Origin of the sequence: Pullulanibacillus camelliae (assembly GCF_014642655.1) — a bacterium.
Lineage (GTDB): Bacteria > Bacillota > Bacilli > Bacillales > Sporolactobacillaceae > Pullulanibacillus > Pullulanibacillus camelliae.
The window spans coordinates 1-57,671 of the sequence record NZ_BMIR01000010.1 but is presented as its reverse complement, the minus strand read 5'-3'; the positions used below and the strand labels follow the sequence as shown (position 1 = coordinate 57,671).

Below are 57,671 nucleotides of genomic sequence, written 5' to 3'. Positions count from 1 at the left end.
TCAAAGTAAGACAACCAAACGCAATTAACAGGATTAACTGAAAAGACTCAAAGCTAACAATTAATCCCCCAAAACCAATAAGATAGATCGCAAAATGATAAGGAATTAATTTATAACTTATAAGTTTGGTTTGAAGGGCAACTGGGACAAGTTGGATCATGGCTCCCATCGCAATCGTCGTTGCAAATCCTAAAATAAATAGATGGATACCGCCCAATATAACCGGGGACTGAAGACTGCTGCCATTTATAAGTGCGGGCAGTAGCAATATAAGGCACCCTTGAACAATAAGAAATAAAAATAGACCCAAAAATAAAAAGGGAAAAGAATAACTAATAAAATGATGATCACCGTGTTGAGAGTGTGTGGTCATGGTTCGTACCTCCAGAATATCCTATTTTTTATAACAATAGCTATATGAACATGACGTGAAATTCATTTTGAATTTAGCGCAGATGACGTTGCCGCAAGGATGACTCTCAAAAAAGAGCAGCAATTCATATACTCCTTAACATTTTATTAAGTGTCATTCTATCATTCATCATCCCGTTGAAGCGTGATGGTAATCACACAAACTCCACTTACTCCCCCTATTCTTTTCCTTCGTTTTGAACCTTCCCATTTTTCAACATGTGACCTGCGTCACGGATGACATATTCTTTTGAGTTTAAAGTAAAAAGAACAAATGATTAGGGGGTTATATCATGACCATATTCACTGAAAACGATCGTACAGGAGAAATTGTGATTCGATTTCCCTATGCGAGTCAATTATTAAGACAGTATAAAATTGATTTTTGTTGTAGTGGAGATCGTAGGATTGGAGAAGTCATTCAGGAAAGAGAATTGGATGGTGAAAAAATTTTAAATGAGATTAATGCCCATTATGAGGAACAAAAACAGCTTCACAATGTAATAATTGATTGGAAAAGTCAAGCGAATGAAACCATCATCAATCATATTATAGACACACATCATAATTATTTACGCAGCATCCTCCCTGAATTAGAGCAGCTTACCTTAAAAGTTGCCAAGGTGCATGGCAAGCATCATCCAGAGTTAATTCAAGTGCAGAAATTATTTAAAACAATGCAAGCAGACCTGTTGCAACATATCACTAAGGAGGAGACCTATATTTTCCCAAAAATTCTTGACTCTAGCGTCGTCTCTCAAAATATCGGCAATGAAATAGCTTTACTAGAAGACGAGCACTCTTCCTCTGGTGCCCTCTTAAAATCAATACATGAATTAACAGATGACTTCACTGCGCCAATGGATGCCTGTAATACATTTAAATTAACTTACTTGAAACTCGATGAATTAGAGCGCAATACATTCAATCATATCCATTTAGAAAATAACATTTTGTTCCCTAGGTTTCATTAATCCCTGGTAATTAATACACCCTCTTAAACTCAATCAAATAGTTCTTCAATCCATGAATGACAGGAAAAGGGGGTATAGAAAATTACAAGAAAGGACGTACAATAAAATGGCTTTAGTTGATAACGAGACAGTACTTCAGGCTTTAAAAACAGTGATTGATCCTGAGCTTGGTATTAATATTGTTGATTTAGGTCTCATCTATGGGATTGATGTTGATTTTGATAGAAATGTCAAGGTCACCATGACTTTGACAACACCTGGTTGTCCATTACACAGTAGCATTGAATCTGGCGTTTTAGGTGTTCTCCAAAAATTAGATGGTATTGGTAGATCCGATGTTGACATCGTCTGGGAACCTAGATGGAGTCCTGAAAATATGTCGAAGGATGCCAAAACAGCTTTATGGGGTGAAAGACCATCAGCTTACCATTAATGATTCTCGAGAGTTCTACATGAAATGCTCAGCTCTTACTTTATCTAAAAAAAACAGCCCCCGATTATTTACGCTTTAATAATTGGAGGTTGTTTTACTTAATCATGTTGATAGCCGTTTGGAATATACGTACAATATGGTTCGCTTTCAAGGTAATCTCCAGTTACAGCATAAGCTCTTGCACGTGATCCCCCACAAATATGCCGGTATTCACATGCGCCACACTTTCCTTTATATAAATTAGCGTTTCTCAATTCCTGAAAAACATGATGGTTTCGGTAAATATCTGCCAAGGACCGCTCTCTCACATTGCCACATTTGATTGGTAAAAATCCACTAGGATACACATCTCCAATATGAGAAATGAATAAAAAACCCTTCCCACTATTTACCCCTCTAGGGGCCCTTCCAAGAACATCCACTTTAGCTGTTCTTTCGGTCTGAAATAAGGATTCATTACGTCTTTCTTCTTTATTTCTCTGAATGATGACTCTTCGGAAATGCTGTGCTTCTGTGGTTTTAATATCAAATGATTTTTCTTTTTTTATATCATAAAGTTGATGAAGAACCCCTTCGTGTTCTTCAGGAGATATCGGTGTAAGACGTTCGCCACGTCCTGTAGGAACAAGGAAAAATACACTCCATAAAACCGCATTAAGGGATGCTACTAAATCAGCCATTTCTTTTATATAATCGCTATTATTCTTAGATATTACTGTATTAATTTGAACAGGCAGATCGAGCTCATGTAAATATCGGATGGCATTAATCGTCAAATCAAAGGAGCCATCCGTTCCTCTAAAATAATCGTGGATTTCCTTATTAGGACCATCAATACTAAAAGCCCATCGGGCCAGTCCATGCCCTTTGGCTTTTGCTATCGCCTCCTTAGTAACCTTTGGTGTTGCACTTGGGGTCATGGAGACACGCACGCCTTTATCTACTGCATATTGAATAAGATCAAATAAATCCTCCCGCATTAAAGGATCTCCACCTGTGAAAACTAATATTGGATTATTCATTTCATGGATTTGATCGATTAACGCTTTCCCCTCCTGGAAATTTAACTCTTGACTATGCCGATAATATTGGGCATCAGCTCGACAATGTAAACATCTTAACAAACAAGCTCTTGTTAATTCCCAGATAACAATAAAGGGATCCTGATTAAAGTCAACATGATTTCTCACATCTACACTCTCCTTTTTCGCACTCAAATAAAAATGAACGGACCTCCTAAAAATTATAAGTAGGCAGCCCCTCAACTTAACGCTCATAATATAAACCTTTTTAAGCCCGTTTAGTGTGAGCTAAATCATAGGTAAGAAAATGCGTCTATTTTTCTAATAGCATGGAGATTCCTACAATACCCAAGAGCGCCAGTGAAGTATGCAAGGCAAGTTTCTCAACACAAGAAGTAAGGCTTTTAAAAATTTTTATGGCATGAAAAGTATAGCTTTGTGATGTAGCTTACAAAAATTTTTTCAATTGTTTTTATAATGGATTTGTGGATAAAAACAAGGAGGAATTATCATGACAACTCATATTACAGCAACTGTTCATGCGACCGAATACCCACCTCATTTAAAACACAGGGTCATCTTTGAAACCTTTGATAGATTAAATCCAAATGAGGCCATGTTATTAGTCAACGATCATGATCCCAAGCCATTACATTATCAATTCAATTCAACCAGAAATGGACAATTTGAATGGGAATATTTAGAGCAAGGTCCTGAAGTCTTTCAGATAAAAATTACTCGAATAAAAGAGCAAGCTCTGCGTTAAAGGAGGAGAGGAAATGGCGAAAATTATCGCTGCGAATGATGCTACACTTAAGATTACTGTAAAACTCGACGACGCATTGACCATGATTCGCCAGGCTAAAAATAATGTTGAGGATTATGCACATGATATTATAACCATTTATGAAAAGATGCCTGAGTTTGATTTCACTTATTTCTGCTTTTATGCTTATAACAGCGCGATATTATTCGAAACCATGCTAGGAATTGATCCCAAAAACTATACTTCCTTTTCTTTAGAGGCTCCAGACTCCTTCTTTTACACACTTTATGGTGGCATATACAGTCTATATGATAAGGCAAGGCAAGCTTTAGAAGGAGCAAACATATAATATGGCTGCAAAGAGGGGGTTATGTATGGAAAATCAGTCTAATATTGTAGAGCTGGATGTACGTCCTTACTTAAGAAAAAAAATTGAACCTTTTAAGATTATTATGGCTACAGTCAAAGACTTACGTGAGGAAGATACCTTCATACTTCATGCCACCTTCAATCCGAAGCCCCTGATTAGTGTCATGAAACGAAAAGGGTTCGCATCTAGTACAGAAAAAGTAGACAAAAAACATTGGGTAATTACGTTTAATCATAAAAGTAGAGAGGACGCGCTTGTGGAACAAGCAGCAAAGCCCCAAGCGAATAAAGAAAAAAGAAGCGTCCTTAATAAGGGTCCTCAACTATATAAATTAGACAATCGTGGACTTGAGCCTCCAAACCCTATGATTCGAACATTAAATCAACTCGAATTGTGCCACCCCGGAGATAAAGTGATCATTCATAACGATCGTGTTCCCGTGTTTTTAATCGAAGAGCTCAATACCTTGGGATATTCCTACATTGTTGAGGAACAAGGAGATGGATCAGCACACGTCATTATCACAAAGAATTGAAATGACACCACTTAAACACTATCTACCTTTTGTAAATAGAGAGACATCTCCTATAAAAGAGGGAGGTGAATGTGTTTATTACAGATAAGAAAACCATTATCAATAAAGTTGAGGAATTGTGAACAACCATTTGAGAACAAGATCTTTATGATCCATTAAAGCAATTAGTCAAAAGCGCTTTGACGGAGCGCTTCATCACTCACTGAGAAAAAGCCGAATGCATTTACAAATTCTATGCATTCGGCCTCTCTATAAGCTGAATATTTCTCGTACCAGCTCTAATGACTCTCTGTTGACTTTTTAAATATTGGAAGCTTGACCGCCATGGGCTGTCAGACGATCGGCAAGCTTCATGTATAGCGGGATATTTTGTGGATCGGTGTTACCCCCGGAAATGACTATTCCGACTGTCTTGTTTGACGTCTGCAATGGACGATACAATAAGGCAGCTAAAGCAGCGGCACCTGCTCCTTCCACAAGTGACTTTTCTCGCTCCAGCATTAGGAGAATGGCGCTGGCGATTTCCTCATCACTGACAGTAACCATATCATCGACATACTTTTGGATGATTGGATAAGTAAACCGTCCTGGTTCCTTGACAAGAATGCCATCAGCAATCGACTCTATCTTTTTCAATGAAAAGGGACCTTTTGAGCAAAAGCGATTGTATATGGCAGATGCGCCGGTTGCTTGTACCCCAATCAATTGGATGGAAGGCTTTAGACTTTTGGCCACAATCGCTGTGCCTGCCAGAAGTCCCCCTCCCCCCACTGGCACAATGAGCATCTCCAGATCAGGGCATTGCTGGAGCAATTCAAAGGCAACTGTTCCTTGTCCAGCCATGACAAGTGGGTCATCAAAGGCGTGAACAAAGGTAGCTTTTTCACTGAGAGCTGCTTCATAGGCTTCCTGGTAGGTTTCACCTACTAAAACCACCTCAGCTCCATAGGCTTGTGTCGCCTCTACCTTCGTTCTCGGTGCATGCAAAGGCATAAAAATTCTTGCTCTAATCCCTTTCTTAGCGGCGGCAAAGGCCACCCCTTGAGCATGATTGCCCGCCGAAGCCGCAACGATCCCTTGCTTTCTTTCTTGTTCTGAGAGTGAGAACACTTTGTGAGTGGCTCCGCGAATTTTAAAAGATCCCGTTTTTTGCATGTTTTCCATTTTTAAATAAACTTCAGTTCCTATAATGTTTTCTAAGGTTTGCGATCTTTTAACAGGAGTGCGATGAACCACCGGGAGCAAATGCTCCATTGCTTTTATGACGTCATTTTTTAACACGTAATCCCCAAGGGTTTCACCTTCCTAGTTTGCCTTTTGTTCAAAAGCTTTTATTTTGTCTTCTAATTGCATGGTTAAAGAGATTTCGTCCCATCCATTAAGCAACAATTTTTTTTGGTAGGAATCAATAGTAAAGGTTGCATGAAAACCGTCATTATCCGTGACAGTTTGTGTTTCTAAATCCACCTGTAATGTATACTTCCCTTGTTTGGCTTTTTCTAACACTATTGCAACTTCTTCCTCACTAAGTTTAACGAGGAGAATCCCATTTTTAGTGCTATTGTTATAAAAAATATCGGCAAAGCTCGGAGCAATGATCACTTTAAATCCATAATCAAGTAATGCCCATGGCGCATGCTCTCTTGATGAGCCACACCCAAAGTTTTCACCAGCCACTAAAATAGAGGCCTGCTCATAAGCAGGTTGATTGATAATAAAATCCGCTCGCTTATTCCCATCATTATCAAAACGCCAATGATAAAATAAAAATTGCCCAAAACCTTGCCGTTCTATTCGCTTTAAAAATTGCTTAGGAATGATTTGGTCTGTATCGACATTCACCCGATCAAGCGGGCAGACAATCCCTTCATGCTTTTGAATAGCTTCCACTCATCTCACCTTTCCTTTCTAAACAGCTTTTACACCATTTATGAGAAAACCTCTTGATTGCTGAACGATCTGACATCAACAAAATGACCGGCAATGGCTGCGGCCGCAGCCATGGCAGGACTAACAAGATGTGTTCTTGCTCCATTGCCTTGACGCCCTTCAAAATTACGATTGGATGTCGATGCGCAGCGCTCACCTGGCTGGAGGACATCATCATTCATGGCAAGGCACATACTACAACCAGCGCTTCGCCATTCAAATCCGGCTTCTGTGAAAATTTTGTCAAGACCTTCTGCCTCAGCAGCAAGCTTGACGGTTTGTGAGCCTGGAACAACAATGGCACTGACATTCTCATGCACCCTTCGGCCTTTAACGACTTCTGCCGCTGCCCGTAAATCACTCAACCGTGCATTTGTACAGGAGCCGATAAAAACGTGATCAATGGCGATGGCTTCTATCGGTGTGCCTGCTTCAAGACCCATATACTCTAAAGCTTGACGAATAGCTGAGCGATCAGCGGGTCTTGAGTAATCCTCTGGGTTAGGAACATGGGCGCTGATCGGGCCACCCATAGATGGGTTGGTTCCCCATGTGACTTGAGGTTCAATTTCTTCAGCATCAATTTCAATCGTGCGATCGTATTCTGCCCCTTCATCTGTTGCGAATTCTTCCCATTTCTGCACGGCTTCGAAAAAGGCATCGCCCTCAGGCACATAGCGCTTTCCTTTCAAAAATTCGTAGGTTGTTTGATCTGGACTGATTAAACCTGCCCGCGCACCTGCTTCAATGGACATATTGCAGACGGTCATCCGCTCTTCCATGGACAGGTCGCGAATGGCTTCACCCGTATATTCCATCACGTATCCCGTACCCACATTAACACCGAATTTAGCAATAATTGCTAAAATCAAATCCTTTGCTGTCACACCAAGTCCTAATTTGCCATTGACTTTTACCTGTAGGGTCTTGGGTTTGGCTTGCCAGAGTGTTTGCGTTGCTAGGACATGTTCCACCTCACTTGTACCAATACCAAAGGCCAAGGCACCAAAGGCACCATGTGTGGAGGTATGACTATCTCCGCATACAATTGTTTTACCAGGCTGAGTCAATCCAAGCTGCGGCCCAATGACGTGGACAATCCCTTGATCCGGGTGATTGATATCAGCAAGAGGAATAGCAAATTCTTCACAATTCTGTCTCAAGGTGGACATTTGTTTTTTGGCAATTTCATCAGAAATAACATTGCGATGCTTGGTCGGAACATTATGATCCACCGTCGCGTAAGTCAGATCTGGACGTCTCACCTTACGTTGATTCATGCGTAAACCCTCAAAGGCTTGGGGAGATGTTACCTCATGAACAAGATGAAGATCGATATAAAGTAAATTCGGTTTATTCTCTTCTTCATGAACAACATGGCGCTCCCAAATTTTTTCAATGATTGTTTTTGGCTTCATCCTTAATACACCCTCTCCCACTTAAATTGAAGACTATGCTGGTATAGCAACAATGCACCATACCAGCACAACTATTAAGCGTATGTTTCTAAAATACCAGCTACAGTATCATTGCCACTGAATTGTTCAATGACTTTATCAACTAGCGCGCTAGTTTTTAAAACCGTGCCTTTCTCAATGGCCAAATCACTTGTATGATAGCCTTCCTCTAATGTTTGCTGAACGGCGACTTCCATGGCGTTGGCTTCTTTATGCATATTAAAGGAATAACGTAGCATCATCGCGGCAGACATAATCATCGCTAATGGGTTAGCAATGCCTTTACCGGCAATATCTGGCGCTGACCCATGCACAGGTTCATACATTCCCACTGCATCGCTGCGCAGACTTGCTGACGGTAGCATGCCGAGTGAGCCTGTAAGCATTGAGGCTTCATCACTGAGGATGTCTCCAAATAGATTTTCAGTGACAATGACATCAAATTGCTCAGGATAACGAATCAACTGCATGGCCGCAGAGTCGACGAGCTGATGCTCTACTTCTACATCAGGATAATCAGGGGCCACCTGATTGACAATCTCACGCCACATCTTACTTGATTCTAAGACATTCGCTTTATCTACGGATGTTAGTTTATGCCGTCTCACTTGTGCAAGCTCAAAGGCCTTTCTAACAATCCGCTCAATCTCGGCCTTTGTATACTGCAATGTGTCGACAACTGCATCACCATCTCGGCCACTTGGTTCCCCGAAATATAACCCGCCTGTTAATTCTCTGACAATTAGTAAATCGACATGATTGACCAGATGCTCTTTTAAAGGAGAGGCGGGAATCAAGGATTTAACGGTGGTAACAGGACGAAGATTAGCAAACAGTCCCATCTTTTTACGTATCCCGAGCAGCCCTTTCTCAGGACGGAGTTGGGAAGGCCCTCCATCCCATTTTGGCCCACCAACCGCTCCCAAAAGAATAGCATCACTCTCCTCACAAAGCTTGATGGTTGCATCTGGAAGTGGTGTGCCTTCAGCATCAATTGCACAGCCACCAATCTTTCCTTCTGTAAAGACAAAGTGATGATTAAAACGATCGACAACCGCCTCTAGCACTCTCTGACATCCAGCCATCACTTCGGGACCGATGCCATCTCCTGGTAAAACAGCAATTCTCTTTTCCATCCTAATGCCCTCTCCTTTCATCATGATTAACGTGCATTAGACATGCTTTTTCTTCCTTAAGGTCCTGAATACTTTGAGTATAGAACACACGATTAGTAGCATTGAGATAAGCTTCCGCCATTGCCTGAAGAACATCCTAAGTTGATCCTGTAAAAATTTTTTACGAGCAACATAGACTGCTTTGATAGCCATTTTTAGAACGTCATCAAGCGACTTTTTTAGCGTGTGTGTCATAATATGAAGCTGCGGCTCAGCCCCACCCTTTAACGCGTACCAAGCTGTATCCATATCAGATATACGAGACAAACCAGTGCTCAAGCTGTCTTTGACTGTTTCAGTAATTTGTTTAACGAACTCAAAAATCACCTTGAGAAGAAGCAGGGAAACCCCGCTTCCATGATATCGCACCGAGACGTTCAAGCTATCCGGCAATTTCCAATTTCTCAAGAGTATTGAGGTTCACACCTGCTGATGACTCTTCGTCATACAAAGCTGTGTCAAAGGCATTAATTTTTCGCACCTGTTACCACTTCTCTTTCCTGTGAAAATTGTTTTTTCACAAATGGCATCAATTGACGAAGCTCACGCCCTACCACTTCAATCTGATGTGCTTTTTCCCGTCTATTGATCGCATTAAATTGTGGTCGGTTGGTTTGATTTTCCGAGATCCAGCCCTTAGCAAACTTACCGTCTTGGATATCCTTCAGCACTTCCTTCATCCGTGCTTTGGTCTCTTCATTTATTACACGTGGTCCGGATACAAAATCACCCCACTGAGCGGTATCAGAGATGGAATAGCGCATGCCTTCCAAACCATCTTCATAAATAAGGTCAACAATCAGCTTCATTTCATGGAGACATTCAAAATAAGCAATTTCTGGCTGATATCCTGCTTCTACAAGAATTTCAAATCCTGATTTGATTAGTGATGTTAAGCCACCACAAAGCACTGCCTGTTCACCGAAAAGATCGGTTTCTGTTTCTTCTTGGAAGGAGGTTTCTAGAATGCCAGCGCGGCCTGCACCAATCGCTTTAGCATAAGCCAAGGCGATGTCCTTTGCTTCGCCAGTAGCATCCTGATGAATCCCGATCAACGCAGGTACCCCAGCTCCTTCAGTATAGGTTCTTCTTACCAGGTGTCCTGGACCTTTAGGTGCAACAAGAAAGACATCAACATCCTTTGGCGGTACAATTTGGGTAAAGTGAATGTTAAAGCCATGAGCAAAGACGAGGGATTTACCCGCTGTTAAACCCGCTTCTACGGATTCATGATAGATCTTTGGCTGCTGCTCGTCAGGAGATAAGAGAATGATAACATCGGCTTCCTTACTCGCCTCGGCAACTGTTTTAACAGTAAATCCATCATCTTCAGCACGTTTCCATGAATTTCCTGGTCTCAAGCCAACCACAACCTCGAAGCCACTGTCACGAAGATTTTGTGCATGGGCATGCCCCTGTGATCCGTAGCCTACAACAGCAACCTTTTTCCCTCGTAATACTGAATCATTAATGTCTCCGTTATAATATACTTTTGTCATAATTAATCGTCCTCTCCTAATAGTGTTTATATGTCATGTTCAAAATGAACAATGCAACAAAGTTTATTTGATTAATGAATAAGGCTTCATTTCTGTTACTTGACGCTGCTGACCTCTTGGAAAAGCCGTTATCCCCGTACGGGCTAGCTCTTTAATCCCGTAAGGTCTTAATAATTCAATCAGCGCTTCAACTTTATCGGAATCCCCTGTGACTTGAACAGTGAGACTATCTCGACTGACATCGATAATCGAAGCCCGAAAAGGTTCAACAATACCATTGATCTCAGATCGAATTTGCGGATTGCTAAGCACCTTAATCAAAACAAGCTCTCTAGCAACAATGGCTTGATCGGTAATATCCCAAACCTTTAATACATCAATTTGCTTGTGCAGCTGCTTTACAAGCTGTTCACTTTGAGCTTCATCCTTCACATCAACCACAAATGTCATGCGTGAAATGCCTTCTGTTTCAGTTCTTCCAACTGAGATACTCTCGATGTTAAAACGTCTTTTGGACATCAACCCTGTCACACGATTGAGGACACCACTTTGATTGTTTACAATCGCTATGACAATCCTTTTCATGGTTTCACCCCTATCATTTCATGAATCCCAGCACCTGGAGCTACCATTGGTGTAACGATTTCCTCAGGATTAACACGGCAATCGATAAGTACTGGTTCAGTATCAAGTAGCGTTTTAGAAAAAACCTCTTGCAACGCCTCAGCCGTTTCTACTTTAAACCCTCTGATATCATAACTTTCTGCCAATTTAACAAAGTCTGGTTGAACGGGGATTTTAGATTGTGAATATCTCCCACCATAAAAGGCATGCTGCCACTGGCGAACCATCCCAAGAGAGGTATTGTTAACGATAATGATTTTTACAGGCAGCCGATGTTCTTGAAGAACTGAGAGCTCTTGAAGTGTCATTTGAAAGCCACCATCTCCAACCAATGCAATAACTGTTTTATCAGGTGCAGCCAATTGTGCACCAATGGCTGCAGGGAAACCGAAGCCCATTGTGCCTAAACCGCCTGATGTGACCCATTTTTTTGGTTCTTTGAATGAATAATATTGGGCCGCCCACATTTGATGCTGGCCTACATCTGTAACCACAATTGCCTCACCATTTGTGACTTTATGCAAGCGCTCCACCACATATTGCGGTGATAAGATGTCATTATCCGTGTTATACCAAAGCGGAAACTTCACTTGATCGGTCTTTAACTTTTCCACCCATTCAGTGATGCTGGGCGCCGAGCCAACTTCTTTAAGCAAGGCCTTCAGTGTTTCTTTCGCATCGGCAACAATAGGAATTGCTGTTTCAACATTTTTTCCAATTTCCGCCGGATCGATATCTATATGAGCGACAATAGCTTTTTTCGCAAAGTGTTGTAAGTTACCCGTTAAGCGATCATCGAAGCGAGCACCGAAGTTGATCAAAAGATCGGCGTCATATAGGGCCATGTTCGCAGCATAAGTCCCGTGCATGCCTGCCATCCCTAAAAACAAGCCATGATCCGCCGGAAAACTGCCAAGGCCTAGTAATGTATTGGCCACAGGGATGCCCTGGCTCTCAACAAGCTCTAATAGCTCAGCGGAGGCACCTGAATGAATGATGCCTGCCCCAGCCAAGATCACCGGTCTTTCAGCATGATGGATAGCTTCTGCGAGCTTCTTAACCTGCAAGAGATTAGGCAAATAATTTGGTTGATAGCCTGGCAAATGGATGTCTTCTGGAACAAGTGGTTCGACAAGCTCTGAAGAGATGTCCTTTGGGATGTCAACAACGACGGGACCCGGTCGTCCTGTTGTTGCAATGTGAAAGGCCTCTTTCACAATTCGCGGTAAATCCTCTAGCTCCTGAATTTGATAATTATGTTTCGTAATCGGCGTGGTAATCCCCATAACATCTGCCTCTTGAAAAGCATCTGTCCCGATGACTCCTCTTGCGACCTGCCCTGTAAAGACGACCAGAGGCAGGGAATCCATCATCGCATCGGCTATTCCTGTCACTAAATTGGTAGCTCCGGGGCCAGACGTCCCGATTACAACACCCGGCTTCCCACTGATTCTGGCATAGCCTTCAGCAGCGTGAATGGCTCCTTGCTCATGACGGGGAAGAATGTGCCTTAGCTCCGTCCTGTATAAAGCGTCGTAGATCGGTAAAACAGCTCCTCCTGGGTAGCCAAAGATGATTTCAACCCCTTCGTCGATCAAAGTTTGCATTAAAACATCTGCACCGGTTTTTGGACTGACACTTTCCTTCACTTTCATTTTCGCTTGCAATGCTCTCCCTCCATTAAAAAATGTAATCAATGCAACACCTTGTTACTTCTTCATCTTTTCACTGCAACGCTAAAAACTTTGTAAGACGTAGAGAGCGGATAATATAAAAAACCTTTCAGCCCTATACCTCATCAATCGATCAGATAAAGGGGTGAAAGGTTTTTCACGGTACCACCCTTTTTCATGGCATTTTCACAAATGCCACCTTAGTGACTCAAAACGAGTCGTTTTTTTATAACATGTGGATTGGTGCCTCCACACGGTTCATCCTACTTGAGATGCACTCTTTCAAATGAACACTCTGGGGTGAGTAAATTGTAAAGTGCACTACCGCTTCTCACCTCACGCGGCTCTCTGAAAATGCCCATTTACAATTGTGTCCCCGTCATCATTTTAGCTATTGACTTATAAAGCATTAAATTTTGAAAACGCCGCCTGTGCTTGCCGAGGTGACAAGTTTTGAATAGCGAGCAAGATAACCTGATTTAATTTTCGGTTCAGGCTGCACCCATTTATCCTTTCTTTCCTCTAACACTTCATCATCAACTAGTACATTGATGGTTCGACGTGTTAAATCAATAACGATTTTATCACCGTTTTCCAGTAAGCCAATCGGACCGCCTTCAGCCGCCTCTGGAGAAATATGACCAACACAAATGCCTCGCGTCGCGCCAGAGAACCGACCATCGGTAATCAAGGCCACTTCCTTATCAAGACCCCGTCCTGCTATGGATGAGGTTGGTGCCAGCATTTCTGGCATTCCCGGTCCTCCCTTTGGTCCCTCACTTCGAATGACCACAACATGACCGGATTGAACGGTACCATCATCTATGCCTTGCTGCGCCTCATCTTGAGATTCAAAGATGATCGCCTCTCCTGTAAAGGATTTGATCGAAGGATCAACCGCCCCCACTTTAATGACAGCACCATCAGGAGCTAAATTCCCAAATAAAATTGAGAGACCGCCCACTGGGCTATAAGGATTCTCCTTCCGACGGATCACCTTATCATTAAGAATTTCAGCGTCTTGAACATTTTCATAGATTGACTTTCCTGTAATGGTAATGCGATCTTTGTGAATCAAGCCATTAATACTGCAAAGCTCTTTAATAATCGCGCTGACCCCACCTGCAAGATGCACATCATGCATGGAATATTGTGAAGCAGGGCTGATTTTAGCGAGATAAGGGACACGCTCGGCCACTTCATTTATACGCTGTAAATCATAATCTATACCTGCCTCATTCGCCAATGCTAAAGTATGGAGCACTGTATTGGTTGACCCGCCCATCGCCATATCTAATGCAAAGCAATCATCAATGGCTTCCTTGGTGATAATATCACGTGGACGAATATCATTTTTGACAAGATACATTAAGTGTTCTGCGGCTTCCTTGATCAAGCGATGACGCTCTTCAGAAGTAGCAACAATCGTTCCATTCCCCGGAAGCGCCATGCCCAGCATTTCCATCAAGGAATTCATGGAATTTGCCGTAAACATCCCCGAGCATGAGCCACATGTTGGGCAAGCCACTGTTTCCAGCTCTTGAAGCTCTGTCGCTGACATCTTTCCTGAGTGATAAGCACCAACACCTTCAAAAACGGAAACCAGTGAAAGGTTTTGACCTGTTTTGGAAACACCCGCTTCCATTGGTCCCCCAGACACAAACACTGCTGGTACATTGGTACGCGCAGCTGCCAACAACATTCCAGGAGTAATCTTGTCACAGTTTGGAATATAAAAGACGCCGTCAAACCAATGGGCATTGATTACTGTTTCTGCCGAATCAGCGATAATTTCTCGACTAGGCAAGGAATAGCGCATGCCTATATGTCCCATGGCAATCCCATCATCTACGCCAATCGTATTGAATTCAAAAGGAACTCCTCCAGCTTCTCTAATCGCTTCTTTAACCACTTGAGCAAACTCATTTAAATGCCTATGCCCTGGAATAATATCAACATATGAATTGCAAACGCCAATAAATGGTTTATCAAGGTCCTTTGTTTTTACGCCTGCAGCATGTAAAAGGCTTCGATGAGGAGCCCGATCAATGCCTTTTTTAATCGTGTCGCTTCGCATAAATCCCCCTCCTCTATCTGTCTAAAGGGTAAAATAAAATTTTAATTTTTAGATAGTTTATGGTATTTCTTGGTGAATGAAAATGTGTGAAATAAATGCCCTTTTTCATTTTATTATTCTGTTTTTTCTAGAAAATTATTTTATTGATTGTGGACATAATACGCCCTTTCAAAGCGAAGGTCAACCGCTTTTTTCAAAAAATATTAATTATTTTAACTTATCACTCAATATGAAAGCGCTTCACTTATTAATGTCATGCCATATTTTCTTACATACTTTTTTAAATTGTAAATTTTTTTGAAGCGTTTTCAATATATCTGTAACCTTTTATATGACAAGCTTTATATAGTCATTTACTTCCCTCTTGCTTAATAGCAATGTACAGAAGGATTTAGCTTATAGAGAAGTCGAACGCATGCACACTTTAGAAGGCATGCGTTCGGCTTTTTGAGTCATGAAGCACTCCGTTAAAATACTTCGCTTTCCGCAGGAAGCGAAGTATTTTGGCTGCGCTTCCGTTTTCCCTGGCTATTTTTAAAGTCTTACCATTCGGTATCAGGGTGATCCTCTTTTCGTTTTGTCTCACCCTCGTGATGGGTATGAGCATAGTTCATGCCTTTTATTTTTGCTTTTAATGCAATGGTTTAGGCTTTCTCATCCAGACGCGGTCTTTATTGGCTGTTGTCGGAAATTCCTGGCCAGCTTTTTTGTGTATGATTTCTGGTGTTTCAACCATGCTCCCCGTTTCTCCAATCTCCATATAAGTCCCATCATTCGGTACTTTATCACCAGGCTTAAAGCGATTGTTTTGACCACCCATTAAAAAACCTCCTCTCAGTTTTAAGCATAGCTTTCCCTGAGAAGAGGAATTCATGAAACGATTAAACAATGGATTCAGCTAACTGAATTTCCGGGTTCTTTTGCTGGAACCAATTTAATCCAAACTCGTTTTCAAATAGTATAACTGGGCGGTCTTGACCATCGTGCACAACCATATTTGTCGTACTGCGCAATGCTTCCCGTGGCACATCCTCACTCATCAACCAACGCGCAATGTGAAACGACATGGGTTGAATATCTAATTCGACGTTATATTCTGCCTCCATGCGATATTTAAAAACATCAAATTGCAGCTGACCGACGACACCCAGAATATATTCTTCAAAGCGCTCGGTCTTATAAATTTGAACAGCACCTTCTTGAGCAAGCTGCTCAATGCCCTTGATAAAATGCTTTTGCTTTAAAGCAGTTTTTGCCCGCACCTTTGAAAAATGCTCAGGTGGAAACGTAGGCAGCTTGCCAAAGTTAAAGGTATCCTTTGCCTCACATAAGGTATCACCGATTTGATAAACCCCTGGGTCATAGATACCGACAATATCTCCAGGATAAGCCTCTTCAACATTCTCACGGCTATCCGCAAAAAACTGCTGCGGCTGGGCGAGCTTAACAGCTTTTCCCGTACGATCAAGCCACGTTTCCATACCCTTTTCATATTTTCCTGAACAAATTCTTAAAAAGGCAATACGATCACGGTGCGCAGGATTCATATTTGCTTGTATTTTAAAGATAAAGCCGGAAAAAAGCGGTTCTGTTGGCGCTATTTGCCCCTTACTCGTCTCTCGCGCAGCCGGCCCTGGAGCGAGGCCGAGAAAATGTCTTAAAAATGTTGGTACACCAAAGCTTGAAATCGCACTGCCAAAAAAAACGGGGGTTTGTTTTCCCGCTCGCACCGCTTCTTCATCAAACGGATTGCCTGCTTCATCAAGCAACAAAAGTTCCTCTTCAAGCTGCCCAATCGTCGACTCATCCGCCACTTTGGACAAAACACTGCGCAAATCCTCTAAAGTTGCTGCTGGGAGAAGAGTCTCTTCCTTTTTATCATCATATAGCTCAATCTCTTTTTTAAAGCGGTCATAAACACCACAAAAGGACTGCCCCATTCCAATCGGGTAATTAACAGGACATGTCTCAATGCCTAAAACTTCCTCAAGCTCTTCAAAGAGTTCAAGCGGCTCTTTTCCCTGACGATCAAGCTTATTGATAAAGGTAAAGATTGGGATGCCGCGATCACGACAGACCTTGAACAGCTTAAGTGTCTGAGCTTCAACGCCTTTTGCCGCATCAATAATCATCACTACGCTGTCAACGGCCATAAGTGTCCGATACGTATCCTCGCTAAAATCTTGGTGTCCAGGTGTATCCAAAATATTTATTTTAAAATCATCATAAACAAATTGCATCACACTAGAGGTCACAGAAATTCCGCGCTGCTTCTCCAGCTCCATCCAGTCTGAGGTGGCAAATTTCTTCGATTTACGCGATTTGACAGAGCCTGCCGTCCGAATCGCCCCACCTAATAGGAGTAACTTTTCAGTCAATGTTGTTTTCCCTGCATCAGGATGCGAAATAATCGCAAACGTCTTACGTCGGGAGACTTCTTGTTCAAGCTTTCCCATACACTATTTCCTTTCCAAAACCTCTTTTCATCCAAGAAAAAAGATATCATACGTTAGGAGTAAAAGCAAAACCCTTAGAACGCTATATTATAGCAAACCACAGCAATTGTGCCAGCCCTTTCGGCTATAATTTTAGAAAAACTCGGTTATAGTCCAAGCCTTGCTTCTGCCTTAACAGCGCCAGTAAAGGTTTGTGACAGTAGGAAAAAGCCGAGCGCTAAGGCTCGGGCTTATCTTTTTAATCAACTAAGCTTTTAACGCGTGCCATCACATGCTCTTTAAGCATGTTTAACCTGGCATCACTCTCCCCACGACTTGCTGCCTTAACACCAAAGTAAAACTTTATTTTCGGCTCTGTACCAGAGGGTCTGAGACAGAACCAGGAACCGTCTGCTAAATGATATTTTAATACATTTGATGTCGGTAACGGAATCGATTCTTTTTCTCCATCGTTCACATATAGGCGTTCCGAGAGTTTATAATCCTCGATCACCGTCACGGATGCGCCGGCAACTTCTTTAGGTGGCTCTGAGCGAAAGCTGTCTAAAATCTTTTGAATCTGTTCCGTACCAGAGATGCCCTTTAAAGTTAAGGACTCAAGACCCTCGCGATAATAGCCATAAGCCTCGAAAATTTCTTCTAAGGCATCATATAAGGTCTTCCCTTGTAATTTATAATAGGCCGCGACTTCAGCCGCCAATAAGCAGGCCTGCACCGCATCCTTATCACGGGCAAAGTCACCAATTAAATAGCCATAGCTCTCTTCATAACCAAATAAATAAGTATGCTGACCTGTTTGCTCAAACTCGCGGATTTTTTCGCCAATAAATTTAAAGCCTGTCAGCGTATCAATCGTTGTCATGCCAAAAGCATCAGCAATGGCTCGACCCATTTCCGACGTCACTATTGTTTTTAAGACCGCTCCATTATTCGGCAACTTATTTTTTTGCTTTTTTTGTGCCAATAAATAATGCAAAAGGATAGCTCCCGTTTGATTTCCTGTGAGCACTACATAGTCACCCTCATGATTCTTAACAGCCACACCTACGCGATCGGCATCCGGATCGGTTGCCAACAGGATATCCGCCTGCTGCTTCCTACCATATTCAATCGCCAGTGTAAAGGCTTCATGCTCTTCTGGATTGGGCAGCTTAACTGTAGAGAAATTAGGGTCAGGCTCTGCTTGCTCTTGTACTGCTGTAACATGTTTAAAGCCCCAATTCTTCATCGCTTCCATCACCGGCTTATACCCCGTTCCATGTAATGGCGTATAAACGATGTACAAGGAATCAGAGGCCTCCGCGATCACGTCTGGATTGACAATGATCGTCTTCAATTGCGCTTGGTAAGCTCGATCAACCGTATCCCCAAGAAGCTGCAGCAAGCCTTTTTCCTTAAGCTCGGTTTCTTCGGCAACTTGAATGGCCAACTCATTTTCCACTTTATTCACATAAGTGACCAGGGTCTCAGCCTGTGCCGGGGGCATTTGTCCGCCATCCTCATTATAGACTTTAAAGCCATTGTATTGCGGGGGATTATGACTGGCCGTAATAACAATCCCCGCTTGGGCTTGAAGATAACGCACGGCAAATGAAAGCTCTGGAGTGGGCCGAAGTGATTCAAAAACATAGGTTTGGATGCCATGCTGACCTATAGTCTTCGCAGCCTCCATTGCAAATTCAGGAGATTGATGTCGAGAGTCGTAAGCAATGACTACGCCTTTATAAACAGCCTCTTCTCCATGAGCTAATATGTATTGCGCCAAGCCTTCAGAGGCCTTGCGAATCGTGTACACATTCATCCGATTCGTACCAGGCCCTAGCTCGCCACGCATCCCTCCTGTGCCAAATTCAAGCGTTTTATAAAAGCTGTCCTCAAGTAAGGCTTCATTGTCAGCAATAGCTTCCAGCTGCTGTCTTAGGTTTGGATCAAGCGCCTCATCCTTCATCCACTTTTCATAAGCGACTTTCCATGTCATGCTTCATTTCCACCTCAACAATAAATAATAAAAATGATTCTTTAACCCTATCATACCTTATCTTTTAAGCGATTGCTTCACTCAACTCATTTATTTTGAAGGCTCCGACCCTTTTTCTTCTGAAAAGGCTTCTAAGAGTTCCACTAGTGTCACCTCAGCCAATGACTTCAGCTTGCGATCTGCTTTGGAAAATTCGAGAGCCTTTGTCACTTCATTAGGAATAACCACGCAATACAATCCAGCAGCTTTGGCAGCGATTAATCCATGATAGGAGTCCTCGAAAGCAATCGCCTCTTCTGGCTTCACTCCAAGTGCTTCTACAGCTTTTACATATAAAGCAGGGTCAGGCTTCACCTTTTCCACATCATCCGCTTGAACAATGACCTGGAAATAGGCTCTAATTCCTAAACGCTCCAAATGCCCCTGAGCCCAGTGATTGCCGGAGCTAGTGGCTAAGGCAATTTTCAAACCGCTTTGTTTCGCCGCTTCAAGAATAGGAAGGACACCTGGAAGAATCTCCTCCTTCTCAATGAAAGTCGCTATCCGTTTGCTTTGTTCTTTTAATAGCTTGTCTCGATCAACCTGATGTTCTATCTGTTCGGCTAAATAATCCGCCAAGTCAAAGCTCTCATCCTGAGTGCCCGCTAGATTAGCATAAACCTCTATCGGAAATTCCGCCCCATACTCTTTATATAAATCCTTTGTTGCTTTATAGATGGCCGTTTCTGTATCTAAAATTAAGCCATCGAAATCAAAGACTAATGCTTTTATCATAGCCATACCTCCTCATCTTGTTACAGTGTACCAAAAAGTGAACGGAATTTCTGTAACGATTGAGAAAAACCGGGTAAAGTTGAAGTATGTCCGGCCCTGTCTGGGCATTGAGCACCATCATATTTAGAAGATGCTTCGTTGCAAGGTCAAGGAGATTGGGCGCAAGGCGCGGGAGATTCAGAACACTCTCAAGTCGTGTGTTCTCGAGCGTCGCTGACTCTCGATGTGATACTAGAGTCCTGCGGGAAGTGGGAGATCGATAAGCCTCCGCAGCGCGAAGGCGCGAGAGACTTGCCACTCCCCCGCGGAAAGCGAGCGGCCTGGAGCGGAAATCCGCACCGTCCTCATGACCAGAAATTTTATACTTTTTTTCTTTTCAAAAAGAAGCCCCTGAAGTACTCAGGAGCTTCTTTCGGGGGAAGATTATTGAGGACGCGATGGAGTCGAAATCGTATTTAAAGCCTGTCCGGCTTCATGCTGCGTCTCATTTTCAGTAGCAAGGTCACCCAGAGAGACCATGCCGACCAATTGTTGATTATCTATAACCGGCAGACGACGAATTTGGTGCTGGGCCATGATTTGCGCCGCTTCATTAACATCCATATTTGGATTCCCAGATACAAGATGTTCATTGGACATACATTCAGACACCTTGGCCTTTTCATTGCCCCCTTTAGCTGTTGAGCGCAGAGTGATATCACGGTCAGTGATAATCCCTTTAAGCTGACCATTCTCAACAACTGGAAGGGCACCAATATTATTTTGACTCATTAATTGCGCAGCTTCCTCAATGCTTTGATTAGGCGATACAGAGACAATATGATTTGTCATAAGACTTCCTAATTTTTGTGTCAAGCTTAACGACCCCCTTCACATCATAGCGTTACCTGTTCGGATTTTTTTCATTAATCCTTTTTTTGGATTTTTTTATTGGTGTGCGGTCCTGAGCATTGGGTCCTCCAAAGGAAAAAATGATCCTTTGCCCATCAGAGTGGGCGATAATCGTTCCATGGATATCCGTTCGATAGGTAGGTATCCTTAGATAACGCAAGCGTTGTATGACTGCATGAGATGGAAAACCAAACATACTGCGCTGTGCAGAAGTGATGACTGCGGCTTCAGGATTGACTCTTTTTAAAAAGGGTAAGGTTGTACTCGATACACCACCATGATGCCCGATCTTTATCACATCCGCTTTCACATTAATATCTTTTTCTAATAGCTCTGTCTCACTTTGCTCTCCAGCATCGGCCATGAATAAGAAGGTATTTTTCTCATGGACCAGCTTAAGCACGAAGCTGTAGTCATTCAAATTATCATAATTTCCTTTTAAAGGCGCTATAATATTGATCGCAACACCGGGTTCAACATCGATTTTATTTCCTGCCTTTGCTTTAAAAACCATTACTCCTTGTTTTTTCACGGAATGATGCAGGGCTTTAAAAGCACGTGTATAGTGAGTCACATCAGGCATATAAAAGGCCTTGACATGAAAATTTTCCATGATTGCTGCCATTGCTCCAATGTGATCGTGATGGGGGTGGGTGGCAATAATGGCATCAAAGCCCTCAATATTTAAAGCATGAAAGTACCTAATGACTTTTTTTTGCGTTTTGGCACTGCCGGAATCAATCAAAATATTTTTATGCTGTGGGGTCTGAATTAAAATGCAATCAGCTTGTCCTACATCGATGAAATGGACATGTAGCTCATTTTGCTGATCAGAGGGCTCAAATGCTTTGGCAGGGGAAAGCGGAATGATATAACAAATGAGGATGAAAATAGCCAATAGTCGCTTCAAAAGTTTCCCCTCCTACAAGAATGTACAATTAGTTTTCCCGCTTCAAGCAGAGTTATTTAGCTTCTCAGTTTTTTCTTAAAGGAGGGGAGAAAAGGTTTATTCATTCTCAGTTTTTAAGAGGTTGCCTTTTCCTTCACAGAAAAGAAGTGCTTCAATGCAGGATAAATATCCTGTTTATCCTTAAAAATAAAAAAACGATTTTTTTCATTTTTAATTTGTTCATAAACCTTCATCAATGTTGACTGCCGATAATAAGGGTTGATTTCTCCATATGAAAACAATGTAGATAAGGCGGTTAACTTTTTAACCAATTCGACACACTTATTATTATCTGAAGAGAGATTGTCACCGTCGGAAAAATGAACGGGGTAGAGATTATATAATTTTGGCGAGTAGCTCTCTTCGATCATCTCTAAGGCTTTTTCATACACAGAAGAACAGATCGTTCCGCCACTTTCCCCCTTAGAAAAGAATTCCTCTTCATCACACACCCGCGCTTGAGTATGATGGGCAATATAAATAATCTTGACAGAGGCGTATTTCGTCTCCAAAAACCGCTTCATCCAGAAGAAAAAGCTGCGGGCAATGTATTTTTCAAAAGCCCCCATGGAACCGCTCGTATCCATCAGCGCAAAAACCACAGCACGGCTTTCTGGCTTTCTCACATCTTCCCACGTTTTAAAGCGCAAGTCATCACGTGTTATCGGATAAATGCCCGGTGTCCCTTTGATTGTATTGCGCTTCATCGCTGAGAACAGCGTCCGCTTTTTATCAAGATTCCCCATAACACCGCTTTTGCGGATATCGCGGTAAATAAATTCCTCGACCTCGCCTTCATTCCCATTCTCTTTTTTCTCTAAAAAGGGAAGTTCCAAATCCTTAAATAAATGGGCTTCAATATCATCTAATGACACATTGGCTTCATAATAATTTACCCCTGGTTGATCGCCTGCCCCTTCGCCCTTCCCTTGTGATTGCGCTGGAAGCTTGCCAATGGTGTCACCCACTGCACTGCTGCCATCCCCTTGCCCAACCTGACTTGAATCATTACTCCCATACCGCAGCTTATACTCATCCATCGAACGCACCGGTAATCGTGCCATGCCTTCACCATTTGTCATAATAATGCTTTCCTCACTCAACAAGTGCGCGAGATTATTTTTTATCGCTTCCTGTACCTTTTCATCGTGCCGTTGTTCATCCTTTAAGGCTTTGTGATATAAATCCCAATGACCATAAGAAAGGTTAAAATCTTTCATGAGCAACACTCCTAGTAGGATAAGTTAGCCTTTATCTCATTTTATGCGCACGTGTTCCATTTCTACACGATTCTTTTTAAAAACGGCGCTGTTACAGCACAATAAACAACACTGCAGAGCCTCTTGGCCCCACAGTGTTGTTTTTAATTTTTACGCTCCAATTCAATTCCTTTAACTTCAAACTTCATCAGAAGATGCACGATTAATGCATCCATTTCAATTCATCAAATGGCCAATAACGAATATTAACCTTACCGACGATCTTATCCATATCCACAAAGCCAAAGACCCTGCTGTCTTGACTATTGCGGCGATTGTCTCCTAATACAAACACCTTTCCTTTAGGGACTTTACTTTGACCGGTAATGCTCTCCAGAGTAAAGTTATTGGTTAAATTTCCTGTTACAAGTTCTTGTTTGAATTGTTTTAAATAAGGTTCATTGTATTTTTTCCCATTGATGTACAATGTATCATTCTTGTATTGAATGGTATCTCCAGGCAGACCAATCACTCTTTTTACATAATCATCAGTTGGGGTGGCGTGAAAAATGATGATATCAAAGCGCTTCGGCTGTTTGAAATCATAGTCAATCTTATTCACGATCAGACGATTCCCATTCTGTAAAGTTGGCATCATTGAACTTCCATCCACGACATAATTTGTAAAAATAAAGCTGCGTACGATAACTGCGATAATCACTGCGATGGCAAGCGCCTTAATCCATTCAAATACTTCACTTTTTCCCCTTCGCTTCATCCACACTTAACCTCCAACTGTCTATACACACATGAACAAACTTCCTAATGTTCTTACTTTACCATGTTTTAACTGGCTTTCTCAACTTCACTTGCTTGTTCTCCACCCACCATTTTCTCCAGGTTTTGTGGATTTATAACTCCTATTTCTCACTCCTTACTATTCCGTATATTGACCCTTTTTATCGCGATCAATAATGCAATAGAGAACCAACATACTCAACGACATCCTCAGCAGCCCTTGGGGAATAGCCATACTTATCGACTAGCCGCGCGATCACATCCTTTACAGCCCTGCTTTTATCACCAGCTGCGTGTGAAAAAGAGGTATTGACCTTAATGACTTCCTTAAAGTCTGAAAATAGTTTTTGCTGAAGCGCTTTATAGAGACCCTCGTGCGAATGGATGCTAAAGGTCTTTCCTTTTCGTGCATAAGTGGAGGCACGAATTAAGATCTCTTCACGGAATCCACGCTTGGCACTTTCAGAGACCCCAATGTGCTCCTCTATCGACCGCATCAGCTGTTCATCTGCTCCTTGTTCGCCCGCAGTAATTGGATCGACCAGCGTTTCTTCCTGACAATAGCGCTCAATATTATCTAAATAAAGATTTAATAAGGCTTCTGCCGAGTCCTCGAAGGATTCAATAGAGGCCATCTGTACTTCTTTTTTGACAAGGTTATCGTATTCCTCTCGTGCCAGCATGATTAAATTAATATATTTTTCCCGATCCTTTTCACCAATTGTAGAGTGATCACGAAGCCCTGCTTTAATCGAACGAAGGATGTCCAGCGCATTCACTATGCTGTCCTCTTTTTCAATCAGGGCAAGAGAAATGCGATTCATAATAAAACGAGGATCAATCCCTGACATACCCTCATCATGATGTTCATTCTTAAGTTCTGTCACATCTTCCTCTGAAAACCCTTCGACATGCTCTCCATCGTAAAGTTTAAGCTTATGCAGTAAATCAATTTGTCTAATTGAGGAGGATTTTAATCGCGTGAGAATTGAAAAAATTGCCGCTATTTTTAAAGCATGCGGTGCAATATCAACATCTGAAAGCTCACTTTCGCGAATCATTTTTTCATAAATTTTTTCCTCAGCACTCGCATGAAGTGTATAAGGCACTGGAATGACAAGCATTCTCGAACGCAAGGCTTCATTTTTATCATTCTGAGTAAAATAACGAAATTCAGCTTCATTTGTATGGGCAATGATAAGTGGATCAGCACTGATCAAAGAATAGCGCCCTGTCTTAAAATTCCCTTCTTGGGTTAAGGACAATAAATGCCATAGAAACTTTTCATCTGCCTTCAGCATTTCTTGAAATTCCATCAACCCGCGATTGGCAATATTAAGTTCTCCATCAAAGCGATAGGCACGAGGATCAGATTCCGTTCCATAGGTCGCAATCGTCGAAAAATCAATGCTTCCTGTGAGCTCAGAAATATCCTGTGACTTTGGATCTGAAGGTGAAAAGGTTCCGATACCGCGGCGATTATTTTCTGAAAAAAAGACACGCTCTATCTTAACATCTTCAATCTTACCGCCATACTCCTCTTGAAGACGCAAAGCATTTAATGGCGTGAGTTGCCCTCTTATGCGAATACCATATTCCTGATAAAAGTCCTCTCTTAAGTGTTCAGGGATCAGGTGAAGCGGGTCTTCTGCCATCGGACAGCCCTTAATAGCATAAACTGCCCCCTGATCGGTTCTTGTATAGCGCTCAAGCCCTTTCTTCAATTGGGTCACAAGTGTTGATTTTCCGCCACTTACAGGGCCCATCAATAGAAGGATACGCTTTTTAACATCTAATCCTTTGGCTGCTGGATGAAAATATTCCTCGACAAGGCGTTCGAGTGTGTCTTCTAGGCCGAAAAATGTTTCCTCAAAGAAATGATAGCGTTTATGGCCATCAACTTGACTCACTCCCTGTGAAACAATCATATTATATATACGGCTGTGGGCAGATTGACCTATCCACGGTTTTTTCTTTAGTAAATCCAAATACTCAGCAAACGTTCCTTCCCATGCGAGTGCCTTTTCAGGTGACTGTTCATTGACCTTGTCTAAAAACCCCATAAAATCCCTCCCATTAAAAAAGGTCTACTACAGTCTATGCAACTCGACGCGTTTGTTATCATAAAGTCTTTAAATCTAAAAAGGTGTAAAAAGCTGGATGAAAGCTTACAATTTTTTTGATAGACAATGCTTAACAAGGTCTAGCTCAGCTATGCATGGCATCATTTCTGAAAAAATAGACAACCTTCATTTAAGCGTATACATAGGCCCGTTGTTTCGCTATAATAGGAAGAGAAATGCAAGGAAAGGGGCGCTGCACAATGCATATGTTTTTAATATTAATTGTCATCATTTCCTTCTTTGCCGCTATCTTTACAGCTGGTTACAATGATGCACCTGAAGCGGATAAGTATTGATTCACACAAGAAAGAGCGTCCCGCCTGTTAAAGGGAAAGGGGCGCTCTTTCTTGTATTCGTAATAGTCATAAAAGGGCCCTCCCTCGGGACAAGCCTTTTATGAAAGCGTTGGGTAGCCTTGTTGTTTAAGTGCTTCATAAACCATAATCGCTACTGTATTAGAGAGATTAAGCGCAGGCACATGCTCTCCCATTGGAACTCTTAAACACCGCTCGCGATTTGCTGCCTTTAAATCATCTGGGAGCCCATCCGACTCTCGTCCAAAGACAAAGAAAATCTCTTTATTTCTATCACTATAATCAAAGTCTGTATAATGATGTTCACCAAACTTTGTAAGGTAATAGTAATCACCTTCCGCATTCTTAGAAAAGAAATCATTTAAATGATCATAATATCTGATATCAACATACTGCCAATAATCCAGCCCAGCTCTCTTAAGCATCCTGTCATTCGTAGAAAAACCAAGTGGACGAATCACATGCAATGGCGCATTAATAGCCGCACAGGTTCGTGCGATATTTCCAGTATTAGCAGGAGTTTCCGGCTGGTATAGGACGACATTCAAACCCATTTCAAGGCACCTCGTTAACTCTAACTCTTATTTATATATTTCCTTCATCCAGTATAGCATCATTTGATCCGTTTATAAAAACCAAACCATTAGGACCATCGTCAGTCATTAAAATGATAAAATTTATATTTAATATTTTGTGTCCATGCCGTCGAATCCTCATACGCCCAATATCTGTGTCTGGAATTTGTAGTATGCGCATTGACCAATGGCATCCCTTTTCCATCCTTCTCTGTCACAATGGTTGAATGATCCCAGTGCCCATCACCTTCAAAGTCATAGCAAATCACATCACCTGGCTGTAGCTGTTCAGGATGCTCAACGGCAACAGCACCAAGCCTATTGCCCTCACTTGCTAAATACCAACGAAAAGAGTGAGCGACAGCCCAGCTCAAGCTCCAGCGATTGCCTTCATACCACCAGCCTGAATGTTTATTGTATTGACCATTCATTGGACCGCCGCCTGCAAAAACACATTGTGAAACGTAATTTGTACAGTCAACATCAAAGGCTCTAAACTTTGGATTATAGGCATCCCACCACCGATCGGCATACTTGACCGCTGCCAAGCGATCATAGATAATCCCTTTGCCTTTCCCCTTTCCCTTCCCGGGCATTCGCCATTCATCCTGCGGCAATTTTGTTGGTACGTCTTGGACATCCATCACGGAGCTTTCCACTGCTCTGCTACTATCTTTGATTAACTCCCCTTCCTTAAAGGTAGCCCGCCGCTTCGTCTGAACATCTTCGAAAAAGAAGGTGTCTTGTTGCTTCTGAAAGAGCCGCAGCCGATAAAAGTAATCCACTGTTCTTTCTGAACCATGGACAGTTGTACCTAAAATATTTCCAGAGACCTCTGCCTTTAAAATGTCAACACCGCGCTCCCTTAGTCCAGCCTTTTTACGATGTATCGCCTTTTTCTCTTGATCTTCCATAAGCTGATAGCGATCTAAATTACGCTCAACCCAGAAATCACTCAGTTTTTGTAAATGGAGTTTAAGCTCATTTTGCCACGCCATGCCCATTCCGCCTTTCGCCCGTTATACTAAACTATATGTAATGGCTGGATAAAATGCTTAATTGGAAGAATGTTTAACATTACATCCCGAACGATTAGAACGCACTCTAAACAACCACAGGAAGAATAGTTCAAGCTTAGCCGCCAGGGATGAGCGTGACAAAAGGGAGAGACAAAGGAACAAATACCAGTTTCAAATTAACAAATAAAGCTCAAAGTTTCCGAATAGAGAGCAAATCCAAGGGGCAAGTTTCCGAATCGAAATGCGAGCGTAACAAAAGGCTGAGGTAATTTAACAAATGGAAAATTCAAAATAACAAATTCTGATGGCATTAGAAAACTGGCTATCGCCAAGCCCCAGATGGCGAAAGTCAAAGCCCGACTTATACTATCTTCCTTTGAGAGCATCAGTGAAGTTATAACTTCTTATAGTAAAAAAAATCTGCTGAATCTATTCAGCAGCTGCAAGGTATTTTTTCTCTAAGTCTAATAAGATTTCTTTTTTATCTAATCCGCCACCGTAGCCAACGAGTGCGCCATTAGAACCGACGACCCTGTGACATGGAATTAAGATGGAAACAGGGTTTTTATTATTTGCACCCCCAACGGCTCGTACGGCTTTAGGGTTACCAATGGCTTCAGCAATTTCTTTATATGACCGCGTTTCACCATATCCGATGTCTTGGAGAGCGTGCCATACCTTTTTTTGAAAGGGTGTCCCCTTTAAACAAATGGGCACAGTAAATGTCTGACGCTCACCTGCAAAGTATTCTTGCAATTGCCGAATAGGTTCAGAGGTATGTTCAGTATCATGGACAATGTCACTATACAATAAGACTTTGCTTGCCCATGCTTTCATCTGTAGTTCTACTTCCTGAATGGAACCGAAGGCGATATAACAGACGCCTTCATCGATACAGCCAACCGTTAATGTACCGATGGGACTCGTCATTTCACCCACATAGATCAGTGGTGATTTTCCCACTTGAATCTCTCCCCTTCTTATTGTGTCATGCAACAATTCGGTTAGTTATATCATAATTTATTTTTCTAACAAATGTGTTAGAGAGTGTTTAATTTCTCTTAAAACTTGGGGATCTACCTCTTGTTCTAATGCGTGTTTTAACCTCTCACTCACCTTATCATAAACTTTAGGTTCTTGCTTAGCAATTTCCCCCAGTGCCCATGCGGCAGTCCCTCGAATAACAGGGCGTGGGTCCTTTTCCATACAGTCCAACAAATCATCAACCGCTGTAGCATCCTTATAATTTCCAAGGGCGATAATGGCATTGCGCTGTATCGGCTTTTTCCCTCGCCATGAACCTGCCATTTCCCCAAAGGTTTCCCTAAACTGACGGTTGCTCATATGCAATAAACTCTTAAGCTCGGGTTTTACTTTTTCAGGGTCAGGCTCCATTTCCATATGATGATGCACATTCATCCCTCTGTTATAAGGACAGACCTGCTGACAGGTGTCGCAGCCGTATACTCTATTTCCAATAAGCTTGCGATACGGCTCTGGGATAAAATCCTTTTTTTGTGTGAGAAAAGCAATGCATTTTTGGGCATTTAATTGGCCCCCTTGAACAAGTGCTCCGCTTGGGCACTTATCCACACATAGATTACAATCCCCACATAAATTTTCGACTGGCTGGTCAGGATGAAAGGGAATGTTTGTCAACATTTCACCAAGATAGACATAAGAACCGTAGTCCTTAGTAATTAAATTCGTATGCTTCCCAACAAATCCGATTCCTGCACGCTCAGCAACAGCGCGATCAGACAATGCTCCTGTGTCGACCATTGATTCTATCAATGCATCTGGAATATGTTTAGAAATAAAGGCCATTAGCTGCTCCATTCGGCTGCGCAGGACATCGTGGTAATCTTGTCCCCATGACGCGCGCGCGAAGTTTCCCCGACGCTTTTCACGCGTATTTTTCGGTCGATTCTCCATTTTCGTTGGATAAGCAAGAGCAATAGAAATGATTGAACGGGCTTCAGGCATGATTGCCCTTGGTTCTGTACGCCGTTCGATATCCTTTTCTTCAAATCCAGACTGATAGCCTAAGGTGCGTTGCTGATATAGACGGGCTTTAAGCTCAACAAAGGGATCCGCTGTCGTAAAACCAATTTTATCTATACCAATGCGTTGACTATAGTCAATCAGCTCGTGTTTAAAAGCAATTAAATCCATAATATCCCTCAGTTATTCCCCATGTAGCGGGCAACATGTTATTATTAATAGGAGAACATAGGTCTGTTCTCAGATGATGTGTGAAGCTCAGTCTTTTCTTGTATAAAATACCTTATTTTACTGACAGGCTATAAAAAATAACTCACTCTACTTCCTTCAGTAAAGCATTGAGATGTGATCACTCAGGTCGATTGATGTATTGTTTGTAAATCCGTTCAGAGCATTTTAAACAAAGTTAAGGAGGCTTCCTCTCAAATGACAGGCACACTCTCCAAGACACTTACTCAGACGATCCCACATTTTAAAACAGGATGGATCCACTATCATGATATCGTTGTTAGTGATTCACAGCAATTATTAAAGGGGCGTTTAACCTACTTTAGTGAAGAATTAATGTTGGAACTAGAGGAAAAAAGTATCAGTGACCTTCCAAGAGTCAAGGAATGGCGGCAGATTTTCAAGCAGCTTGGGACTGATCCTTCTCGATATCGTCCGTCACATGAAGCCCTGCTTAGACGCATCCGGCAAGGAAAAGCATTGCCACACATTCACACAGCGGCAGATCTTAACAATTATTTTTCCGTCCGTCATCAGCTTCCGATGGGTATTTATGATCTAGATAAAATCAATGGTTCCATTACCATTCGTGTAGGCACTGCCTCTGATCACTATGAAGGTCTGAACGGTCGGGACATGTCTATGGAGGAAAAACTCGTATCGGCTGATGCTTTAGGAGCATTTGGCAGTCCTATTGTGGACTCCAAGAGAACCATGACAACAACGGACACAACAGCGGCTATACAATTGATCTATTTCACCCCATCCATGAACCGTGATGAATGTGAAACGCTTTTAAAAGATATGGCTGATTTTTTCTTACAAATCAATGGCGGTGAAGCCAACTGGCTGTTGACAGAATAAAGAAAACTTGACTTATTTGCAAGTCTTAATGAAATAGCAAAGAAGCAAACAGGCTTTATTTCGCTAATGCTAGTAACCTATTTACAAAGAGGTGCAGGAATGAATACCGATATTTTCAGTGTTGATTATTTTAAAGAAGCTTTAAGAATTCATATTGAAAAGAATAAAGACGCAGTCAAACCGATTCATGCCGCTAACAGCTATTACCGTTCTATTGTCGCTTCGGTTATTTATGATACGCGCCATAAAAAAATGGATCTGATCTTACGTCTACGCAATCTCGACCAAGCTTATAATGAGATTAAAGCTGAAATAAGAGAAAAAGCATCCTCAGGGCAATAAACCTCTGGATGTTTTTTTCTATTTTTGCAACAGTTTTTTAGGCTTGCACTGGAAACGCTTCACATGATATAGTCTACAACAATATATCTTATGCTGTGGATAACTTTCTTAAGGAGGTCTTTGTTATGAGACAGGTCACATTGGAAATGATCTTCAAACATCCCATTACACAAAGATACTTGCGGCGTTCCGGTATTGCCCACGCCGTAAATGTTGCTGAATATGCTTATACTTTTGCAAAGCAAGCTGATGTTGACCCTGATTTAGCAACTAAGGCTGGCCTTTTACATGACATCGGGCACTATAATTGGTATAGAGACGGAGAATGGGATTTTAGCCTTTATCGCGATAACGATATTCATGCGATCAAAGGGGCTAATCGCGCACATAAGCTGCTCATCCGCATCGGTGAAAATCCTAAAGCCGCTAAAGCGATTGCCCTCGCCATCCTTTTGCATACCGATTCCTATTTACCTGAGGGACAATTACATTTAAGCCCCTTACAACGTGTTGTGGCGTTAGCTGATGAAGCTGATGAAGAGCCCGCTGGTCATCATCATTATAAGCAAATCGATAAAGGAACAGCCCTTGCGCGTCTCATTGCCTTGGATCAACTGATTGATCAAGATCATCGGACAGCTGCTGGAAGTGCTTGATCAGGATACAACCAGAAAGCTTATATTCAGTTAGCCCATGTACTCTTCTCACAAGATGATCGAGAACAGGCATCCCTTCTTGAGGGATACCCTTTTTCTCCTTCCCCCTCATCCTTTCCTTTTCAACCTGAGTTCCCTTTTCAATTTATAACAATAAGATGATTAATAGGCTGGATCACCCTAAGTGATATATAGAGGTATTGATTACGAGGTTTTTCAGACGGTTCACGTTAAAAAGGCATTATGAACAGCCCTATAGCTTTATTTTACCGCTCGAAATCCTGCTTGTTCCGCTTCCTTTACCGTATTAAAGCATCGCTCAGCTTTGGTGCGTCCATAATAGGCATCAGTTGGTAAATGATAAATTTTTCCTGATTGACTGATATTTCCCTTAACCTTTTGATGACAGTTTCCATTCTGATCCGGAGCAAAGCCACCCTTTTCCGATTTTGGTGCTGTCACTGCCGTTTCCTGACCGCTTTTCATGACTTCTGGATGATAGCCATCATCCTGAACATAACCGGCAACACGCCATATATTTAGCTTTCTGTCTTGTGCCTTCTTCTCAGCTTGCCGATATGTATCGAGATATTTCGTATTGGGTGGATAGACATAGGCCACGCGTGCAAGTCCCTTTTCAAGGAGGAGCTTTTCTACTGATTTTCCGCCGATGAAAAGATACGCAAGCACCCGTCCGTATTTGTCCCTTCCCCCATTTTTCGCCAGCTCAATCTGAATGGTCTTGCCTTCTAAAAGCTTTTTCGTATAAGCTGCTGCCTGTTGCCCATAAGGCTGAACACCAAGAGTCGGATGGTGTGTCTCAGGGGTATCGACCAATAAAAAGCGCACCGTTTCCTCCTTCCCATTTAATTTCACTTTAATCGTGTCCCCGTCTATTACTCTTGTAACTGGAACAGTCTTAGTATTCGTATTCTCTGAACTTTGGGCACTAAGCTGGCAGCCGCTTAAAACCAGGCAGCACACCACCAAAACACCTAACCATAATTTCATAAACTCTCTCCTATTCTAGCCATTCTATTGACATAATTCATAACATAGGGACTAAGATGTTAAAGCATAGCATTCTTTTTAATAAGGAGCTCAGGAAAAAATACTAATAGCATAAAAGAAGATAAATAAGGGGGAAACTATGGAGTAAGACACATTATATAATAAATCATCCGTTTTCGCCATGGCTTACTGACAAAAAACTAGACATTATAGGTCCTCGCTAATGGCAGGGCTTTCATTTTTTCTTGGTTAATGCTGACTAGACATGACTACACCACTTACTCATTGAAGTGATGTACTTGTGCATGAGACGCCTGCTCTTTTTCCATTTTTTTAGCCATCCAAAATATAAAATGAATTTCCTTCATTGTGAGTTGTCTATTTAATCTTTGCTCAAATTCTTTTCTTAGTCTCTCTTCAAATTCCACTTTCATCCTCTACATGACCTCCCTTTGAAAAACATCACTCTTCAGGTTCATTGCTGCACGCCTCTTTCTATCTCATTAACACAGCGTATTCATTAGTTTAGACACTTACACTAATGGGTAAATACCCAATTCATATTTGACTCAAACCTTATTTTTAAAAAAACTTCCATACTTTCATTTAAATAAGAAAAAGTCCCTTGGCTACTCCAAAGGACTTTATTTTCCTATAAATCTTTTAATAGTCACATTCATCTCTATTTAAATGATAAAATTGCCAATTCCCCACAAAAGAAAAAAGCTGATGAGAATGGTGAGATTGGATACGGTTCCTGCGAATCTCTGATCATAGCCAAGTTCTATTGCATAGGGAAGCACGGAAACAGAGGTTGGGAGAATAAGACCTAATAGTAAAGTATATTTAAACATGTCACCCATTGGTAGAATGAAGAATAATAAGATGCCCAGAGCTAACCCGATGACATAACGAATCGACATGAATTTTAAAATTAATTTATTATAGCTTTTATCAAAAGAAAAATTAAGGTAGAGTCCTAATAAAAGCAAGGACATTGGCATATTGGCAACAGAAATGAGCTTCGACACATGAATCACTGGTGCCGGAAGATGCCAGTCTAAGATGTTAAGGAGACACACAATCATATACGTCATAAAAGGAATCGATTTTAACATTTTCAACATAATAAATTTTACATCAAGCTGCACGTCTTCATTGGAATAGAAGCTCCCAATAATGTAAATCAAGCCAAAGACAATAAAAGCATTGCCAACATCAAACATGCCGAAATACTGAAGTCCCTTTTGCCCCCAGATTCCCTCAACTAGAGGATAGGCAAACAGCCCAATATTAAATCCTGGGACCATCATTCCTAGCATCCCTTTTATCCTTCTTGTTTCCTTTTTATAAACCAATAAGCCAATGCTAGCAATCAATCCCCCATAAACGATGGCACTTATGATCAATAGCACAAGGGAAAAATCCAATGTCATATCATTAAACGTTACCACAATAAGGGCTGGTAATGTGAGGTTAAAGACAATTCGCGAAAGCCCTTCACCATCTTTTTCTTTGAGAATATTAAACCGCTTAAGTAAATAACCTAAAGCAATAATGATCACTGAATAGATAAATTGTTGATTAAACCCCGTCAAAAGACATTTCTCCTTAGCTCCCTAGAAGTTACAGTCATTCAACGTTCATTATATACTCTTTCCTTCCTTATTTGTTGAAATCTGCTAAGAAAATTCAACTTGCACCCTCTACAAGCACTCCTGATCTGATTTTTCAAATCACATACTAAGATGCCCGCTAGCCTCATACTCAGCGCGCGGGATAGATTGCTCTCTCTTAATATCTTCTCATTGAGGAGGTTTTGATGAAACCAAAATCTCATATCGCCTGGTCACTCCATTTTTCGCCTGCTACAGAATTAGAGACAAGCGCCAATCGTTGCTAAAATTGGACCTTTACCGTTTCACCATGCTCCTTTCTCTCATAGTCTGTTAAAAATGATAGAAAGGGTAGTGATAGATATGTTTGGCTATTCTATGATTCAATTTGTTCGCTCTGAAGCCCATAGACTTGACAAACCTCTAAGAGAAGCCATAATCCATCTCTATAAACCTTTTAAGTGGACCCCTTGCTTTCTTCATCAATTTTTTGAAGCTTCACTAAAAAAATACAAAAAAATGACAGTCGTTATAGAGTTTAAAGAAGGACAACATGATCAAGGGTGCATCGAAGTCAATAAGACCGTTCAAAAACACGCTAGAAACAAAATTCGTAAGTCCTTTCCACGCATTTCTTGTTGTACAGCCGACGTCACACCAAAAGGACTTGAAAACCTACTCACCAATAATGACACTATTCATAAGGTGTACTTCAATACCGAGGTACATGCCATGTTAGACGTGGCGGTTAATGCCGCCCATGCCAAAAATATTAAAAGAAATCAAACGCAATTAACCGGGAAGGGTACAACCGTTGCCGTTGTAGATACTGGTATCTATCCTCATGAGGATCTCTCTGGAAGAATCAAGGACTTTGTTGATTTGGTTAACAATAAAACAACCCCCTATGATGATAACGGTCACGGTACACACTGTGCAGGAGACGTTGCCAGTGATGGCTCAGCCTCTTCTGGACAATACCAAGGTCCTGCTCCAGAAGCCAATCTTATCGGTGTTAAAGTGTTAAATAAAATGGGTTCCGGCTCCTTGGAAACCATCATGCAGGGGATTGACTGGTGCATCACTTACAATGAAGAGCATGCGGATGATCCTATTGATATTATTAGCATGTCACTTGGGGCACCCGTCCAAAACTATCCTAACGAAAATGCCGACCCCATGGTAAAGATGGTTGAAAAAGCTTGGGATGCAGGGATCATCGTTTGTGTAGCTGCAGGAAATGAAGGTCCAGATGCCAATACAATATCAAGCCCTGGCATTAGTGATAAGATCATTACCGTCGGGGCTTTGGATGATAATAACACAGTTGTTCGCGATGATGACATCATTGCCAGCTTCTCTAGCCGTGGACCGACCCCCTACGGTATCACAAAGCCAGATATCGTTGTTCCTGGTGTCAATATCATTTCCTTACGCTCCCCTAATTCTTATTTAGATAAAACACAGAAATCAAGTCGTATCGGCACACAATACTTTAGTCTATCTGGAACGTCAATGGCCACTCCTATCTGTGCAGGCATTGCTGCATTAATCAAGCAGCAACGCCCTGATGCCTCACCAGACCAAGTAAAGGAATGGATTAAAAACGGTGCCGATCTTTGGACAGATAAGGCCCCGAATACCTATGGTGCCGGTTATATCAACGCTGAGAATAGCGTACCCAAAAATTAAATAGAACAATTCACCAAAAAGCATGGATGACTTTGCATCCATGCTTTTTTTACTACTGCTTTATATAGATCATTAAAACTTGGCCTGTACCGCCTCGCTGGATACTCTTGATATGATGGATTAGAGCGCACGCGAAAAATTCGGGAACACTCTAAAATCTTACGTCGCGAACCTCTGCTGACTCACGATGTGATACTAGGTCCTGAGGGAAGTGAGTGCCTACCATTGTAATCAGCCCTCAAAACGTTATGCCTTTTTATTATTTGAAAAAAACTATTAGTCATGCTAGCTGAGTTGATTTGTCTGCTTACCTGTACTCCGAAAATACGAAGCAAGAATGGCAAGGATCGTTAAAACCATCATAACAATAAACGCTAGACGATAGCCATTAGAAATCAAAACGATATCATGCGTGTTAATTTGCGCACTTGTTCCGGCATAAATCGTATCTTTCAACCGCGGAGGAAGTGCACTGGTCACGATCATTAATGACAAAGCAGTACTGATGACCTGACCCATGCTCTGAAGCATTGAGCGCAGTCCGTTCGCAACCCCTCTTCTCTCCGTTGGAACAGAAAGCATGATCGATTGGGTATTCGGTGTTTGGAAAATCCCTGTTCCTAGTCCAATTAATAGCTGCCCAAGGCTGATCCAGAATAATGAAGCATCTGGTCCGATATTCCAAACGAGAAGACACATACCAATACAGGTGCCGAGCAATCCAGACGTCGATAAGAGGCGTGGGCTATATTTAACCGTTAATGCCCCAACAATAGGTGAAGCAATGATCATGCCAATCGTCACAGGCAACACCTTTAACCCAGCAACAAAGGCATTTTCATGATCAACCACTTGAAAGAACAACGCAATCAACAGAACGATAGACGAACGAGCAAGTGAATTAATAAAAGTCGCCACGTTTGCCATTGTATACGCGCGTTCACTGAATAAAGAAAAGTCGATCATTGGGAATCTCGCTCCTTTTTCAACCCATACGAAGGCAAGAATAAAGATGACAAAGGCAACGAGCCCAATCATAACAGATGGACTGCTCCACCCGACAATTCCCCCTTCAGACAGAGCAAAAATCAACCCACCAAGCCCTAAGAAAACCGTGATATTTCCCAGCCAATCAATGCCTTCTCCACGCGCTTTGCCAGGCACTGGTCTCAAGACAAAATATCCCCAAATGACCCCGATAACACCAAGCGGCACATTGAACCAAAACACCCAACGCCAGCCTAAAGCAAACCCCAATCCCCCACCGAGTACAGGACCTGCAAGCTGGGCAATGGAGGCAATTAGAACATTCACACTTAAAGCCGTTCCTAACCGCCGCTTATCAAACGCATCGGTGATAAGCGGCGTTGTATTCGTAATGACGAGTGCGCCCCCAACAGCTTGTAAAATGCGTAAGAGGATCAGCACCCAAATGTTAGGAGAAAAGCCAATCAATAAACTCACAATCGTAAATTCACTCAATCCAAACAAATAAAGCTTGCGCCGGCCATAGATGTCCGCAAGCTTTCCAAAAACTAATATGAGTACTGTGTTAAACAACATATACGAAAGCAAGATCCAGTTGGAAGCCACCGCTCCAGCATGAAAATGATTCGAAACCTCTGGCAAAGCTACATTTAACGTACTCAAGTTTAACATTGATAATAAAACACCTAAACTTGTCACAGACAGGACAAGCCAAGGATACCGCTTATTTTCTTTCATACTACCGCTTCTTTCCATCAAACAAATTCTCTTCACGCCCATACAAATAGGAATGGTTTATTACCATTCCTATAGCCACCGTATATTATACGCTTAATCCTAATGATTTAAAAATAATTAAGACCCTGTTGAGCGATAATGCCTCATTCCGATTTGCCAAACACCAAGACAAGGCAGAATAAAAGCAACAACCCAAAGCGGAATGAGCATATATTGAAAGCCTGATGAGTCGTTTTTCCCAGCAGATATAACAGCGGTAAATATTTTGTGCAGCCAAAAGGAATGACAAAGGTGAAAAAGCGAGTCACCCTTTATAAATAAGAAAAGCCGGGCGAAGAGCATTCCCGGTCCTTGTCCTTAGTATAGAGCATCATCTAATATGAAAGAGGCTTCATTGCCTGGTCAAGTGGATGGGAGCGCTGACTCATGATGCAGAGATTAGAGTCCTGCGGGCAGTGGGAGAAGCGGTAAGGACCTTAGTAGCGCGAAGGCACGAGGAGGCTTACCACTCCCCCGCGGAAAGCGAGCGGCCTGGAGCGGAATCGCGCACCGTCCTCATAACCAGAAATTTTATGCTTTCTTTTCTTTATAAAAAAACTTCAGGGAGTTCCCCCTAAAGTCCTTTTACACGTCTTTCATTCATTTCTACATCGTGTAGAAATTGACGTATGACGCGACGATATTCTTCCGGCTCCTCTATATAAGGTACATGGGCACTTTTTTCAAAAACGTGCAATTGGGAGCCTGGTAGCTTTTTACTATAAGACTCTGTTGTTGCAGGCGTTGCTTCGTCATAACGTCCGCAGGTGAAAAGTGCTGGGATGCGAATTTCTGATAGACGGTCTGTAACATCAAAGCTTTTGAGATTCCCTGTTGTATAAAATTCTGATGGCCCCCACATCGTATGATAGACCTCTTCATTAGATTGTGCTTCCTTCGGCCGGGGTTCTTTCGGCTTTTTTCCAAAGCGATTGACAAAGTGCTTATTAAAAACCTTCACGGCAGCTTTGTACTCTTCAGAATCCGTCATCCCTAGTTTTTCACACTTTTCCAGTGTTTTTTGTACATCTACAGGCAGTGCTTTTCGATGTTCCTCTTGGTCCTTCGCCCATTGCGGAGCACTTAAACAGGGCCCAGAAAAAATGATGCTATGAACTCCTTGCGGCTGCGTTAACAAATAGGATGCGGCCAGCATCGTCCCCCAAGAATGTCCCAATATATGAAGCTGCTGAAGGTCAAGCGCTTCACGGATTTGTGCCAATTCATCAACAAAACGCTCAATGTGCCAAAGTGAGGGATCTGTCGGGTGATCAGAACGCCCTGAACCCAGCTGATCATAAAAAATGACTGTCCGCTCATCACCAAGGGCTTCTAACGCCTTCATCGATCGATGTGTTCCACCAGGACCCCCATGGAGCAGAATAAGGGGCAGCTTCGGTCCCACACCCACTTTTTTATAATAAATGTTCCCACCTGTCACAGAAATGTAGCCTTCCTCCATCGCGATCATTCCTTTGCTTCATTCTAGTCGTTGCTCTTATTATAGGGAAACCTTGTATCCAGTGCTAGTCCATTTCGTGTATAATCATATAACACACGATGACCTAAATTATTAGAAAACTTGACTTGCACCACTTCGCTGGTACTCCTGATGTGATTTTTGCCAATCACACACTTAGGGTGCCCGCAAGCCTCAGGTGGCGAAAGTCAAAGCCCGCCTTATACTCCCTTCCTTTATGAGCGTCAGTGAAGTTATACATTCTGATAGTATAAAAAACAGTGCTCACTTTAGCAGTGTGAAGCACTGTTTTAAACCGGTTCAGTTGGCTAAGCTGCTGCTTTAAGTTTTTTCAACCCTTTCCCCTTAACAGAGGATAGCAGGCGTTCTAACCAGCCCATGATCAAGTCGGATATGACGGCCATTACAGCAGTAGGAATTGCGCCAGCGAGAATAATAGAACCCCCATCTGTCGCGTTTGTTCCACGAATAATGATGTCCCCAAGTCCTCCTGCTCCAATAAAAGCACCAATAGCAGTTATCCCAATTGCAATAACTAGCGCAGTGCGCAGTCCTGCCATGATTACCGCGAGCGCGAGTGGTAATTCTACCATTTTTAATACTTGGAAACGGGTCATTCCCATCGCATGCCCTGCTTCTAATAAAGCACTATCCACACCACGAATCCCTGTATACGTATTGCGAATAATCGGTAAGAGTGAATAAAGAAATAAGGCAAAGACAACCGTATTCGCTCCGAGCCCTAATACAAGCATTAACATCGCCAGCATGGCAAGTGCAGGGATCGTCTGAATGATATTCGCAATCCCTAGGACCCATGGGCTTAACTTGGAATAACGTGCAATGAGAATCCCAACAGGGATGCCAACAATCGCAGCAAATATCACGCCATATGCCGCCATTAAAAAATGCCGATAAAATTCGGTCCAAACATAACTATAATTTTGCCCATAATAGGTGACTAATTCACTCAAAGTATCCATGTTCGCCCCTCCCTACTTCTTATCTTCAAAGTAATGATGCTGTTGCAAAAAATTCTTGGCCACCACACTCGGTTCTTTTAGCTCAACATCAGCCTCATAATTCATTTGTGTCATGGCCTTTGTACTGATCTTGCCAACAAGCTTTTGTAGAATTGTCTTTAATTCTGGATGCTTGCGCAGAATTTCATTACGTGCAACGGGTGCAGCATCATAAGGTGGAAAGAAATGCTTATCATCCTTTAGCGTTTTAAGATCAAAAGCCTTAATTCGTCCATCTGTGGAATACGCTAAAACGACATCCATTTTATTATTCGCCACTGCCTTATAAACGAGTCCGATTTGCATGGGATAGGCATCAGCAAATTTAAAGCCATATGTTTTTTGGAAGCCGTCATAACCATCGCCTTTACGATGCACCCATGAGTTATCGACCCCAAACTTAAGTTGATCCGCATATTTCTTTAAGTCAGAGACCTTTGTGAGGTGATCCTTTTTTGCGAGATCACCCCTTACCGTGAAAGCATAGGTATTTTCAAAGCCATAAGAATCAAAATACGTCTGATTAAATCGCTTTTTAAAGGCCTTTTGCACAATGGCCATCGCTTTATCCGGATCTTTCACTGGATCCATCCCCAAAGCTCCTGACAAATCCGTTCCCGTATAACGAGTGGGTGTGATATCTACTTCCCCGTTCACCATTGCTTTTTGTTGGACAATTGATGAACCGAGATTACCAATCGTATCGACATGTAGGTCTGTATAATGCGTAATCATCTGGCTGACGATATTCGCCACAATAGCCGATTCTGTCGTTGAGATATAGCCTATCTTAACTGTATCCTTCGATGATCCACTCAGTCCTGGCAGAGCCACACTCGAACAGCCCGTCATTGCAACCAGCAGTATCATCGATAGAAGTATGAATAGTACGCTTTTTTTCATTGAGGTGCTGTCCCTCCTTTTCTCATACGCTATCTTGTCTTCTATTTAATAAGCAGTCTCCTCAGATCGCTTAATGCCTTTCGGTGTTAACCATTTTTCTAGTCTTCCTAAGATAAAATCCATAATAAGCGCTAGCAACGTGGCAGGAATTGCTCCCGCTAGAATCAATGAAGGCTGAAAGAGATTTAGCCCATCGAAAATAAAGTCTCCTAATCCTCCTGCTCCAACAAAAGAGGCAAGCGTAGCCCAACCAATCAGATAGACTGTCGATAGACGAATACCAGCCATTATTACTGGAACAGCAAGCGGCAATTCGAGACTAAAAATTAATTCAAAGCTTTTCATGCCCATCCCTTTACCCGCCTCTAATAGATTCTTGTCCACACCTTTGATTGCCGTATAAGTGTTGCGCAAGATCGGCAGCATTGAATAGATAAATAGAGCGACAATCGCTGGGTATTTCCCCACTCCAAGAATCGGAATAAAAAAGGCAAGAATGGCTAAGCTAGGAAAGGTTTGAATGACATTGACAAGTCCAATGACCACGCCAGAAAGCTTTGGTGTACGAGATAAGCCAATGCCTAAAGGAATGGCGACGATGATGCCAAGGACAACAGCTATGATAGAGATATAGAGTTGCTCCCAGGTTTTAAGCAAGAGCTGTCCACCATTTGCCGATAAAAAATCTATAAAAGCTCCCATAAGAGTCCTCCTCATCTAAAAATCATCTTACGCATGTTTTTGATCCGCCACATCTTCTCCCCAAATTGAGTCATAGACAAGATCAGCAAGACTTGCACGTGTGACAATCCCTACCAGCCTTTGATCGCTGTCCACAACAGGCACATACTTTATACCTCGACGAATGATCTTGTGGACGGTATCACGTAATAAAGCGTTAGAAGGAACAGAATAGATTTCTCTCGTCATCACTTCTCCAACTGTACGTGCTTTTTTCCTCTGTTCATCAATGGTTTCCACATCAATAAACCCTTCAAGACGTTTCTCCTGATCCACAACAAGAAGTGAATCCACCCGTTTATCACGCATGACTTGAATAGCCTCAGCTAATGTGTTTTCTTCTAATATCACAGCTGGTGTTTTACTCATGATTTGGTCAACAGTTTTGACAGTCGGACGACTTTGGATGAGACGATCCTTACCAATAAATTCTTCTACAAAATCATTGGCCGGATGACGTAAAATCTCTTCTGGTTCTCCCATCTGTACGATTTGACCTTCACGCATAATCACAATCTTATCTGCAAGCTTAATGGCTTCATCCATGTCATGAGTGACAAAAACAATGGTCTTTTTCAAACGTTTTTGCAGTCTTTTAAATTCCTCTTGTAATGAATCTCTTGTGATGGGGTCAAGTGCACCAAATGGTTCATCCATTAAAATCAGAGGGGGATTAGCCGCAAGGGCGCGGAGCACGCCAATCCGTTGTTGTTGTCCTCCACTCAACTCATGAGGATAGCGTTCGAGAAAGCTTTCGTCCATATCCACTAGTTCCAAAAGCTCTTCTGCTCTAGCTCGCCTTTTTGTATTTGGCCATTTAAGAAGTTTCGGGACGAGAGCGATGTTCTGACGAATGGTCATATGGGGAAATAAAGCAATCTGTTGGATGACATATCCAATAGAGCGTCGCAGTTCAACTGGATTTTTATCCATAATATCTTCGCCTTCCAAAAGAATCCGACCTTGCGATGGTTCAATAAGGCGATTAATCATCTTCATGGTTGTTGTTTTTCCACACCCACTCGGACCGATAAAGACAACAAACTCACCCTTCTCTACTTCAAGAGACATATTATCCACTGCTTTTTTGCCTTCCGCATAAACCTTTGATACATGGTCTAATGTCAGCAAATTCATGCCACCTCCAAAATTTAAACTGAATCCTCGGAAACGCGAGGGCAATAAATGTTCTATTCTTTTTAATCAACATTATCAGTATAATGTAAAATTTATATTGTATAAAGTTTGAATAAAATACATATAACCTATAATTTTTATAAAATATATATTGTATAAATCATAATCATACCTATTCTTTAAATTTCTAGTGATTTCGCCCAAATACAAGCAAATTCATGTTTTTCTTTTTGCTAAAAATATGGTAAGTTAACTTGGAGTAAGTGGTTGAAAGGAGTCTGGCTATGGCACAAACATCGTCCGACATGATAGAACAAGTTAAAGAACCATTCATTGAAAAAATCGCTGATAATATGCGTGCATTTGGCATCTCACCAACGGTGGGTCGTGTGCTCGGCATTATTTATATGAATAAGCAGCCCATGACTCTTGATCAGTTATCCGAAGCGACAGGGATGAGCAAAACACGCATGAGTCAAGTGGTTCGTGAAATGATTGATCTTAACATCGCTGATAAGGTCTTTGAAAAGGGCGTTCGAAAGGACTTATATAATGTAGAACAAGATTATTATCAAACGTTCATTTCACTCTTTATTTCCAATTGGAGACAGGCCATCAATAAAAATCGGTTATTTGAGCAAAAATGGCGTCAAAAAATGTTACAATTAAAGAATAATGAGTCATTAAGCGAAGAGGACGAGCAAGAAATTAACGAGCTGCTAGAGGAAACACAACGGTGGGTGGCTTACTATGATTGGATCAGCCGATTGGTGGAATTCTTCGAAAGCGGTGAAGTGTTTAAACATGTTCCAAAAATGAATGAATGACAGACAGCCTGAATGACTGCCAGCTCTTCCTATAGATAAATGAATCCATAGCAAACGCCCCCAGTTGTAAATCCTGGGGGCGTTATGACACTATCTGATAAATTTTTAATTACACTATTTCCTCTTCAATTCTTTGTCAAAGACCATAAAAAAACCAAAAACGCCAAGTCCTTAAACAGACTTAGCGTGACAATAATATGTAATAAGTGATAGCTATAAAAATGGTGCCGGCCAGAGGACTTGAACCCCCAACCTACTGATTACAAGTCAGTTGCTCTACCAATTGAGCTAGGCCGGCACACATCAATGGTGGCTCGAGACGGAATCGAACCGCCGACACGAGGATTTTCAGTCCTCTGCTCTACCGACTGAGCTATCGAGCCTAGATGGCGGACCCGACCGGAATCGAACCGGCGATCTCCTGCGTGACAGGCAGGCATGTTAACCGCTACACCACGGGTCCTTATGTATAAAATAAATGGTGGAGGATGCAGGGCTCGAACCTGCGACCCCCTGCTTGTAAGGCAGGTGCTCTCCCAGCTGAGCTAATCCTCCGCAGCGACAATTAACATTATCGCTTATATTTTTTCAAAAAGCAAGAGCTTTTTTTATTTTTTTCATAGAAACATTAAATTAAACGGATTGCTCCCCTTTTTGACCATTAATAGAGTAGCTTGCCGTAATATCAGCACTGAGAGAATGGGCAACTGAACAATATTTATCTTTGGAAAGCTTAATTGCACGAACCACTTTGTCTTCGGGAAGATCCCCTTCTAATGCATAGTGCACATGAATAGCTGTAAACCTTTTAGGATGTTCCTCAGCACGGCTGCCCTCAACATCCATAGAAAAATCAGTGGGCTCAAGGCGCATCTTCTTAAGGATTGAAATGATATCTATGCCTGTGCACCCCGCTAGTGCATATAATAAAAATTCTGTGGGACGCGCGCCCGTATTCTGTCCGCCGACATCTGGAGCAGCATCTAGCTTCAATTCATGCCCTGATGGCGTAATTCCCGAAAAACTCATTGGGTCAGTCCATTTGATTGTTGTTTTCATAGAAAAACCACCTTTTTTCAATTCCCCTGATTTTTCTACTCATTATATCACAAGTCTCCACAAGGATTATAATCCGGCAACTTTATAATGAAGGTCAAACCTATCCATTTGGGTATATGTTTATTAACTATTTTGATTAAATTTTGAGCGGATTGCAGCTGCTTTCAAACTTATCAATATTTTCTTGCCTTGAGAGGATGAGCTCGTGAAGGATCTTGGTCGGCCTCAACCACCATCCATCCCTCATAATGATGAGTAAGAATTTCTTATATACCTTAGGAAAATCAATACAGTCGCCAGGCACAGTAAAAAATGCTTTACTTTTTCTTCCACTGACTCCTAAATAATGAACATACTATTAAAACTCTATCCAGTGTCATGAAATTTACACGCTTAACATCAAAAGAGTCAAAATAAAGAGATGCCACCTGAGTTTTTGGCCCCTCATTGATCTAGGACTTATAAAGCATTGCTGCTTCATTCATTCTTAGGTCTGGCTAACACACTGCGTAATTGGGGATAGCGGAGCATTAACAAAAGAGAACGAACTCCCCAAACCACTGCAATTTCGGCCCAAATAATCCATTCCACAACCATACTTTTTCCGTGATCAATATGATTAAAGACGACCATAATGATCATCCGCATCGCAAACAATCCAAGCCATGTCAGCAGGTACTTCCAGTCTCCCTTCATCAGCCATTCTCCATTAACATGGTAGACTTTCGTATACCTTGCCTGAAGTACCCCGAACCCTATGCCAATTATTACTGAAAGGATACCTTCAATAATCTGGATCTCGGGAACAATGGGCCTTGGAAGCCTCTCATAAGCCACTATAATAGCAATAACCGGCATAATATAAAAACGCAGGCGTGTCGGTTGACGCGGTTGAAGCTGACGAAAAATGAAAACGATTAACAGTGCGAACATGAGCATACTTGTAAAAATCACATGTAAATCCATAAAAAATCATCCTCTTATATCCTTATTAGAGCCGCTAAGCAGCAACTTTCTTTAATGGTATAAGAGGATCAGTAAAATAACATCTAACGTGAGGCATATTTTTTTCACAAAACATCTCTATCTCAAGATAGAGCATGATTATTTTACATAGCCCTGCCGTATGGCCATGACCACCGCCTGGGTTCTATCCTCTACCCCGAGCTTCTGCAAAATACGATGAACATGAGTTTTTACGGTTCCTCGTGATATATACAATTGCTCAGCAATTTCAGAATTTCTCCGCCCATAGGCCATGAGCTGGAGCACATCGATTTCCCTTTCTGTTAGTGCTTCCACCTCATCTTGAGCTGGAAGCACTGACGCATCAGGAGCGATTTGCTGTGCGGTGATAAATTGAGCAAGTGCTTGGCTCGCTGTTGTGCTTTTATAAATTGCAGCCCCAGTGATCGCCGAGCGGATCCCTTCCAATAATTCATCGGTCTCGGCATCTTTTAATAAATAACCAATGGCCCCTGCCCTGATCCCTTCGAAAACGTATTCCTGCACATCAAATGTTGTAAGCAAAATGATTCTAATATCTGGACATTGCTTTAATATCTCCCGTGTTGCCTCAATTCCCGTTTGCTTTGGCAAGCGGATATCCATGAGAATAAGATCTGGCTTTGCTTCTATCGAGTGCTCAACCGCCTCTTCTCCATCACCAGCTTCCATAACGATTTCCATGTCAGGCTGACTGTTAATAATATAGCGTAGTCCCTGGCGAATAATCGCTTGATCATCCACTAGCCCAATATGTATTTTATTCTCCACAACCTCATCCCCCGTTCATCGGCAACACAGCCCTTATTGTTAAACCGCCGTCCTCATTTTTTAAGAAAGCACAGCTTCCACCCAACGCTTTGGCACGCTCCACCATCCCTTTAGTACCAAAGCCGAAATTCAGATGGGGCCCTTCATCATACCTTCCATTGTCCGCTAGGGTAAGGAGCACTTGCTCATCCTGTTCAGTTATCTTAACTTTTACCTCAGTTGCTGTGGAATGACGAAGGACGTTTGTTAGTCCCTCTTGCACGATGCGATACAGCGCAATACTTACAGCATTCGACCAATCGGCACTCGCTTCCTGCACAAAGTCGCATGTTAAGTGGGAATGCGCCTCCGTTTGCGAGACGAGTCCTTTAAGCGCGATGATCCCCAATCCTTTTTCATCCTCTGCCCATTCACGCACCGCCAACCTAACTTCTGCCAAGCCTTGGCGAGCTACTCTGAGCAATTGCTGAACGACCTCTTCCGCCTTCTTCGGATCATTTGGAAGCATTAACTGCAGAGCTTGCAGCTGCACAACCAATGAAGTCAGCTGATGCCCTAAGCCGTCATGAATTTCTCTAGATAAACGTGCCCGCTCTGCTAAGGCTGCATAATACATGGATTGAGCTGACGCTTCCTGCAGATCATGGTGCGCTTTTTGCAAGGCTTGGTGCGCTTCGTCTAATGCTTCGAGATGCTCTTGCCGAGCGTGCTCGGCTTCACGACGAATTCTCCGTGCACGCGCTCCGAAAAATATACCGATGATGCCAAGTAGAGAGAGCAAGGATAGATTATTATTATATTCAACAATGACTAACACGAGCAACGCGGCCACCATTAAAGCCGCTGATAAGTACGTCAAACGTTTTGGAGCAAGACCTAATAAAACAATCAACGGCCATAATAAATTACTTACCATTGCACCATGATTCTGAAAATAGAGCACTAAAATGATACCAAAAATAAAAAAGGCCATGACGAGATAAGCCCAGCAGTGCTGACGCAATCCACGAAACCAAATGACTATCAAATAAATCAGTATAACACCACCATATAAAAGCACGGCCGCTATATCAGAAGAAACCGTTTGATCGTATAGCAAGATCATCAAAAGGATTGATCCTATCACCCTGACTGATATTCTTCTTTCCAATTCGCTCACCTACTTTCATTCCTCATTTTATCAAAGCGAGCGATTAATGCTTCTATCTGCAGATAGAGATCAGCGTGTTTTTTGCCTGAGCCAAAAAGGACAATATAAAATAAAAAAGGAAATAAGCATCACCAGCTCAAGTGAAAGTAAATACCATGGCCACGGACCTAGCACACTTAACAATGAGGCACTGCGCGGTTTTTTCATCATATAAAGGTAATTCGCCCCTAACCATTTATTGAGGCAAAAGACCAGCCCACCATAACCATTTATGATCATAAAGGTAATCCATAAGGAGCGCAGTGTCGGGCGATAACGATAGCAGGCGACCATAAATAAACAGGCAAGCACTACTCCGCCATGGGCAACAAAAAACTCGAAATAACGAAAGTGTGGAAACCCGAATCGGCCAAGATCTGGGGTGATAATCGCTTGAAGAGAACTTCCAAGTCCAGCAAAATACATAAACTGAAAAAGCCTTTCGCTTGCCATTGCTAACATCACTATTGCTAGAATTACAACACTATCGCTGAGTTGGAGCGGCAAATCCTTTTTCCAATCCCATGCTCTCTCAGCAATTAGCCAAAGCTGCAAGGCCCCATAAGCAATGAAAAGAAGACAGGCCAAAACTGAGCAAATGGGGATTCGTCTCCGAGGTACCCGTAATTGATCCTTAAAAACAAAGATAAGTATCCCAAGAATTAAAAGGATGAGCATCGTCACAATATGCTGCCATGCAAACAGTTGAAATGACTCATAGTGTGGATGATAGTCAAAAAATGCTTTCATTCGCCTGCCCCTTAGCTATCAGTGAATTTTAATGCTGCTTTTAGTTTTGAGCAAGCTTTATAACTCTATACAAACTTAAAAAACTTAGCTGATCCTTCACCGCTTCACTAGGCACAGCCTGATGTTCGTATCTTCGCACTCACACACTACGAATGCACCGGCTGGGCACTCCTGATGTGCTTTTTTCAAATCGCACACGAAGGATGTCGCTGAGCCTTCAGTGGTGAAAGTCAAAGCTCGAACTTATAAGGTCTTCCGCAAAGTTATGATTCTGACGTTGAAAGATAGGAATACTCCGGTTCTTTCTATATCATATAATTAAAAAGAGCATTCTGGCACTTCAATGCATAAGGAGGTAAACCATGAGATTCACCTATAAACGGGCAACATTACAGCTAATGACTTTAGATGACGATGAAGCATTATATAATATTGTGGAAACGCACCCCAAAATTTGGACTTATTTAATAGCAAAGATGAACCAGCCATCTGATATGTCGAATTATATTTCATCGGCCCTGAGTGATTATGAGCGTGGAGCTGCCCTGCCTTTTACAGTAATCGACCAGGCCACGCAAAGCATTGTCGGTAGCACACGCTTGTATAATCTTTCAAAAGAACAGCGGACTGTCGAGCTTGGGCATACCTGGTATCATCCAAAGGTCCAGCGGACAAGCATAAATACAGAATGCAAGCTCATGCTACTCCACTATGCTTTTGAAACCCTCGAGGTCATCCGTGTACAAATTAAAACCGATCTCCGAAATAGTACAGCACAAAAGGCCATCGAACGACTGGGGGCGACCAAAGAGGGGATACTGCGTAACGAGAGACAATTACCAAACGGTTACATAAGAGATGCAGTTGTTTATAGCCTCTTAGATCGCGAATGGCCAGATGTAAAACGACGGCTAGAGAAAAAATTAGAAAAAAAGCATAGCTGAATCAAGGTCGCATTTGATATACGACTTGAACAGGACTGCCTAGTTCCTACTGGCAGTCTTTTAATCTTTCTATCATGAGGCTTTTGCCCCTCCCCCAACTCTTTCACTATCCGACAATAGGCATACGCCCAAATGCGCATAGACATTTAACCATTTTGGGCGGGCTGAATAAGGTATAAAAGATAAGTAATACAGGGGAGGTTAAGTCTCAGATGGAATTGCTTAATAAAGACGCTGTAGATTACTCAAGACTTAGAGACTGGGAAATAGAGGCTTTAAAGCTCTTTGACAGAAAAATGACAGACAAAGCTCACCGCTTTCCTTGTATACCTGCTACTCAAGGCTATCAGCTCAATCATTTAAGATATGGTTTTGCCAGTGAGCCAAGGACTATGCATGCTGCCGCTGACTTGGCCGCACTTTTAAAAGCCTTTACTCTCTACTCTCACCAATTTGGAAATTATACTTCTTTGATCGTCTTTTTTGAAACACCACCCACACTCCACGCCAACAGTACAATCGAAGATTTTGAACAGCTCTTTTGGAAGCTTCTTCAAAATGTGAGTGAGCTTGATGAAAAGGAGTGGCCTGAAGCTATTCCCATTAATCCTAGCGATCCACTATGGGAGTTTTGCTTTCACGGAGAACGTTATTTCATGTATGGCGCATCCCCGGCCCATATTAAAAGAAAGAGTCGGCACTTCCCCTACTTTATGCTAGCTATTACGCCTCGCTGGGTACTGAATGCATTTAATAGCCATCCCGAACACGCGGTCAAGATAAAAAAACAAATCCGCAAGCGGCTCAACACCTATGATGCCATACCGCCACACCCTGCCTTAAATCAATATGGGGATGAGAGTAATCTGGAATGGATGCAATATTTTCTTCGCGATGATGAAAGGAATCTTACAAAATGCCCCTTTCACCAGGCCTTTCAAAAGCCTGAACAGAAAAAATGAGGCTCACCGTTTATTCCATAGCATGAGCCTCCTACTTTTTAAAAATATCCGTACCTCTTGTTTATTTGAACGGTCCTATCTTTCTCAGTTGCATAACAGCCTATGCCCCCGATTTATTATCATAAAATCAATTCCTCTCCAGCGCGCTGATCCACTTATAAAATTTCAGTAAGATAAATAAAAGAATTGGATCAATAATGATCGAGTACCAGAAGTTCCACCAGCCATAGTGGAAATACCCCCAAGGACGAGGTAATAAAGTCATCATCTCATATAATAAAATGATGATTACCCATCCCCCCAAATATATCATTCGCTTCGAGAGCTTTTTATTAAAAGGATACCAATTTAAAAACAACACATTGATAGGGGGAACTAAAATCATATGAGGAAGTAAACCGATATACTCCACTTTATTTTTATAAAAATACCAATATCCCTTTAATTTAAGTTCTATAATGACATCAAAACAGACTTGAAAGGCGATGGTAAACGTCCAAATATGAATCATTTCATTCAACGTGATATGTTTTACAAGTTTAAAGGCCAAAAGATTAAATACAATAATTGCTACAAAAAGTCCTAACATGATAATTCCCTTTTTTTACATAGACTTCCCAAATGCATCGTCCACTATACCCCAATATCAAACTGCGTCATTATCCATGCGCATCCCTCTCTCTTCTTTTAACCTTCACTATCGGACACATTACTTTGTTTCACTTGTATCCACTCATAATCCAAAGTCATTTAGGCATAATAAAGAGAACTATAAGCGTGAAAGCGTACATAGTCACCAGACATTGCAGATGCCTAAATGATAGACAGGGGGGAGTCTGTTGAAGACTATACTGCACATTTATAAAACAGATTGGCTTCATCTCTTCAAAGTCCCCATCGCTCTTTTTTTAATCATCGGACTGATGGTCTTACCTTCCCTCTATGCTTGGTTTAACTTGAAGGCAGGCTGGGATCCATATGGGAACACATCCAACGTCCCCATTGCTGTTACTAATTTAGATGAAGGAGCAACAATACATAATGCAGAAATAAACAAAACCATTCATGTTGGCGATCAATTAGTCCAATCTTTGAAAAAGAATCATAATCTTGGTTGGACATTTGTTAGTAAAAAAGAAGCGGACTACGGTGTGCGCCAGGGAAAATATTATGCAAGTCTCCTTATTCCAAAAGACTTTTCGAGTAAAATTGCAACAATTATTGAAGAAAGTCCCAAGCATCCAAAAATTTATTATAGTGTCAATCAAAAAGTCAATGCGATTGCCCCAAAAATCGCGACTACCGGAGCAACAACTATCACTCAAAACATCAATGAATCCATTATCAAACTCTCAAGCCAAGCGATGTTTACCGAATTTAACACCATTGGGGTTGAACTAGAAAATGAGCTTCCAACACTGCGCCATATCCGCAATCAAATTTTCACATTAAACGAACAGCTTCCCGAAATCGAAGCGGCAGGACAAAAAGCATTAACCCTTGAGAAACTACTTCCTGATATTCGGAGGAAGGGACAGAAGGTCGTCGAGCTCGAACAACATCTTCCTGAGATTGAACGGGCTGGTCAAGTCTTACTCAAGCTTGATCAACGGCTTCCTGAGATTCAAGCCATCTCCGGAGATATCAATGCTCTTCAAGCGCAATTGCCAGACATTCAAAAGGCGGCTGAGCGTATAGCGACCATTGACGCCCATTTTAACCAAATAAGCACCTCCCTTTCACACACCTTGAATACTATCCAAACGATCGATGAGGTCCTACAAAATGCTGAAAAGGCCTTACCTGAGATACAGCAGCTTACCACAAGCGGGGAGACAGCCAATCAACAGCTCCAGCACTTTTTACAAACCAATGGGCAGGCCTTGCAAATATTGTCACCGATGATTGAGCAAAATCTTCTTTTACTCCAAGGGACAAATGATACTTCTAGTCAGGTCGCGCAATCAGTAGGTGAATCAGGTCCGGCAACTTCACCAGCGACCTTGGCAACCATACAGGATCGCTTAAGTGCGGGAACTGAAGCAATTCAGCATTTGACTGGGCTTTTTTCAGCTCTGGAGGACGTCTCACCTCACTCTGGACTACAAAGCATGAGCCAACAGCTGCAGCAGGTGCAGACCCTTTACAAGCAACAAATTGAGATGATCCAAAGCCTGAAATCGTCTCTTAATCAGCATGCACCGCTCTCTCAAGATGAACTTACACAGTGGCAAACCTCAGCCAATGAGGCGAATAATCGACTGGAATCATTCATTGAGCATTTTCCAGCGGCTACAGCCCCGGCAATCAGTGGTGCCATGCAAGTACTCATGGATCGTTCTTCCTCAATTGATAATACTTTGGAACAAGCACAAGCCGATCTACCAAAGCTGCAGTCCATTCTAGAGGATGCCAAGAAAACAACAGAGAACGGGCAAGCAGAGCTCCTGCGCCTGCAAAAGGAACTGCCTACCATACAACAAAAAGTGCATGCACTCGCCACAGATATTCAAAATAAAATCCCCTTGCTGATCAAAGGGGTTAATGATGCCGCCCGTTTTATGCAGAACGACTTTCCAACAGTGGCACAGCGCATTCACCAAGCAGCTAATTTTGTTCGTCATGATTTACCAGGCGCAAAAAAGGATATTCGCGATGTTGCCAATTTAGTGCAGAATCAGCTTCCAGCCTTTGAAAATACGGTGCATCAGGTGGCAGATCTTACACGTCATGAGCTCCCTGAATTAAAGCAGTCCATACAAAATGCTGCAAATAAGATCCGCGCCTTCGAGACCAATCATGATCTTGGTGAAATCATTAAGCTCCTGCGGCACAATATTGAGGATGAGAGCCAATTTCTTGCCCATCCCGTCATCTTGCAAGAAAAGGACATCTTCCCAATTCCTAATTACGGATCAGGCATGTCTCCTTTTTACACGAGCCTATGCCTATGGGTAGGCGCGCTCCTTCTTGTTTCTCTATTAAGATTGGACATCGAAGATAACGAGAGGGTTTATCACAGTGCCCACGTGTATTTAGGGCGCTTACTCACCTTTTTAACCATCGGGTGCTTCCAAGCACTGATTGTAACCATTGGAGATATGCTGCTTCTTGGTGCCTATGTCAAGGCGCCGATTTGGTTTGTTGTGTTTGGTCTATTGATCAGCTTAACATTCATGACGATGGTCTACACCTTTGTCTCGCTTTTTGGGAATATCGGTAAAGCAATAGGAATCATCTTCTTAGTGCTTCAACTCTCATCCGGCGGGGGAACATTTCCCATTCAAACCTCCCCACCATTCTTTCAAGCCATTCATCCCTTTCTTCCTTTTACTTACGCAGTCAGTGTTATGCGCGAAGCGGTGGGTGGTATCGTATGGAGCATCGTATGGAAAGACCTCAGCCTTTTAGCTGTCTTTTTCTTAGCTACCCTGCTTGTTGGGTTAACACTAAAAGCACCCTTGCAAAAACGCACGCAACGCCTAGCTGAAAAAGCAAAGAAAAGTCAGCTTATCCATTGAGGAGAGATGAAACCGGGGCGTGAGTTTCCAAATCAAGGCGTAAGCGTAACAAAAGCACCGGTTAATGAACAAATCATTGGAGCGGTTTAACAAAAGCACATCACCTTTTTACAAGAGATGCGTCCAAAGTAACATATTAAATCCGAAGCTTCCGAATAGAGAACAAATCCAAGGGATAAGTTTCCGAATCAAGACTTGAACGTAACAAAAGCCCTGAGCAAGAGAACAAAAGCCGATTCAAGTTAACAAAAGGCAAACCCGTTTTAACAAAAAACCTAAACAAAATAACAAATAAAGCTCGAAGCCCTCGCCAGCCATAAATATAGTATAGGTTCGACAAGTTTTGTTATCATTCCTCTGTTAGTGCACATTAAAAGGCCAGTTTATCTGATCGTATAAGAAAAACCGGGCGAAAAGCTTGCCCGGTCCTTGTCCTTAGTATAGAGCATCAGCCAATATGAAAGAGGCTTCAATGCCTGGTCAAGTGGATGGGAGCGCAAGGCGCGAGATTCGGAACACGCTAAAATCGTGTGTTCCCCAGGCGCCGCTGACTCATGATGCGGAGACTAGAATCCTGCGGGAAGTGGGAGACTGGTAAGACCTTAGCAGTGCGAAGGCGCGAGGAGGCTTACCATCCCCCGCAGAAAGCGAGCGGCCCGGAGCGGAAATCCGCACCGTCCTCATGACCAGAAATTTTATACTTTCTGATCGTATTAGAAAACTTGGCTTGCACCACTTCGCTGGTACTCCTAATATGATTTTTGCAAATCACACACTTAGGTTGTCACCAGCTTTAATAGCGAAAGTCAAAGCCCCGCCTTATACTCTCTTCCTTTATGAGTGTCAGCAAAGTTATAAATTCTGATCGTATTAAAAAGGAAGGCCGTATACACGCCTTCCTTTCTCTCCCATTATTTAACTTGAATATAAAAATATGATGTCGAGCCATTTTTAACTGTATTCAGCACCTTATGCCCGTGCTTTTCAGCGGATTCTGGCACATTAATAAAAGATTGCGGGCAATCAGCAATCACTTCCAGAATTTGCCCACTCTCCAACTGTTTAATAGCATCGAGTGTATAAAGCTCAGGATAAGGACATGATTCTCCCCGTACATCCAAAGACCCCGATACTAATACCTGATCTTGCTTTTTTATGCTCATTTATATTTCTCCTATCCATTTAAGCTGTTGTTTTCTTTGACGTAGGGATATGAGCCTGGTTCATTTTTTTAGAATATACCTTTTCTCTCCAAACCACTAATAAATAGAGAAGGAATAAAAATGCACCGGTGCAAACAATGGCTCCACCCCATCCGAGTGAGGACACCAAATTGATTTCAGGTGAGCCTTTTACTAACGCGTCAAACACACCCCAATGATCCCAGCTATAAGCCAAGATGGTAGCTCCAACCACGTTGCCCAAGCCTACTGAAATAAATTGGACTTGCCCTTCCATCAAGCGATACATCCAGCCTGTTTCGCAGCCACCAGCAATGACGATCCCCACTCCAAACATCACGCCACCAATTAGTGAGCCTAGGCTTGCCCAGTGAATAACAGGCTGTGCTCCCTTAAAAATAAAGATAGCCGTACCAACCGTTTGAATCGCCATTCCAATAATAATTGCTTTCGCCAGTGTTCCCCTTCCTGTCAACCATAGATCACGAAGGCCAGATGTAAAGCAGAGCTGACCACGCTGAATGAGCATCCCAAAAGCCCCACCAAAAAGGACAGCGAATCCGAGCATCGCTTTACCAATAGCAAAATAATAAATAGCAATGAGAACGATAATAACAAAAACAATAGCGCCAATATAGAGTTGTTTACGGTGCCCATTAGGATTTGGTGATGTAGCTTTTGCGGGCCGAAGGCCAAACTCTACCTTTGGTTGTCCCTTAAATATCGGTAAAACGGCTAGCTTAACACCTAAGTATGTCCCTAGCGCTGTTCCAGCAATAAACAGCCAGGAGTGCAGCGAGAATTGTGGCAGACCCGTAAAAAATGCTGCAAGATTACATCCCATTGCGAGACGTGTTCCAAATCCAGCCAATAGACCACCGACAAACCCCCATGCCCAGCGGCGTTTTTGCCGAGGCATCTTCAGCTTAAAGTTTTGGCTCATCAAGGCGCTGAGTAATCCGCCAAAAAGCATGCCAATGACTAGCCATCCATCCGTTCGATCAATCGGTTCTCCTTGTAATTTTATTGCCTTGTAATACGCCCAATGTGAGGGATCAACGCCGAAAAGTTGCAGGAGATTCCCGCCCCAGCGTGTAAATTCTCCCGTTACTGCCCAAAGCGTTCCAGTTAATCCGAAATAAAAAGCCGCAAAAATACCTGCAAAGATCAAAACCATAAAAGGATTCCAAAAGCCTCTAAAAAACCTTTCTTGGATGTTTTCCAAAAAAGAACCCATCTTCCCTTTCCCTCCTAAATTGAATCATTCATACAAACATTAATATTATAGCAAATCCTGACAAATGCGGACTTACTTTCTATCCCCCTTCATAAAATATACTTATGGTTTAAAAGGAGAAGAACATGAGGAAGCCCACTCTTATCTCCTTGATAATGAGCAGGCCCTGTAATTGTGCACCATTTATTTTATTCTATTTAAATCCAGACGTCGTTTGCAGCAGTTAATTCTGATCCTGCCTCACCTGTATTAATCACACCTCTAGGTTCAACAATCATCGCTTGGCATTCTTTTTCAGCATAGGTTTTATGCCATGCCCCCTTTGGTATGATAAACATTTCTCCCTTTGAGAGCTTTACTTCTCCATCTCGAAAAAGGATAGACATCTCGCCTTCGAGCACAATGAACACCTCATCGGTATCTTTATGATCATGCCACACAAAATCCCCTTGAATTTTGACAAGCTTAAATTGATAATCATTCATTTCTCCAATCACCTTAGGCGACCAATGCTCACTGAATTTTGACAACTTTTCGCTTAAATTAATTGCTTGATAACGAATAGGAATCTCCTCCACTAATGACTTTTTTATTTATTATACTTGTGAAGCTACCCATTTTCCCACCCTTTTGATTATTAAGTTTGTGTCAAACTTTTCTCGGTACCCTATTCATCCCAGTATTTCTGGCACTCTAAATTTGTACGCTTTTCCAGCTACCGCGCGAATGTCTTCGCTTGGTTCC

Annotated in this window: 55 protein-coding genes, 4 tRNA genes and 1 pseudogene (1 of these 60 running past the window's edge); 13 read left to right on the top strand and 47 right to left on the bottom strand. The window is 42.1% G+C overall.

Annotated elements, in window-relative coordinates; genetic code table 11:
- Positions 1-373, bottom strand: partial view of a hypothetical protein gene (locus IEW82_RS11395; protein WP_188693989.1) — the 5' end (the start) only. Its footprint begins 893 nt before the window's first position; the window shows 373 of its 1,266 coding nt (coding positions 1-373); its start codon is at positions 371-373; its stop codon lies off the left edge, out of view.
- Positions 374-704: 331 nt separating this feature from the next.
- Between IEW82_RS11395 and ric the strand changes: the two genes are divergently transcribed.
- Both ric and IEW82_RS11385 read left to right on the top strand, forming a co-directional pair.
- The gene (gene ric, locus IEW82_RS11390) at positions 705-1,385 is read left to right on the top strand and encodes an iron-sulfur cluster repair di-iron protein (protein ID WP_188693985.1); all 681 of its coding nucleotides are present in this window, start codon (positions 705-707) and stop codon (positions 1,383-1,385) included.
- A gap of 106 nt (positions 1,386-1,491) precedes the next feature.
- Entirely contained in the window at positions 1,492-1,818 is a 327-nt protein-coding gene (locus tag IEW82_RS11385) for a metal-sulfur cluster assembly factor (protein WP_188693981.1), read from the top strand.
- A gap of 98 nt (positions 1,819-1,916) precedes the next feature.
- On the opposite strand, the gene IEW82_RS11380 is transcribed toward IEW82_RS11385, so the two are convergent.
- The gene (locus tag IEW82_RS11380) at positions 1,917-3,008 is read right to left on the bottom strand and encodes a TIGR04053 family radical SAM/SPASM domain-containing protein (protein WP_229672552.1); all 1,092 of its coding nucleotides are present in this window, start codon (positions 3,006-3,008) and stop codon (positions 1,917-1,919) included.
- A gap of 343 nt (positions 3,009-3,351) precedes the next feature.
- Here IEW82_RS11380 and IEW82_RS11375 point away from each other — a divergent pair, with 343 nt between their 5' ends.
- From IEW82_RS11375 to IEW82_RS11365, 3 genes are read left to right on the top strand one after another with little or no spacing between them, the layout of a single operon-like run.
- Positions 3,352-3,606 (top strand): DUF2249 domain-containing protein, encoded by a 255-nt coding sequence (locus tag IEW82_RS11375; RefSeq protein ID WP_188693974.1) that lies wholly within the window; start codon positions 3,352-3,354, stop codon positions 3,604-3,606.
- A 13-nt stretch (positions 3,607-3,619) separates the two neighbouring features.
- A complete protein-coding gene (locus IEW82_RS11370; RefSeq protein ID WP_188693971.1) occupies positions 3,620-3,955 on the top strand; it encodes a hypothetical protein in 336 nt (111 codons plus the stop codon).
- Between the two features lie 25 nt (positions 3,956-3,980).
- A complete protein-coding gene (locus tag IEW82_RS11365; RefSeq protein WP_188693969.1) occupies positions 3,981-4,511 on the top strand; it encodes a DUF2249 domain-containing protein in 531 nt (176 codons plus the stop codon).
- Between the two features lie 300 nt (positions 4,512-4,811).
- Here IEW82_RS11365 and ilvA read toward each other — a convergent pair whose 3' ends face one another.
- The 22 genes and pseudogenes from ilvA to queG all read right to left on the bottom strand — a co-directional run bounded on the left by ilvA (position 4,812) and on the right by queG (position 30,196).
- The gene (gene ilvA / locus IEW82_RS11360; RefSeq protein ID WP_188694256.1) at positions 4,812-5,765 is read right to left on the bottom strand and encodes a threonine ammonia-lyase; all 954 of its coding nucleotides are present in this window, start codon (positions 5,763-5,765) and stop codon (positions 4,812-4,814) included.
- Between the two features lie 51 nt (positions 5,766-5,816).
- On the bottom strand, positions 5,817-6,401 hold the full coding sequence (gene leuD, locus IEW82_RS11355) for a 3-isopropylmalate dehydratase small subunit (RefSeq protein WP_188693966.1): 585 nt from the start codon (positions 6,399-6,401) through the stop codon (positions 5,817-5,819).
- A 38-nt stretch (positions 6,402-6,439) separates the two neighbouring features.
- Positions 6,440-7,858 carry a 3-isopropylmalate dehydratase large subunit gene (leuC, locus tag IEW82_RS11350; protein WP_188693963.1) on the bottom strand — a complete coding sequence of 473 codons (1,419 nt, stop codon included), beginning with the start codon at positions 7,856-7,858 and terminating at the stop codon, positions 6,440-6,442.
- 74 nt (positions 7,859-7,932) lie between these two features.
- Complete coding sequence (gene leuB, locus IEW82_RS11345) at positions 7,933-9,033, bottom strand: 3-isopropylmalate dehydrogenase (protein WP_188693960.1); 1,101 nt, start codon at positions 9,031-9,033, stop codon at positions 7,933-7,935.
- Between the two features lie 236 nt (positions 9,034-9,269).
- Positions 9,270-9,553, bottom strand: a pseudogene (locus tag IEW82_RS20420) (hydroxymethylglutaryl-CoA lyase-like TIM-barrel protein); the annotation flags it as partial.
- The gene (ilvC, locus tag IEW82_RS11340) at positions 9,540-10,571 is read right to left on the bottom strand and encodes a ketol-acid reductoisomerase (RefSeq protein WP_188693956.1); all 1,032 of its coding nucleotides are present in this window, start codon (positions 10,569-10,571) and stop codon (positions 9,540-9,542) included. The pseudogene IEW82_RS20420 and the gene ilvC, both read right to left, overlap by 14 nt.
- Before the next feature lie 63 nt (positions 10,572-10,634).
- Positions 10,635-11,156 carry an acetolactate synthase small subunit gene (gene ilvN, locus IEW82_RS11335; RefSeq protein ID WP_188693953.1) on the bottom strand — a complete coding sequence of 174 codons (522 nt, stop codon included), beginning with the start codon at positions 11,154-11,156 and terminating at the stop codon, positions 10,635-10,637.
- Entirely contained in the window at positions 11,153-12,850 is a 1,698-nt protein-coding gene (gene ilvB, locus IEW82_RS11330) for an acetolactate synthase large subunit (protein ID WP_188694253.1), read from the bottom strand. The genes ilvN and ilvB overlap by 4 nt, the downstream gene beginning before the upstream one ends.
- A 427-nt stretch (positions 12,851-13,277) precedes the next feature.
- A complete protein-coding gene (gene ilvD / locus IEW82_RS11325; protein WP_188693950.1) occupies positions 13,278-14,945 on the bottom strand; it encodes a dihydroxy-acid dehydratase in 1,668 nt (555 codons plus the stop codon).
- 631 nt (positions 14,946-15,576) lie between these two features.
- Complete coding sequence (locus IEW82_RS11320) at positions 15,577-15,765, bottom strand: YjzC family protein (RefSeq protein ID WP_188693947.1); 189 nt, start codon at positions 15,763-15,765, stop codon at positions 15,577-15,579.
- Between the two features lie 61 nt (positions 15,766-15,826).
- A complete protein-coding gene (locus IEW82_RS11315) occupies positions 15,827-17,401 on the bottom strand; it encodes a peptide chain release factor 3 (protein ID WP_188693944.1) in 1,575 nt (524 codons plus the stop codon).
- 238 nt (positions 17,402-17,639) lie between these two features.
- Positions 17,640-19,379 (bottom strand): phospho-sugar mutase, encoded by a 1,740-nt coding sequence (locus IEW82_RS11310; protein WP_188693941.1) that lies wholly within the window; start codon positions 19,377-19,379, stop codon positions 17,640-17,642.
- Positions 19,380-19,469: 90 nt separating this feature from the next.
- Positions 19,470-20,153: an HAD family hydrolase gene (locus IEW82_RS11305; RefSeq protein WP_188693938.1), complete on the bottom strand. Its 684-nt coding sequence runs from the start codon at positions 20,151-20,153 to the stop codon at positions 19,470-19,472.
- Between the two features lie 423 nt (positions 20,154-20,576).
- Positions 20,577-20,984, bottom strand: coding sequence for a CBS domain-containing protein (locus IEW82_RS11300; protein WP_188694250.1), 408 nt, complete (start codon positions 20,982-20,984; stop codon positions 20,577-20,579).
- 52 nt (positions 20,985-21,036) lie between these two features.
- Positions 21,037-21,954, bottom strand: a complete 918-nt coding sequence (locus tag IEW82_RS11295; RefSeq protein ID WP_188693934.1) for a ComEC/Rec2 family competence protein — start codon at positions 21,952-21,954, stop codon at positions 21,037-21,039.
- Positions 21,955-22,067: 113 nt separating this feature from the next.
- The gene (yhbH, locus tag IEW82_RS11290) at positions 22,068-23,213 is read right to left on the bottom strand and encodes a sporulation protein YhbH (protein ID WP_188693931.1); all 1,146 of its coding nucleotides are present in this window, start codon (positions 23,211-23,213) and stop codon (positions 22,068-22,070) included.
- 202 nt (positions 23,214-23,415) lie between these two features.
- Positions 23,416-23,970 carry a signal peptidase I gene (lepB, locus tag IEW82_RS11285; protein ID WP_188693928.1) on the bottom strand — a complete coding sequence of 185 codons (555 nt, stop codon included), beginning with the start codon at positions 23,968-23,970 and terminating at the stop codon, positions 23,416-23,418.
- A gap of 190 nt (positions 23,971-24,160) precedes the next feature.
- A complete protein-coding gene (locus IEW82_RS11280) occupies positions 24,161-26,053 on the bottom strand; it encodes a PrkA family serine protein kinase (protein ID WP_188693925.1) in 1,893 nt (630 codons plus the stop codon).
- 454 nt (positions 26,054-26,507) lie between these two features.
- Positions 26,508-26,981, bottom strand: coding sequence for a tRNA (uridine(34)/cytosine(34)/5-carboxymethylaminomethyluridine(34)-2'-O)-methyltransferase TrmL (gene trmL / locus IEW82_RS11275; RefSeq protein WP_188693922.1), 474 nt, complete (start codon positions 26,979-26,981; stop codon positions 26,508-26,510).
- A 101-nt stretch (positions 26,982-27,082) separates the two neighbouring features.
- A complete protein-coding gene (locus tag IEW82_RS11270) occupies positions 27,083-28,000 on the bottom strand; it encodes an amidase domain-containing protein (RefSeq protein WP_229672548.1) in 918 nt (305 codons plus the stop codon).
- A 450-nt stretch (positions 28,001-28,450) separates the two neighbouring features.
- Positions 28,451-28,984, bottom strand: a complete 534-nt coding sequence (locus IEW82_RS11265) for a methylated-DNA--[protein]-cysteine S-methyltransferase (RefSeq protein WP_229672546.1) — start codon at positions 28,982-28,984, stop codon at positions 28,451-28,453.
- Positions 28,985-29,041: 57 nt separating this feature from the next.
- Positions 29,042-30,196 (bottom strand): tRNA epoxyqueuosine(34) reductase QueG, encoded by a 1,155-nt coding sequence (queG, locus tag IEW82_RS11260; protein ID WP_188693919.1) that lies wholly within the window; start codon positions 30,194-30,196, stop codon positions 29,042-29,044.
- 255 nt (positions 30,197-30,451) lie between these two features.
- On the opposite strand from queG, the gene IEW82_RS11255 reads away from it, so the two are divergent.
- The 3 genes from IEW82_RS11255 (at position 30,452) to IEW82_RS11245 (ending at position 32,115) form a co-directional block, all read left to right on the top strand.
- Positions 30,452-31,117: a B3/B4 domain-containing protein gene (locus tag IEW82_RS11255; protein WP_188693915.1), complete on the top strand. Its 666-nt coding sequence runs from the start codon at positions 30,452-30,454 to the stop codon at positions 31,115-31,117.
- Positions 31,118-31,216: 99 nt separating this feature from the next.
- Positions 31,217-31,459 carry a protein YvfG gene (yvfG, locus tag IEW82_RS11250; RefSeq protein WP_188693910.1) on the top strand — a complete coding sequence of 81 codons (243 nt, stop codon included), beginning with the start codon at positions 31,217-31,219 and terminating at the stop codon, positions 31,457-31,459.
- Between the two features lie 125 nt (positions 31,460-31,584).
- The gene (locus IEW82_RS11245; RefSeq protein WP_188693907.1) at positions 31,585-32,115 is read left to right on the top strand and encodes an HD domain-containing protein; all 531 of its coding nucleotides are present in this window, start codon (positions 31,585-31,587) and stop codon (positions 32,113-32,115) included.
- A 261-nt stretch (positions 32,116-32,376) separates the two neighbouring features.
- On the opposite strand, the gene IEW82_RS11240 is transcribed toward IEW82_RS11245, so the two are convergent.
- From IEW82_RS11240 to IEW82_RS11230, 3 genes are all read right to left on the bottom strand, one after another.
- Complete coding sequence (locus IEW82_RS11240; RefSeq protein WP_188693904.1) at positions 32,377-33,126, bottom strand: thermonuclease family protein; 750 nt, start codon at positions 33,124-33,126, stop codon at positions 32,377-32,379.
- Positions 33,127-33,404: 278 nt separating this feature from the next.
- Positions 33,405-33,560: a hypothetical protein gene (locus IEW82_RS11235; protein ID WP_188693901.1), complete on the bottom strand. Its 156-nt coding sequence runs from the start codon at positions 33,558-33,560 to the stop codon at positions 33,405-33,407.
- A 252-nt stretch (positions 33,561-33,812) separates the two neighbouring features.
- Positions 33,813-34,724 carry an AEC family transporter gene (locus IEW82_RS11230; protein ID WP_188693898.1) on the bottom strand — a complete coding sequence of 304 codons (912 nt, stop codon included), beginning with the start codon at positions 34,722-34,724 and terminating at the stop codon, positions 33,813-33,815.
- A gap of 381 nt (positions 34,725-35,105) precedes the next feature.
- On the opposite strand from IEW82_RS11230, the gene IEW82_RS11225 reads away from it, so the two are divergent.
- Positions 35,106-36,434 (top strand): S8 family peptidase, encoded by a 1,329-nt coding sequence (locus IEW82_RS11225; RefSeq protein ID WP_188693895.1) that lies wholly within the window; start codon positions 35,106-35,108, stop codon positions 36,432-36,434.
- 285 nt (positions 36,435-36,719) lie between these two features.
- Here IEW82_RS11225 and IEW82_RS11220 read toward each other — a convergent pair whose 3' ends face one another.
- The 7 genes from IEW82_RS11220 to IEW82_RS11190 all read right to left on the bottom strand — a co-directional run bounded on the left by IEW82_RS11220 (position 36,720) and on the right by IEW82_RS11190 (position 43,475).
- On the bottom strand, positions 36,720-38,177 hold the full coding sequence (locus tag IEW82_RS11220; protein ID WP_229672544.1) for an MFS transporter: 1,458 nt from the start codon (positions 38,175-38,177) through the stop codon (positions 36,720-36,722).
- Between the two features lie 125 nt (positions 38,178-38,302).
- Positions 38,303-38,467: an ABC-2 family transporter protein gene (locus IEW82_RS11215; RefSeq protein WP_229672542.1), complete on the bottom strand. Its 165-nt coding sequence runs from the start codon at positions 38,465-38,467 to the stop codon at positions 38,303-38,305.
- Positions 38,468-38,772: 305 nt separating this feature from the next.
- The gene (locus IEW82_RS11210) at positions 38,773-39,660 is read right to left on the bottom strand and encodes a proline iminopeptidase-family hydrolase (protein ID WP_188693892.1); all 888 of its coding nucleotides are present in this window, start codon (positions 39,658-39,660) and stop codon (positions 38,773-38,775) included.
- Between the two features lie 326 nt (positions 39,661-39,986).
- Entirely contained in the window at positions 39,987-40,661 is a 675-nt protein-coding gene (locus IEW82_RS11205; protein WP_188693889.1) for an ABC transporter permease, read from the bottom strand.
- A 12-nt stretch (positions 40,662-40,673) separates the two neighbouring features.
- Positions 40,674-41,603, bottom strand: a complete 930-nt coding sequence (locus IEW82_RS11200) for an osmoprotectant ABC transporter substrate-binding protein (RefSeq protein ID WP_188693886.1) — start codon at positions 41,601-41,603, stop codon at positions 40,674-40,676.
- Positions 41,604-41,648: 45 nt separating this feature from the next.
- On the bottom strand, positions 41,649-42,305 hold the full coding sequence (locus IEW82_RS11195; protein ID WP_188693883.1) for an ABC transporter permease: 657 nt from the start codon (positions 42,303-42,305) through the stop codon (positions 41,649-41,651).
- Positions 42,306-42,332: 27 nt separating this feature from the next.
- Entirely contained in the window at positions 42,333-43,475 is a 1,143-nt protein-coding gene (locus IEW82_RS11190; RefSeq protein ID WP_188694238.1) for a betaine/proline/choline family ABC transporter ATP-binding protein, read from the bottom strand.
- A gap of 290 nt (positions 43,476-43,765) precedes the next feature.
- On the opposite strand from IEW82_RS11190, the gene IEW82_RS11185 reads away from it, so the two are divergent.
- A complete protein-coding gene (locus IEW82_RS11185; RefSeq protein WP_188693879.1) occupies positions 43,766-44,308 on the top strand; it encodes a GbsR/MarR family transcriptional regulator in 543 nt (180 codons plus the stop codon).
- A 222-nt stretch (positions 44,309-44,530) separates the two neighbouring features.
- Here the strand turns inward: IEW82_RS11185 and IEW82_RS11180 are convergent.
- From IEW82_RS11180 to IEW82_RS11140, 9 genes are all read right to left on the bottom strand, one after another.
- Positions 44,531-44,606 (bottom strand) — tRNA-Thr (locus IEW82_RS11180).
- 9 nt (positions 44,607-44,615) lie between these two features.
- Positions 44,616-44,691 (bottom strand) — tRNA-Phe (locus IEW82_RS11175).
- A gap of 4 nt (positions 44,692-44,695) precedes the next feature.
- Positions 44,696-44,771 (bottom strand) — tRNA-Asp (locus IEW82_RS11170).
- 16 nt (positions 44,772-44,787) lie between these two features.
- Positions 44,788-44,863 (bottom strand) — tRNA-Val (locus IEW82_RS11165).
- 78 nt (positions 44,864-44,941) lie between these two features.
- The gene (locus tag IEW82_RS11160; protein WP_188693876.1) at positions 44,942-45,367 is read right to left on the bottom strand and encodes an OsmC family protein; all 426 of its coding nucleotides are present in this window, start codon (positions 45,365-45,367) and stop codon (positions 44,942-44,944) included.
- A gap of 477 nt (positions 45,368-45,844) precedes the next feature.
- Positions 45,845-46,333 (bottom strand): hypothetical protein, encoded by a 489-nt coding sequence (locus tag IEW82_RS11155; RefSeq protein WP_188693873.1) that lies wholly within the window; start codon positions 46,331-46,333, stop codon positions 45,845-45,847.
- Between the two features lie 138 nt (positions 46,334-46,471).
- A complete protein-coding gene (locus IEW82_RS11150) occupies positions 46,472-47,143 on the bottom strand; it encodes a response regulator (RefSeq protein WP_188693872.1) in 672 nt (223 codons plus the stop codon).
- A gap of 4 nt (positions 47,144-47,147) precedes the next feature.
- Entirely contained in the window at positions 47,148-48,248 is a 1,101-nt protein-coding gene (locus IEW82_RS11145) for a sensor histidine kinase (RefSeq protein WP_229672560.1), read from the bottom strand.
- 114 nt (positions 48,249-48,362) lie between these two features.
- Positions 48,363-49,082: a YwaF family protein gene (locus IEW82_RS11140; protein ID WP_188693865.1), complete on the bottom strand. Its 720-nt coding sequence runs from the start codon at positions 49,080-49,082 to the stop codon at positions 48,363-48,365.
- Positions 49,083-49,444: 362 nt separating this feature from the next.
- Here IEW82_RS11140 and IEW82_RS11135 point away from each other — a divergent pair, with 362 nt between their 5' ends.
- Positions 49,445-50,026, top strand: a complete 582-nt coding sequence (locus IEW82_RS11135) for a GNAT family N-acetyltransferase (protein ID WP_188693861.1) — start codon at positions 49,445-49,447, stop codon at positions 50,024-50,026.
- Positions 50,027-50,238: 212 nt separating this feature from the next.
- Entirely contained in the window at positions 50,239-50,988 is a 750-nt protein-coding gene (locus IEW82_RS11130) for a YqcI/YcgG family protein (RefSeq protein ID WP_188693858.1), read from the top strand.
- Between the two features lie 127 nt (positions 50,989-51,115).
- Here the strand turns inward: IEW82_RS11130 and IEW82_RS11125 are convergent, their stop codons facing one another.
- Positions 51,116-51,577, bottom strand: coding sequence for a hypothetical protein (locus IEW82_RS11125; RefSeq protein ID WP_188693855.1), 462 nt, complete (start codon positions 51,575-51,577; stop codon positions 51,116-51,118).
- Positions 51,578-51,827: 250 nt separating this feature from the next.
- Here IEW82_RS11125 and IEW82_RS11120 point away from each other — a divergent pair, with 250 nt between their 5' ends.
- Positions 51,828-54,509: a YhgE/Pip domain-containing protein gene (locus tag IEW82_RS11120; protein WP_188693852.1), complete on the top strand. Its 2,682-nt coding sequence runs from the start codon at positions 51,828-51,830 to the stop codon at positions 54,507-54,509.
- Positions 54,510-55,420: 911 nt separating this feature from the next.
- On the opposite strand, the gene yedF is transcribed toward IEW82_RS11120, so the two are convergent.
- The 3 genes from yedF to IEW82_RS11105 all read right to left on the bottom strand — a co-directional run bounded on the left by yedF (position 55,421) and on the right by IEW82_RS11105 (position 57,490).
- Positions 55,421-55,672, bottom strand: coding sequence for a sulfurtransferase-like selenium metabolism protein YedF (yedF, locus tag IEW82_RS11115; protein ID WP_188693849.1), 252 nt, complete (start codon positions 55,670-55,672; stop codon positions 55,421-55,423).
- A 19-nt stretch (positions 55,673-55,691) separates the two neighbouring features.
- Entirely contained in the window at positions 55,692-56,927 is a 1,236-nt protein-coding gene (gene yedE / locus IEW82_RS11110) for a selenium metabolism membrane protein YedE/FdhT (RefSeq protein ID WP_188693846.1), read from the bottom strand.
- A 197-nt stretch (positions 56,928-57,124) separates the two neighbouring features.
- Positions 57,125-57,490, bottom strand: coding sequence for a cupin domain-containing protein (locus tag IEW82_RS11105; protein ID WP_188694235.1), 366 nt, complete (start codon positions 57,488-57,490; stop codon positions 57,125-57,127).
- Between the last annotated feature and the right edge of the window lie 181 nt (positions 57,491-57,671).

What these genes read in the sequence shown, in the direction of transcription:
- lepB (WP_188693928.1), bottom strand. Translation starts at nt 23,970, where the DNA reads ATGAAGCGAAGGGGAAAAAGTGAAGTATTTGAATGGATTAAGGCGCTT.
- IEW82_RS11300 (WP_188694250.1), bottom strand. Translation starts at nt 20,984, where the DNA reads ATGACAAATCATATTGTCTCTGTATCGCCTAATCAAAGCATTGAGGAA.
- IEW82_RS11225 (WP_188693895.1), top strand. Translation starts at nt 35,106, where the DNA reads ATGTTTGGCTATTCTATGATTCAATTTGTTCGCTCTGAAGCCCATAGA.
- IEW82_RS11310 (WP_188693941.1), bottom strand. Translation starts at nt 19,379, where the DNA reads ATGACATGGAAAGTCGCTTATGAAAAGTGGATGAAGGATGAGGCGCTT.
- IEW82_RS11130 (WP_188693858.1), top strand. Translation starts at nt 50,239, where the DNA reads ATGGAATTGCTTAATAAAGACGCTGTAGATTACTCAAGACTTAGAGAC.
- IEW82_RS11375 (WP_188693974.1), top strand. Translation starts at nt 3,352, where the DNA reads ATGACAACTCATATTACAGCAACTGTTCATGCGACCGAATACCCACCT.
- yedE (WP_188693846.1), bottom strand. Translation starts at nt 56,927, where the DNA reads ATGGGTTCTTTTTTGGAAAACATCCAAGAAAGGTTTTTTAGAGGCTTT.
- ilvA (WP_188694256.1), bottom strand. Translation starts at nt 5,765, where the DNA reads ATGGAGCATTTGCTCCCGGTGGTTCATCGCACTCCTGTTAAAAGATCG.
- yvfG (WP_188693910.1), top strand. Translation starts at nt 31,217, where the DNA reads ATGAATACCGATATTTTCAGTGTTGATTATTTTAAAGAAGCTTTAAGA.
- IEW82_RS11320 (WP_188693947.1), bottom strand. Translation starts at nt 15,765, where the DNA reads ATGGGTGGTCAAAACAATCGCTTTAAGCCTGGTGATAAAGTACCGAAT.
- IEW82_RS11135 (WP_188693861.1), top strand. Translation starts at nt 49,445, where the DNA reads ATGAGATTCACCTATAAACGGGCAACATTACAGCTAATGACTTTAGAT.
- ilvN (WP_188693953.1), bottom strand. Translation starts at nt 11,156, where the DNA reads ATGAAAAGGATTGTCATAGCGATTGTAAACAATCAAAGTGGTGTCCTC.
- IEW82_RS11200 (WP_188693886.1), bottom strand. Translation starts at nt 41,603, where the DNA reads ATGAAAAAAAGCGTACTATTCATACTTCTATCGATGATACTGCTGGTT.
- ilvB (WP_188694253.1), bottom strand. Translation starts at nt 12,850, where the DNA reads ATGAAAGTGAAGGAAAGTGTCAGTCCAAAAACCGGTGCAGATGTTTTA.
- IEW82_RS11145 (WP_229672560.1), bottom strand. Translation starts at nt 48,248, where the DNA reads ATGATCTTGCTATACGATCAAACGGTTTCTTCTGATATAGCGGCCGTG.
- IEW82_RS11240 (WP_188693904.1), bottom strand. Translation starts at nt 33,126, where the DNA reads ATGAAATTATGGTTAGGTGTTTTGGTGGTGTGCTGCCTGGTTTTAAGC.
- trmL (WP_188693922.1), bottom strand. Translation starts at nt 26,981, where the DNA reads ATGGGTTTGAATGTCGTCCTATACCAGCCGGAAACTCCTGCTAATACT.
- IEW82_RS11245 (WP_188693907.1), top strand. Translation starts at nt 31,585, where the DNA reads ATGAGACAGGTCACATTGGAAATGATCTTCAAACATCCCATTACACAA.
- IEW82_RS11270 (WP_229672548.1), bottom strand. Translation starts at nt 28,000, where the DNA reads ATGGCGTGGCAAAATGAGCTTAAACTCCATTTACAAAAACTGAGTGAT.
- ric (WP_188693985.1), top strand. Translation starts at nt 705, where the DNA reads ATGACCATATTCACTGAAAACGATCGTACAGGAGAAATTGTGATTCGA.
- IEW82_RS11205 (WP_188693889.1), bottom strand. Translation starts at nt 40,661, where the DNA reads ATGGATACTTTGAGTGAATTAGTCACCTATTATGGGCAAAATTATAGT.
- IEW82_RS11220 (WP_229672544.1), bottom strand. Translation starts at nt 38,177, where the DNA reads ATGGAAAGAAGCGGTAGTATGAAAGAAAATAAGCGGTATCCTTGGCTT.
- IEW82_RS11210 (WP_188693892.1), bottom strand. Translation starts at nt 39,660, where the DNA reads ATGGAGGAAGGCTACATTTCTGTGACAGGTGGGAACATTTATTATAAA.
- IEW82_RS11155 (WP_188693873.1), bottom strand. Translation starts at nt 46,333, where the DNA reads ATGGATTTACATGTGATTTTTACAAGTATGCTCATGTTCGCACTGTTA.
- ilvD (WP_188693950.1), bottom strand. Translation starts at nt 14,945, where the DNA reads ATGCGAAGCGACACGATTAAAAAAGGCATTGATCGGGCTCCTCATCGA.
- IEW82_RS11195 (WP_188693883.1), bottom strand. Translation starts at nt 42,305, where the DNA reads ATGGGAGCTTTTATAGATTTTTTATCGGCAAATGGTGGACAGCTCTTG.
- IEW82_RS11305 (WP_188693938.1), bottom strand. Translation starts at nt 20,153, where the DNA reads ATGATAAAAGCATTAGTCTTTGATTTCGATGGCTTAATTTTAGATACA.
- IEW82_RS11125 (WP_188693855.1), bottom strand. Translation starts at nt 51,577, where the DNA reads ATGTTAGGACTTTTTGTAGCAATTATTGTATTTAATCTTTTGGCCTTT.
- yedF (WP_188693849.1), bottom strand. Translation starts at nt 55,672, where the DNA reads ATGAGCATAAAAAAGCAAGATCAGGTATTAGTATCGGGGTCTTTGGAT.
- yhbH (WP_188693931.1), bottom strand. Translation starts at nt 23,213, where the DNA reads ATGAAAGATTTTAACCTTTCTTATGGTCATTGGGATTTATATCACAAA.
- leuB (WP_188693960.1), bottom strand. Translation starts at nt 9,033, where the DNA reads ATGGAAAAGAGAATTGCTGTTTTACCAGGAGATGGCATCGGTCCCGAA.
- IEW82_RS11255 (WP_188693915.1), top strand. Translation starts at nt 30,452, where the DNA reads ATGACAGGCACACTCTCCAAGACACTTACTCAGACGATCCCACATTTT.
- IEW82_RS11370 (WP_188693971.1), top strand. Translation starts at nt 3,620, where the DNA reads ATGGCGAAAATTATCGCTGCGAATGATGCTACACTTAAGATTACTGTA.
- IEW82_RS11280 (WP_188693925.1), bottom strand. Translation starts at nt 26,053, where the DNA reads ATGGGGTTTTTAGACAAGGTCAATGAACAGTCACCTGAAAAGGCACTC.
- IEW82_RS11185 (WP_188693879.1), top strand. Translation starts at nt 43,766, where the DNA reads ATGGCACAAACATCGTCCGACATGATAGAACAAGTTAAAGAACCATTC.
- IEW82_RS11140 (WP_188693865.1), bottom strand. Translation starts at nt 49,082, where the DNA reads ATGAAAGCATTTTTTGACTATCATCCACACTATGAGTCATTTCAACTG.
- leuC (WP_188693963.1), bottom strand. Translation starts at nt 7,858, where the DNA reads ATGAAGCCAAAAACAATCATTGAAAAAATTTGGGAGCGCCATGTTGTT.
- ilvC (WP_188693956.1), bottom strand. Translation starts at nt 10,571, where the DNA reads ATGACAAAAGTATATTATAACGGAGACATTAATGATTCAGTATTACGA.
- IEW82_RS11385 (WP_188693981.1), top strand. Translation starts at nt 1,492, where the DNA reads ATGGCTTTAGTTGATAACGAGACAGTACTTCAGGCTTTAAAAACAGTG.
- IEW82_RS11235 (WP_188693901.1), bottom strand. Translation starts at nt 33,560, where the DNA reads ATGAAAGTGGAATTTGAAGAGAGACTAAGAAAAGAATTTGAGCAAAGA.
- IEW82_RS11365 (WP_188693969.1), top strand. Translation starts at nt 3,981, where the DNA reads ATGGAAAATCAGTCTAATATTGTAGAGCTGGATGTACGTCCTTACTTA.
- queG (WP_188693919.1), bottom strand. Translation starts at nt 30,196, where the DNA reads ATGGATTTAATTGCTTTTAAACACGAGCTGATTGACTATAGTCAACGC.
- IEW82_RS11315 (WP_188693944.1), bottom strand. Translation starts at nt 17,401, where the DNA reads ATGGGAAAGCTTGAACAAGAAGTCTCCCGACGTAAGACGTTTGCGATT.
- IEW82_RS11160 (WP_188693876.1), bottom strand. Translation starts at nt 45,367, where the DNA reads ATGAAAACAACAATCAAATGGACTGACCCAATGAGTTTTTCGGGAATT.